44 protein-coding genes are annotated in these 49,105 nt (G+C 31.2%); 21 read left to right on the forward strand and 23 right to left on the reverse strand.

What is annotated here, in order from left to right; all coding sequences use genetic code 11:
• Positions 1 to 273: 273 nt before the first annotated feature.
• The 3 genes from BVC87_RS19115 to mce form a co-directional block, all read right to left on the reverse strand.
• Positions 274 to 1,158 carry a hypothetical protein gene (locus BVC87_RS19115; RefSeq protein ID WP_075344012.1) on the reverse strand — a complete coding sequence of 295 codons (885 nt, stop codon included), beginning with the start codon at positions 1,156 to 1,158 and terminating at the stop codon, positions 274 to 276.
• Between the two features lie 25 nt (positions 1,159 to 1,183).
• Entirely contained in the window at positions 1,184 to 1,891 is a 708-nt protein-coding gene (locus tag BVC87_RS19120) for a hypothetical protein (protein WP_075344013.1), read from the reverse strand.
• A 167-nt stretch (positions 1,892 to 2,058) separates the two neighbouring features.
• Positions 2,059 to 2,463 (reverse strand): methylmalonyl-CoA epimerase, encoded by a 405-nt coding sequence (gene mce / locus BVC87_RS19125; RefSeq protein WP_075344014.1) that lies wholly within the window; start codon positions 2,461 to 2,463, stop codon positions 2,059 to 2,061.
• A gap of 548 nt (positions 2,464 to 3,011) precedes the next feature.
• On the opposite strand from mce, the gene BVC87_RS19130 reads away from it, so the two are divergent.
• From BVC87_RS19130 to BVC87_RS19160, 6 genes are all read left to right on the forward strand, one after another.
• Positions 3,012 to 3,644, forward strand: a complete 633-nt coding sequence (locus tag BVC87_RS19130; protein ID WP_075344015.1) for a hypothetical protein — start codon at positions 3,012 to 3,014, stop codon at positions 3,642 to 3,644.
• 490 nt (positions 3,645 to 4,134) lie between these two features.
• The gene (locus tag BVC87_RS19135) at positions 4,135 to 4,794 is read left to right on the forward strand and encodes a hypothetical protein (RefSeq protein WP_075344016.1); all 660 of its coding nucleotides are present in this window, start codon (positions 4,135 to 4,137) and stop codon (positions 4,792 to 4,794) included.
• A 593-nt stretch (positions 4,795 to 5,387) separates the two neighbouring features.
• On the forward strand, positions 5,388 to 6,161 hold the full coding sequence (locus BVC87_RS19145; RefSeq protein ID WP_075344018.1) for a sensor histidine kinase: 774 nt from the start codon (positions 5,388 to 5,390) through the stop codon (positions 6,159 to 6,161).
• 30 nt (positions 6,162 to 6,191) lie between these two features.
• Entirely contained in the window at positions 6,192 to 6,836 is a 645-nt protein-coding gene (locus BVC87_RS19150) for a response regulator transcription factor (RefSeq protein ID WP_075344019.1), read from the forward strand.
• A gap of 202 nt (positions 6,837 to 7,038) precedes the next feature.
• Positions 7,039 to 7,434: a 30S ribosome-binding factor RbfA gene (gene rbfA, locus BVC87_RS19155; protein WP_075344020.1), complete on the forward strand. Its 396-nt coding sequence runs from the start codon at positions 7,039 to 7,041 to the stop codon at positions 7,432 to 7,434.
• Between the two features lie 39 nt (positions 7,435 to 7,473).
• On the forward strand, positions 7,474 to 8,673 hold the full coding sequence (locus BVC87_RS19160) for an ABC transporter permease (RefSeq protein WP_075344021.1): 1,200 nt from the start codon (positions 7,474 to 7,476) through the stop codon (positions 8,671 to 8,673).
• Positions 8,674 to 9,266: 593 nt separating this feature from the next.
• On the opposite strand, the gene dusB is transcribed toward BVC87_RS19160, so the two are convergent.
• Genes dusB through BVC87_RS19175 form a run of 3 tightly spaced genes read right to left on the reverse strand, consistent with a single transcriptional unit; the run spans position 9,267 to position 11,052 of the window.
• The gene (dusB, locus tag BVC87_RS19165) at positions 9,267 to 10,268 is read right to left on the reverse strand and encodes a tRNA dihydrouridine synthase DusB (protein WP_075344022.1); all 1,002 of its coding nucleotides are present in this window, start codon (positions 10,266 to 10,268) and stop codon (positions 9,267 to 9,269) included.
• A 45-nt stretch (positions 10,269 to 10,313) separates the two neighbouring features.
• A complete protein-coding gene (locus BVC87_RS19170) occupies positions 10,314 to 10,643 on the reverse strand; it encodes an ArsR/SmtB family transcription factor (protein ID WP_075344023.1) in 330 nt (109 codons plus the stop codon).
• A complete protein-coding gene (locus BVC87_RS19175) occupies positions 10,627 to 11,052 on the reverse strand; it encodes an SRPBCC family protein (RefSeq protein ID WP_075344024.1) in 426 nt (141 codons plus the stop codon). Before BVC87_RS19175 ends, BVC87_RS19170 begins: the two co-directional genes overlap by 17 nt.
• 135 nt (positions 11,053 to 11,187) lie before the next feature.
• Between BVC87_RS19175 and BVC87_RS19180 the strand changes: the two genes are divergently transcribed.
• The 4 genes from BVC87_RS19180 (at position 11,188) to BVC87_RS19195 (ending at position 14,752) form a co-directional block, all read left to right on the forward strand.
• On the forward strand, positions 11,188 to 11,925 hold the full coding sequence (locus tag BVC87_RS19180) for a prolipoprotein diacylglyceryl transferase (RefSeq protein WP_075344025.1): 738 nt from the start codon (positions 11,188 to 11,190) through the stop codon (positions 11,923 to 11,925).
• Positions 11,915 to 13,309, forward strand: coding sequence for a radical SAM protein (locus tag BVC87_RS19185; RefSeq protein ID WP_075344026.1), 1,395 nt, complete (start codon positions 11,915 to 11,917; stop codon positions 13,307 to 13,309). The genes BVC87_RS19180 and BVC87_RS19185 overlap by 11 nt, the downstream gene beginning before the upstream one ends.
• Positions 13,306 to 13,497 (forward strand): hypothetical protein, encoded by a 192-nt coding sequence (locus BVC87_RS19190; RefSeq protein ID WP_075344027.1) that lies wholly within the window; start codon positions 13,306 to 13,308, stop codon positions 13,495 to 13,497. The genes BVC87_RS19185 and BVC87_RS19190 overlap by 4 nt, the downstream gene beginning before the upstream one ends.
• A gap of 268 nt (positions 13,498 to 13,765) precedes the next feature.
• Positions 13,766 to 14,752, forward strand: a complete 987-nt coding sequence (locus tag BVC87_RS19195; protein WP_159439391.1) for a Gfo/Idh/MocA family protein — start codon at positions 13,766 to 13,768, stop codon at positions 14,750 to 14,752.
• 28 nt (positions 14,753 to 14,780) lie between these two features.
• On the opposite strand, the gene BVC87_RS19200 is transcribed toward BVC87_RS19195, so the two are convergent.
• Genes BVC87_RS19200 through BVC87_RS23255 form a run of 4 tightly spaced genes read right to left on the reverse strand, consistent with a single transcriptional unit; the run spans position 14,781 to position 16,945 of the window.
• The gene (locus tag BVC87_RS19200; protein ID WP_075344029.1) at positions 14,781 to 15,683 is read right to left on the reverse strand and encodes a DUF5777 family beta-barrel protein; all 903 of its coding nucleotides are present in this window, start codon (positions 15,681 to 15,683) and stop codon (positions 14,781 to 14,783) included.
• Complete coding sequence (locus BVC87_RS19205; protein ID WP_075344030.1) at positions 15,665 to 16,057, reverse strand: hypothetical protein; 393 nt, start codon at positions 16,055 to 16,057, stop codon at positions 15,665 to 15,667. The genes BVC87_RS19200 and BVC87_RS19205 overlap by 19 nt, the downstream gene beginning before the upstream one ends.
• Entirely contained in the window at positions 16,035 to 16,568 is a 534-nt protein-coding gene (locus tag BVC87_RS19210; RefSeq protein ID WP_075344031.1) for a YceI family protein, read from the reverse strand. The genes BVC87_RS19205 and BVC87_RS19210 overlap by 23 nt, the downstream gene beginning before the upstream one ends.
• Positions 16,569 to 16,588: 20 nt before the next feature.
• On the reverse strand, positions 16,589 to 16,945 hold the full coding sequence (locus BVC87_RS23255) for a hypothetical protein (RefSeq protein WP_143569844.1): 357 nt from the start codon (positions 16,943 to 16,945) through the stop codon (positions 16,589 to 16,591).
• 371 nt (positions 16,946 to 17,316) lie between these two features.
• On the opposite strand from BVC87_RS23255, the gene lepA reads away from it, so the two are divergent.
• Both lepA and BVC87_RS19225 read left to right on the forward strand, forming a co-directional pair.
• On the forward strand, positions 17,317 to 19,113 hold the full coding sequence (lepA, locus tag BVC87_RS19220; protein WP_075344033.1) for a translation elongation factor 4: 1,797 nt from the start codon (positions 17,317 to 17,319) through the stop codon (positions 19,111 to 19,113).
• Positions 19,114 to 19,203: 90 nt separating this feature from the next.
• Positions 19,204 to 19,923 carry a Bax inhibitor-1/YccA family protein gene (locus tag BVC87_RS19225; protein WP_083629631.1) on the forward strand — a complete coding sequence of 240 codons (720 nt, stop codon included), beginning with the start codon at positions 19,204 to 19,206 and terminating at the stop codon, positions 19,921 to 19,923.
• Positions 19,924 to 19,983: 60 nt separating this feature from the next.
• Here the strand turns inward: BVC87_RS19225 and BVC87_RS19230 are convergent, their stop codons facing one another.
• From BVC87_RS19230 to BVC87_RS19250, 5 genes are all read right to left on the reverse strand, one after another.
• Positions 19,984 to 20,748, reverse strand: a complete 765-nt coding sequence (locus BVC87_RS19230; protein WP_075344035.1) for a LytR/AlgR family response regulator transcription factor — start codon at positions 20,746 to 20,748, stop codon at positions 19,984 to 19,986.
• Entirely contained in the window at positions 20,745 to 21,083 is a 339-nt protein-coding gene (locus BVC87_RS19235; RefSeq protein ID WP_075344036.1) for a hypothetical protein, read from the reverse strand. The genes BVC87_RS19230 and BVC87_RS19235 overlap by 4 nt, the downstream gene beginning before the upstream one ends.
• A 3-nt stretch (positions 21,084 to 21,086) precedes the next feature.
• Positions 21,087 to 21,929 carry a sensor histidine kinase gene (locus BVC87_RS19240; protein WP_234974696.1) on the reverse strand — a complete coding sequence of 281 codons (843 nt, stop codon included), beginning with the start codon at positions 21,927 to 21,929 and terminating at the stop codon, positions 21,087 to 21,089.
• A gap of 151 nt (positions 21,930 to 22,080) precedes the next feature.
• A complete protein-coding gene (locus tag BVC87_RS19245) occupies positions 22,081 to 22,872 on the reverse strand; it encodes a CPBP family intramembrane glutamic endopeptidase (RefSeq protein WP_075344038.1) in 792 nt (263 codons plus the stop codon).
• Positions 22,873 to 22,878: 6 nt separating this feature from the next.
• Positions 22,879 to 25,284 (reverse strand): outer membrane beta-barrel protein, encoded by a 2,406-nt coding sequence (locus tag BVC87_RS19250; RefSeq protein WP_075344039.1) that lies wholly within the window; start codon positions 25,282 to 25,284, stop codon positions 22,879 to 22,881.
• A gap of 571 nt (positions 25,285 to 25,855) precedes the next feature.
• On the opposite strand from BVC87_RS19250, the gene BVC87_RS19255 reads away from it, so the two are divergent.
• Positions 25,856 to 27,880 (forward strand): M12 family metallo-peptidase, encoded by a 2,025-nt coding sequence (locus tag BVC87_RS19255; RefSeq protein WP_075344040.1) that lies wholly within the window; start codon positions 25,856 to 25,858, stop codon positions 27,878 to 27,880.
• 30 nt (positions 27,881 to 27,910) lie between these two features.
• Positions 27,911 to 31,195, forward strand: a complete 3,285-nt coding sequence (locus BVC87_RS19260) for a discoidin domain-containing protein (protein WP_075344041.1) — start codon at positions 27,911 to 27,913, stop codon at positions 31,193 to 31,195.
• Between the two features lie 36 nt (positions 31,196 to 31,231).
• Here BVC87_RS19260 and BVC87_RS19265 read toward each other — a convergent pair whose 3' ends face one another.
• Complete coding sequence (locus BVC87_RS19265; protein ID WP_143569845.1) at positions 31,232 to 31,738, reverse strand: hypothetical protein; 507 nt, start codon at positions 31,736 to 31,738, stop codon at positions 31,232 to 31,234.
• 104 nt (positions 31,739 to 31,842) lie between these two features.
• Positions 31,843 to 32,553 carry a zinc metallopeptidase gene (locus tag BVC87_RS19270; RefSeq protein WP_075344043.1) on the reverse strand — a complete coding sequence of 237 codons (711 nt, stop codon included), beginning with the start codon at positions 32,551 to 32,553 and terminating at the stop codon, positions 31,843 to 31,845.
• A 96-nt stretch (positions 32,554 to 32,649) separates the two neighbouring features.
• Here BVC87_RS19270 and BVC87_RS19275 point away from each other — a divergent pair, with 96 nt between their 5' ends.
• The 6 genes from BVC87_RS19275 (at position 32,650) to BVC87_RS19300 (ending at position 36,974) form a co-directional block, all read left to right on the forward strand.
• Positions 32,650 to 33,681, forward strand: a complete 1,032-nt coding sequence (locus tag BVC87_RS19275) for an asparaginase (protein ID WP_075344056.1) — start codon at positions 32,650 to 32,652, stop codon at positions 33,679 to 33,681.
• A gap of 248 nt (positions 33,682 to 33,929) precedes the next feature.
• Positions 33,930 to 34,655 carry a MotA/TolQ/ExbB proton channel family protein gene (locus BVC87_RS19280; protein ID WP_075344044.1) on the forward strand — a complete coding sequence of 242 codons (726 nt, stop codon included), beginning with the start codon at positions 33,930 to 33,932 and terminating at the stop codon, positions 34,653 to 34,655.
• Between the two features lie 2 nt (positions 34,656 to 34,657).
• Positions 34,658 to 35,098 carry a hypothetical protein gene (locus BVC87_RS19285; protein ID WP_075344045.1) on the forward strand — a complete coding sequence of 147 codons (441 nt, stop codon included), beginning with the start codon at positions 34,658 to 34,660 and terminating at the stop codon, positions 35,096 to 35,098.
• A gap of 6 nt (positions 35,099 to 35,104) precedes the next feature.
• Entirely contained in the window at positions 35,105 to 35,740 is a 636-nt protein-coding gene (locus BVC87_RS19290; protein ID WP_075344046.1) for an ExbD/TolR family protein, read from the forward strand.
• 17 nt (positions 35,741 to 35,757) lie between these two features.
• Positions 35,758 to 36,228 (forward strand): ExbD/TolR family protein, encoded by a 471-nt coding sequence (locus BVC87_RS19295; RefSeq protein ID WP_075344047.1) that lies wholly within the window; start codon positions 35,758 to 35,760, stop codon positions 36,226 to 36,228.
• Between the two features lie 80 nt (positions 36,229 to 36,308).
• Positions 36,309 to 36,974 (forward strand): porin family protein, encoded by a 666-nt coding sequence (locus BVC87_RS19300; RefSeq protein WP_075344048.1) that lies wholly within the window; start codon positions 36,309 to 36,311, stop codon positions 36,972 to 36,974.
• On the opposite strand, the gene BVC87_RS19305 is transcribed toward BVC87_RS19300, so the two are convergent.
• The 6 genes from BVC87_RS19305 to pyrH all read right to left on the reverse strand — a co-directional run bounded on the left by BVC87_RS19305 (position 36,969) and on the right by pyrH (position 44,528).
• Complete coding sequence (locus BVC87_RS19305; RefSeq protein ID WP_075344049.1) at positions 36,969 to 37,568, reverse strand: hypothetical protein; 600 nt, start codon at positions 37,566 to 37,568, stop codon at positions 36,969 to 36,971. The genes BVC87_RS19300 and BVC87_RS19305 overlap by 6 nt on opposite strands.
• Before the next feature lie 3 nt (positions 37,569 to 37,571).
• Positions 37,572 to 39,035, reverse strand: a complete 1,464-nt coding sequence (gene rpoN / locus BVC87_RS19310) for an RNA polymerase factor sigma-54 (RefSeq protein ID WP_075344050.1) — start codon at positions 39,033 to 39,035, stop codon at positions 37,572 to 37,574.
• Between the two features lie 87 nt (positions 39,036 to 39,122).
• The gene (gene asnS, locus BVC87_RS19315; RefSeq protein WP_075344051.1) at positions 39,123 to 40,565 is read right to left on the reverse strand and encodes an asparagine--tRNA ligase; all 1,443 of its coding nucleotides are present in this window, start codon (positions 40,563 to 40,565) and stop codon (positions 39,123 to 39,125) included.
• A 196-nt stretch (positions 40,566 to 40,761) separates the two neighbouring features.
• Entirely contained in the window at positions 40,762 to 43,128 is a 2,367-nt protein-coding gene (locus BVC87_RS19320) for an efflux RND transporter permease subunit (protein WP_075344052.1), read from the reverse strand.
• A 98-nt stretch (positions 43,129 to 43,226) separates the two neighbouring features.
• Positions 43,227 to 43,781, reverse strand: coding sequence for a ribosome recycling factor (gene frr, locus BVC87_RS19325; protein WP_075344053.1), 555 nt, complete (start codon positions 43,779 to 43,781; stop codon positions 43,227 to 43,229).
• A gap of 36 nt (positions 43,782 to 43,817) precedes the next feature.
• The gene (pyrH, locus tag BVC87_RS19330) at positions 43,818 to 44,528 is read right to left on the reverse strand and encodes a UMP kinase (protein ID WP_075344054.1); all 711 of its coding nucleotides are present in this window, start codon (positions 44,526 to 44,528) and stop codon (positions 43,818 to 43,820) included.
• 636 nt (positions 44,529 to 45,164) lie between these two features.
• On the opposite strand from pyrH, the gene BVC87_RS19335 reads away from it, so the two are divergent.
• Complete coding sequence (locus BVC87_RS19335) at positions 45,165 to 49,046, forward strand: T9SS type A sorting domain-containing protein (protein WP_075344055.1); 3,882 nt, start codon at positions 45,165 to 45,167, stop codon at positions 49,044 to 49,046.
• Positions 49,047 to 49,105: the final 59 nt, after the last annotated feature.

Below are 49,105 nucleotides of genomic sequence, written 5' to 3' on the forward strand. Positions count from 1 at the left end.
AACTTCGAGTGAAATTATTCGCAATTAAATGAAGAATAATTTTATATCGAGAAGTATTCGGATAGTTCTCGATACATTTTTTACTACGTTAACACTTCATAAAAAATACTCGAACTGACATATACGAAAAATTAATCGTAGATGTATAATTTTCAATTTAAGATTGTTTAAGTTTCTTAAAAGCATAAGGAGTGAAATACTGGTTATTCATAAAAAACAAAAAGGAATGAAAACAGCTTTCATTCCTTTTCGAGATCTAAAATTAAATTGATCTTATTTTACAAAATCGATTGTTGTACAAGAAGATAGTGTTCCACATGTAGTAGAGGTAGCTTCAAAACATACTTCAACTTTCCCCGATTGTTGTACGTGATCTTCAATTAAGATAAAGCTAGGTCTTCTTGGAGTAACTACAGTACCATTAACAGTCCACTTTATAGAACTTTGATCAATATCTCTAATGCTTATAATTTTTACTGCTGCAAATTGCTTTTTAGAAAAAGAAAATTCAAAAACACCATTACCAAAAACAGTACAATCTATTGGTTTTGGATCACCAGGCTCTTCCTCTTCTGATCCACTATCTCCGTTTTGATCGTCATTCCCATTGTCGTTGTTTTGATCATCAGAATCATCTTGGTTATCGTCTCCATTATTCCCGTTTTGATCATCAGAATCATTTTGGTTGTCGTCTCCATTATCCCCGTTTTGGTTGTCAGAATCATCTTGGTTATCGTCTCCATTATCCCCGTTTTGGTTGTCAGAATCATCTTGGTTATCGTCTCCATTATCCCCGTTTTGGTTGTCAGAATCATCTTGGTTATCGTCTCCATTATCCCCATTTTGATCATCAGAATCATCCTGATTATCATCTCCATTATCCCCGTTTTGGTTGTCAGAATCATCTTGGTTATTGTCTCCGTTATCCCCGTTTTGATTATCAGAATCATCTTGGTTATCGTCTCCGTTATCCCCGTTGTCACCATCATTACCATCTCCGTTATCACCATTATCGTCATCAGAATCTTGCATTTCACTTAATGCATTTTCTGCTCCTTCAACTATTTCAGCTAAATTTTCCTCTTCAACTGGATTTTCATTTTGTTCACAAGCAGTAAATACTAGAGTGAATACAATTAAGAACTTTAATAATTTCATGTTTAAAAAGTTTTTTAGTTATTATTTATTGCTTTACGTAGTCAAACGTAATCGTTCTTTCAACTTTACCACAAGGTGATGATGCTTCAAAAGAAACAGTAACCTGACCAGATTGAGAAACGTGGTTTTCTAAGATGATAAACTTAGGTCTCACAGAATTTACTTGACCTCCGTTAACTTTCCAAACAATAGTACTAGCATCTATATTTCCTAATCTATTCATAAATACGTAAGTGCTTTTACCTGAAGGCGATGTAGCTTTTCTTAAATTTTCAAAACTACAGTTGTTGTCATCAGTTCCGCTATTTCCGTTATCTCCATTATCGCTATTTTGATCATCAGAACCGTTGTTACCGTCTTGTCCATCATCTCCATTTTGGTCATCAGATCCGTTGTCATCGTTTTGTCCGTCATCTCCATTTTGGTCATTAGATCCGTTGTCACCGTCTTGTCCGTCATCTCCATTTTGGTCATCAGATCCATTGTCGCCGTCTTGTCCATCATCTCCATCTTGTCCATCAGAACCGTTGTCACCGTCCTGTCCGTCATCTCCGTTGTCGTCATTTTCTCCATCGGCATTTTCATTGTCGGGGTTTTGACTGTTAAAATCGTCAATAGCATCCTCAATTTCCTGAATAACGGAAGATTGATCTTCAAGCTCGTTTAATCCTTCATTTTGTTCACACGAAGTGAATACTAAAGCAAACACAATCAATAGCTTTAATAATTTCATAATTAAAAAGTTTTTAGTTATAATATTAGTTACGGGATAAAACTTTTATGGGGGCTTTATCCCAATTCTGTAGTAATACAATTGAGTATTAAAAAACCCTACATTTTTTTCGAAAAAAATGTAGGGTTTTTGGTAAGTGTTTGATTGTTAGTAGTCTTGTCTGGGAGTTATTTTGTTATTTCTTGACACAATTCAATTAATACACCATTGGTAGATTTAGGATGTAAAAAAGCAACCAGTTTATTGTCAGCTCCTTTTTTAGGAGTTTCGTTGAGTACGATAAATCCCTCTTCTTTCAATCTTGCTATTTCACTTACAATATCATCTACAGCAAAAGCAATGTGATGAATACCTTCACCTTTTTTCTCTATAAATTTAGCAATAGGACTATCAGGCTTGGTAGCTTCTAATAATTCTATTTTATTAGGACCAGTTTTAAAAAATGAAGTTTTAACACCTTCACTTTCTACTTCTTCTATTTTATAATGAGGAGCTCCAAATAAAGAAGCAAAAAGCTGATTTGATTTTTCTAAATCTTTTACAGCTATACCAATATGTTCTATTTTATCCATAGTGTAAAAGTAAAATTTTTTTAAAAGACCTCATAGGTTTTTAAAACCTGTGAGGTCTCATCATGATGAAGTTATTAGTATCATTGAAAATAAATCCTAAGCCTAGTTGAAGAGAGAATGCAACAATTTTTGTGTCAATAAGGAGATTTTAGTTTTTAAACTATAGATTACTTCGTCGTTGCCTTCGAGTACCTCAGGCAACGCCTTATGATGGTGTTTTATTGTCTTTGCGAATGAACCCTGAGCTATGTCGAAGGGAGAATGAAGCAATCTGTTTTTAGTAATTTAAATTGTTAAGTAGTTACCTTCAATAAATTCAAGCAACTTGCTGTTTTGGAAAATAGTTAAAAACATAGAGGTGGAATTTCATATCTACGCACATTGAAAATTATTTAATAGAAATAAAAAAACTTAACACTCAACTAACATTAAAAGAAAATAGTTAAGTAACTTTGTAGAAAATTGTTAGCTGTATACTTTCTAAATTATAAATGCTATGAAAAACAGCTTCCTAATATGAATTTATTAACCATTTAAATTTTATATATATGAAAACAATTAAAATTGTTGCTATTGCACTATTAACAAGTGCTGTAACGTTCATCGCGTGTCAAAAAGATGAAGAAACGGTAAATCCTACTGCAGAAGCCGAAGTAGAAAGACCTTGGAATATGTTGTCTTACAAAGAGATGATTGAAAGGTTAGAGGATTATGATAAAACAAGAAAGCCAGTTTTGGAACAAGCACTAGGATATGAAGATACACGGATAAACTTTTATTCTATTGAGACTTTAGAAAATTATATCGCTTATGTAAAGCAGTTATCTAAAGAAAAAGGGATTGAATTAACCGGAATTAATTTTGTTTCTGGAGCATATCCGAAAAATGCTGACTATGGTACACCAGGCTATCAGAGTATTATGCTTATGCCAACTACAACTATTAATGGGAAAAACATATCTTTTGACCCTGTACAATCTACAACGGAAAAAGTAGTAACCATGAAACAAATATTTGCTAATTACGGATACAATTGGGTATATGATAGTAAGGAAGATTATGAGAATAGAAATGTTGCGAATAAAGAAATACAAGATAATTTGGCTAAAAGAGCTCAAAAATCAGATTTGGAGAGTGCTGGAAGTAATTTTGGTAAGGTTACACCTCCTTACGCTAAATAAAACTTAATTGTAAACTTTTTAAAACTAACCATTTCACATCATTGTGAAGTGGTTTTCTTTTTCAATAATTTTTGTCATTGTTAATGAACCGTGAGCTATGTCGAAGGGAGAATGAAGCAATCTGATTATCGATAAAGAGATTACTTCGTCGTTGCTTTCTACATTTCCTCCGAGAGCCTCAGGGAACGCTCAGACAACGCCTCATAATGAATTTTTTATATCCATTATTTTTAATTTACATAAAAAAATACTGTCAACTGAAAACTGATTACTGTTAATTGATCAGTGATTATTGATCACTGATAATTGACAACTATTCACTGAAAACCCCTACAATCCTCACAGGAAAGACACTTAAGGCTAAAAGGGGTTTTTCCTGTTTTTTAGTATATAACTTCTTGATTTCTTTGATAAGAACTTAAATTGTTTGTTTTGCGTATTGAAATAGCTTGTATTTTTGAGACAAAGTCAACAACAAACTTATATTATCATGAAAAAAATACTACAGGCTATTCTAGGAATCTTTGGATTCAAAGTGTTAACAAAAAAAGAGTATAAAGCGTTACTACCTGCCAAACCAATTGACCCAGCAGAACTAGAAACATTACTAACCTATGAAGAGGTAGTAGATATGTTGCAAAATTATGATGAAACCCGATTAAAACCATTAATAGATATACTTGGTTTTGAAGATAGCAGGATCACTACCTTCGATTTTAGAGAATTAAAAAAGTATATGGCATTTATGGAACATCAAGCAGAAGAAAAAGGAATTCGATTAAAAGGAATTAGTTTTATTAAAGGTGTGTATAGTGGTAAAGTATCAAAGAATGAGAACTTTATAGAATATGAAAATTTATTTTATGTACCAACAACTATGGTGAATAATGAAGAAGTGTTAGTAGATGTGATCAATTCTAAGAAAGGAGAGCTAGTAACCTTTAAACGAATGTTAGCAGAATTTGGATACGAATGGCGCTATGATAATATCAAAAACTTTAAATTGAAAGCGAATCTACAGATAGAGCAATTACAGAAGGTAGAGTCTCAAGTATTAAAATCGATGGTAATGATGAGAGAAAGTGAACAACTGAAGTTAAGTAGTGCAGGAAATATGGGGACTATAGCTCCTCCATTACCTTCAAAATAATATTTTATGGAATTTCAAATCTTTACTGTAGTTATTCAAGTTTTTGTAGCATTAATGTCGGTGTATTATTTTTTTAAAAAAGATAAATCACCTTTTGTTTTTGCTTTGACATTATTATTAGCTTTAACCGCTATTGTAGAGATTTCTGGAGCTGTTTTAATTTACGTATTTAGAAAAAATACTCTTTATCTTCATTATTTTAACATTCTCATAATGTATACACTTATTTTTAGAATGTATACACTAATTATAAGTAATAAAAGAAAGAAAAATATTATGCAAATTATGCATATAGTTTTCATTATATTATGGGGTGTGTTTTTGTTTGAAAAACAAATAGGTTATACAATTATAATCGGGTCTTTTAATACAAGTATTTATTTATTTTTCTATTTGAATCAATTGTTAACATCTGAAGAAATAATTAACTACAAAAAAATACTACCATTTTGGGTAACAGTCAGTTTTTTTACATTTTATTTACCATCTGTACCCTTTTTTATTATAGTTAGCTATTTGAAAGATAGACCATTATTTGTTATTTTGAATATTTTGACATTAGTTATGAACTTAATTCTTATGTACGGTTTTATATGCAGCAACAAGGAGGAGAAGTACTAATAATATCAACTATAATAATAGGATTAATTGTTGTTTTCCTAGTGTTACTTTTTACAGTGTTTCAACGCCGTAAAAATCAGTTATTACGAGAGAAATCAGAAGAGAAAAAAAGATATGAGCGAGAGCTTGCAGAAACACAAATAGAAATACGAGAAGAAACCTTACGAAATATCAGTTGGGAGTTGCACGATAATATTGGGCAACTCCTTACTTTAGCTAAAATACAATTGCAACAAGCCTCTCCTGAAAATTTAGATGATATTTCAGAAACCATAACTAAAAGTTTAACAGAAATACGAACACTATCTAAACTTATCAATCCTGAGTTTATAAAAAATGTAACCTTAAAAGAAGCTCTACAACTAGAAGTAGAGCGTTTTAATCGTTTACAGTTTATTGAGGCAAGTTTAGCAATTCAAGGAGAAGAAAAAGAAATTAATCAGAAGCATGGGACTATTTTATTCAGAATTTTACAAGAGTTTTTTTCCAATACGATAAAGCATGCTAAAGGATCTAAATTAGAAGTAATTTTAAATTTTACTGATGAAATACTAACCATTACAGCAAAAGATAATGGTATTGGGTTTACCATGAGTGAGGTAGCAAAAAAGGGAATTGGCTTGCATAATATGAAAACAAGAGCACAATTGATTAACGCTACAATTAATTTGGAATCTAAACCTAGTTATGGTACAGAATTAAATATTTATTATTACTTTTATGATGTATACTCCCCTATACAATAGTTATTTACTAATCTAATAATCAGTCAACAAATGAAGTATTCAGTTGTTGTGGTAGATGATCATACACTTCTATCACAAGCTATTGAGAGCATGGTTAATACGTTTGACAAATTCAAGGTATTATACACATGTAAAAATGGGGGGGAAGTACAAGAGAAGTTTCAAGCCTCTCCAAGGAATATCCCAGATATTGTTTTGGTGGATGTAAATATGCCAGTGATGAATGGTATAGAAACTACAGAGTGGATCGTCGCTAATTATCCGAATGTGCATGTATTGGCACTTTCTGTTGAAGACGCTGACGGAACAATTCTTAAAATGTTAAAAGCTGGTGCTATTGGGTATCTTTTAAAAGATACTCAAAAAGAAGTACTAGAAAAGGCATTATTGGAGATCATGGAAAATGGTTTTTACCATACTAGAAATGTAACTAATCTATTGTTAGATTCTGTTTCAGGTAAGAGTAGCAAAAATCAAGTGAATTTTAAGGAAAACGAAATAAAATTTATGCGATTGGCTTGTTCGGAACTTACCTACAAAGAAATTGCAGAACGGATGTTTTTGAGTCCTAAAACTATTGATGGATATCGAGATAGTTTATTTACAAAGCTCGATGTTCGAAATAGAGTCGGTTTGGTTATGTATGCGATAAAGAATAAAATTTTTACGCCATAGCATAACAATTACTTTTCCAAAAAAATATAATAATACTAGGTGGTTGGTTAAGCCTGTCGAAACCAACCACAAGGTATTATTGTGTTTTAGTCTAAAGCTCGAAGTTTGGAAGCTTGAAGTATGTTGTACATCACAACTCGTAATTCGTAATTAAAAAGTCTTAATTCCTAATTGATTAAATATTTATCAATAAATTTGCAGCATGGAAGAAAGCAATAGACAGCGAAAGATAGCGGCCGTACTGCAGAAAGATTTAGTTGATGTATTACAGCGTGCTGCTCAAAATGGAATGAAGGGAGTTATTATATCTGTATCTAAAGTATCTGTTACGGCAGATTTAGGTGTGGCAAAAGTATATTTAAGTGTTTTCCCATCAGAAAAAAGAGAAGAAATAGTAGAAGGTGTAAAATCGAATACACCATTAATTCGTCATGAATTATCACAAAGAACAAGAAATCAATTAAGAAGAATGCCTGAATTGTTGTTTTTTGGTGATGACAGCTTGGATTACATTGAAGATATTGACAAATCCCTAAAAGGAGAAGACGATAATCCAATAAAAAATCCTGAAATATTACCACGTCGTCAAAAAAGATAACCGATAATAATTAGTACATTGCTGCTAATTTTATAAGCATTGAATTTTCCATTTTACATAGCAAAACGTTACTTACGATCTAAAAATAGCACTAACGCTATTAATATCATTACAAGTATAGCTATGTTTGGTGTTATAGTAGGTACAATTGCTTTATTTGTTATTTTATCTGTTTTTTCAGGATTACGAACTTTTAGTTATTCTTTATTGAATGATTCTGATCCAGATATTAAAATCTCTGCGACTAAAAGCAAAAGTTTTGAGTATAGTAAACAACTAGATGAGATTTTAATTTCAGATATTCATATCGCATCATTTTCTAAAGTAGTTGAAGAACGTGTTTTTTTAAAATATGGAGATAAAAGCCATATCGCTTATGTAAAAGGTGTGGATGTAAATTATAATGAAGTAGTTCAAGTAGATTCTTCGTTATGGTCAGGAACTTGGATAGATCCTGAGTTTCAGAATACAGCTGTTATAGGTTATGGTATTTATGCTAAACTTTCACTTCATAATAATGTAAGACCATTACAGGTTTTTGTACCCAAACCAGGAAAAGGATTGTTGAATCCTAATAATGCGTTTAGATCTACAAACACACAAGTAGTGGGTATTTATAATGGTTCTGAAGATTTCAGGAATAAATATGTATTTACTGAAATAGAAGTAGCACAAGAGTTACTAGGCTTAGCAAACGATAGAGTTACAAGTATAGAATTGAAAGTTAGAGACGAAGAAACTATAGATGAACAAGCAAAACAACTACAAGAAGCCCTAGGAAGTACGTATAAAGTACAAACTCGAGTGCAATTAAATCAATTGATTTATAAAGTAATTAATACAGAAAACTTTGTCTCGTATCTTATTGCTACACTTATTGTAATTATAGCTTTGTTTAATATTATAGGGTCTATTATTATGATGATTTTAGATAAACGTAAGAACTTAAAAACACTATCTAACGTTGGAGCAACAGTAAAAGAAATCAAACAAATTTTTACATTTCAAGGTTTACTGTTATGTCTCGTGGGTATGTTGATTGGTTTACTTATAGCTGTGATTTTAGTGTTATTGCAATATTACATGGGATGGATTAAAATTGCGGTTGGAATTCCATATCCAGTGGAATTTAAATGGTTTAATTTAGGAATAGTAGCATTAACCATTTGTGTTTTAGGTTTTGCAGCTTCTAAAATTGCAAGTAGTAGAATTACTAGAAAGTTTATAGAAGCATCTTAGATCTACACTTAAGATAATGATGAAAAAGCCTAGCTAGGGTATATTTTTTTTGATTGATACAGATGTTTCTTTTTAGGGATCTATTATTTCAAGATTTAAGTTATGTTTCATCTGTGCTATCAAAAACATTTTGAATCAGTGTAAAGATTCAATCAACTTCATTAGTATGACACATTAATTTTTATAAAGTCACAATAGTCTGATTCATTTTGAATTACGGTGTGTTTTATTTCTACCTTCTTTCTTCAAACGAAAATATGACATTCACTACTGTAAATGTCATATTAAATATTTTTTGATTTTTGTAAGATTTTGATTGCTCTAAAAAAGAACAGGGGATTAAAAAACGAACCTAGCTAGGGATTTATTTTTTGGTTGATACAGTGGAAATGTTTCTTTTTAGGGATCTGTTATTTCAAGATTTACTTTATGTTTCATTTAAACGGCATCAAAGTAATTTAAGGGAATAACTTAGGGATTATTTCTTATTAATTACACAGCAAAATTAAGGTTTATGTGTGTTATACATAAAGTTATTAGTTTTTTCTTAGTATTTCATCGATAAAAGGAAGAGAAATATAGACGAATGGTAATTATTTCATTTCTGCTATTCGGGCATTACCAAACTTATTTTCTATCTCTGTGAATGTATCAAAAACATCTTTCGGATCATCAGATGTCACTAATTTCAAACGGTGTTCTTTAAAATGTGGAATCCCTTTAAAGTAATTCGTGTAATGCCTTCTTGTTTCTACTACACCCAAATGTTCGCCTTTCCAATCAATAGACATTTGTAAGTGACGGCGAGCGACTTCCACACGTTCTGCTATTGTAGGCTTAGGTAAGTGTTCACCTGTTTCAAAATAATGTTTAACTTCATTAAAAAACCATGGATATCCTATAGAGGCTCTACCAATCATAGCGCCATCTAAACCATAAGAATCACGCATTTCCATAGCTTTTTCAGGAGAATCAACATCACCATTACCAAAAACAGGAATATGCATTCGAGGATTGTTTTTTACAGCAGCAATAGGTTTCCAGTCTGCAGAACCTTTATACATTTGTGCTCTAGTTCTACCATGGATAGAGATGGCTTTAATTCCAACATCTTGTAAACGTTCAGCAACTTCTACAATACGTATAGAATCATGATCCCAACCTAAGCGCGTTTTTACAGTAACTGGTAAATCGGTATGCTTCACCATAGCTTCTGTAAGTTTTACCATCAGATCAATATCTTTTAGAATACCTGCACCAGCTCCTTTAGAAACTACTTTTTTTACAGGACACCCAAAATTGATGTCAATAATATCAGGTTTCGTTTTTTCAACGATTTCTATAGAACGAAGCATAGAGTCCATATTAGCACCGAATATTTGGATACCAACAGGACGTTCTTTTTCGTAAATATCTAATTTAATTACACTTTTTGCAGCATCACGAATTAAACCTTCAGAAGAAATAAATTCTGTATATACTACGTCAGCACCATTTTCTTTACATAAAGCTCTAAATGGCGGGTCGCTTACATCTTCCATTGGTGCTAAAAGCAACGGAAAATCAGGCAGTTCTATATTGTCAATCTTTACCATAATTCAAAATCGTTGCAAAATTACAGTTTTTTTGAATAATGGTTTTTACTTTTTTTGATCTAAATAACTACCAAGCTGATCTAATGCATTATCCCAGAATTGTTCGTAGAAATTTAACCAGTTTTTTATTTCTTTTAAAGGCTTGGTGTTAGGAAAACAAAAACGTTCTCTTCCTTCTGTTTTTATTTCCACTAAACCAGCAGATTCAAGAGTTTTAATATGTTTAGTTACTCCTTGTCTAGTCATATCAAAATCTTTTGCAATTTGAGTTATAGACATAGCAGAAGCTGCCACTACTAACACATGGAAAATTTTACGTCTAGTAGGGTCAGCTATAGCTTTAAAAAGTAAATCTGTATTAATTTGCTTCGACATATTTTGCTAAATAATCATTCAGTAAATTTAAACAGTTTATCCATCCACCAGTAAAACTGTCAAACATTTTTATTGCAGTTTCGTGTGGATAATTAGCAATCCCCGTGTGTGTTAGAGTTAGCTTAGTGCCATTTTGGATTGGTTCTAATAACCAGGTTACAGTAGTTTCAATACTTGTGCCCGAAACTATCCATGTGTAGACTAATTCGTAAGGAGATGCTTTTTTTACTTCTCCTTTAATCTCACTGCAATCTTCTTCTTTTGAAGAAAAGGTGTACTGGTACCCAACAATGGGTTTAAAATCAGCATTTAAAAACCACTCACTAATTTTTTTTCCTTCAGAAATCGCTTTCCAGATATCCTCTATTGGGTGTTTGAAAAGTTTTTCTTTTGTGATTGTGTCTTTCATAATTTTAAAATTTAAAGATTATAGGCAACTTTATGGTTGCTAAATTATGGTATTTATTTTTTATGCGCAACTTTTTGGTTGCTTATTAATGGAAGACTTTTTTATAAGTTTGATAGCAATCAAAAAAATTAACCGTTGGATATCCCTTTTGAACCCGTTATTTTCAACTATACAATCAATATTCATCTAATTTTAGAGTATTTGGCTTTTTTCTTAGGATATAGATATTATGCCTATCTGAAGAGACATCAAAAAGATATTATTTCTTCAACCAACAGATTGTATATCATTTTAGGAGCGGCTATTGGAGCACTTTTGGGCTCTAGAATAGTAGGACTTTTAGAACATCCGCAATTATGGAGTCAAAAGTCAATAGTGTATTTGTTGAATGTAAAAACCATTATGGGAGGTTTGTTTGGAGGTTTGCTAGGGGTAGAGTTAGCCAAAAAGATTATAGGAGAAAAACATTCTTCTGGAGATTTATTTACGCTACCTATTATCTTGGGAATTTTCATTGGTCGAATTGGTTGTTTTTTATCAGGAGTAAATGAATTTACTTATGGTAAGGAAACAAACTTCTTTATGGGGATGGATTTAGGGGATGGATTACTTCGGCATCCTATAGCTTTATATGAACTACTTTTTTTATTGATTTTGTTCTTCATTTTAAAAATATGCAGTAAAAAGATTAATGAAAGAGGAGATCTTTTTAAACTATTTATGCTCTCATATTTTGGCTTTCGATTTGGTATAGAATTTTTAAAACCGAATCAATTTTTTGTGCTTGGATTGAGTAGTATTCAAATATTATGCATAATTTGTTGGTTATATTACTATAGATTTATATTAAAAGCTATGAAATATGCCCGTTAGAAAATATACCTACTACGATTTTACACTAAGTTTATGTCCTGAATGTTTACGGAGAGTGGATGCCAAAATTGTGTTTGAAAATGATAAAGTATACATGTTAAAAAGATGTCCAGAGCATGGAACTTCTAAAGTATTAATTGCTGATGATGTTGAATATTATAAGAATATCAGAAACTATAACAAACCTTCAGAAACACCATATACTTTCAATACAAAAACGCATTATGGCTGCCCATATGATTGTGGTTTATGTCCAGATCATGAACAGCATTCCTGTTTAACCGTTTTAGAGGTAACAGATCGATGTAATTTAACCTGTCCAACCTGTTATGCAGGTTCTTCCCCACATTATGGAAGACATAGAACCTTAGATGAGGTGAAAAAAATGTTAGATACTATAGTGAAAAATGAAAAGGAACCAGACGTTGTACAAATAAGTGGTGGAGAACCAACTATTCATCCTCAGTTTTTTGAAATTTTGGATTATGCAAAATCACTACCCATTCGCCATTTAATGCTCAATACTAATGGGATTAAAATAGCGAAAGACAAAGATTTTGTAGCACGATTAAAAAGTTACACCCCTGATTTTGAAATTTACTTACAGTTTGATTCATTTAAAGAAGAGGTACTGCAACAAATGCGTGGTGCAAAATTGACTGAAATACGGAAACAAGCTATAGCGAATTTAAATGAAGTCAATTTATCAACAACATTAGTAGTTACGCTTCAAAAGGGGCAAAATGACGATGAAATAGGGCAAATCATAGAGTACGCACTACAACAAAAATGTGTGCGCGGAGTAACATTTCAGCCTACACAAATAGCAGGAAGATTAGAGAACTTTAATCCTGAAACTGATCGATTAACCTTAACGGAAGTTAGAAGAAAAATTTTAGAACAAGCCCCTGTTTTTAATGGAGACGATTTAATTCCTGTGCCCTGTAATCCTGATGCATTAGTTATGGGGTATGCATTAAAGTTAGATGGAGAAGTTTTTCCATTAACACGATATGTGAATCCAGCAGATCTTTTAGATAATAGTAAAAACACTATTGTGTATGAACAAGATGAACAATTACATGGTAAAATGATTGAGTTGTTTAGTACAGGGAATTCAGTAGAGGTTGCTGAAGAAAATCTGAAATCTATAATGTGCTGTTTACCTAACATTGATGCCCCTAATTTGGGCTACGATAATTTATTTCGAATTATTATCATGCAGTTTATAGATGCCTATAATTTTGATGTTAGAGCGATCAAAAAGTCATGTGTTCATATCGTGGATAAAGACTATAAAATCATTCCTTTTGAAACTATGAATCTGTTTTATAGAGATGATAAAAAGAAACGATTAGAAGAACTTAAAAAAGAAAGTGTATGATTTTAGAAGTCGGAGATATGTCTGGTATAGTAGTCATAGTTTTTATAGTATTATTATTACCACCAATTCTGTTAATTACCATTGGACTTTTATTACGAAAGAAGTATAAAGAGTTAGCTGTTGTTTTTTATATTCTAGCCGTACTTTATTTATTAATAGGAATAGGTTTGTGCTTTGGTGGCTTTTAATTAAATTGAAATATGTTTTTTGGATTTACAATACTACTTCTTCCTTTTATTTTAATACTTATAGGAGTTTTACTCAAAAAAGAGCATAAACAAGCATCCAAATTTTTAATTGGATGTGCTATTTTTTTGATTGTAATTGGTATTGTAGGTTTTGGACTTTGTGTCGGGATTTTGTCAAGTTGATTTTTGAGGTGATTTTGAATATTTACTACTAATTTGTACTTGTTTATAATAGTACCTTTTATTTTTAAATTTTAATTACTTTATTTTGAAAAAATACAATTGGGCAATCTTAGGTTGTGGATGGATTGCAGAAATATTTGCAGGGGATTTACAATTGTTGGACAATGCAAACCTATATGCTACTGCTTCACGTGACTTATCTAAAGCTCAGGGTTTTGCAGAAAAATTCGGGTTTGAAAAATCATATGGAAGTTATGTAGAAATGTTAGAAGATGAACAAGTAGATATTGTTTACATTGCTACACCACATACATTTCATTGTGAACATACTCTATTATCATTACAACATAATAAAGCCGTATTATGCGAAAAAGCATTTGCTATTAATGAGAGCGAAGTGCAATCGATGATCGATGCATCAAAACACCATCAAACTTTTTTAATGGAGGCTTTCTGGACTCGTTTAGTACCTACTTTTCAAAAAATATTAAAAATTATCGCTTCTAAAGAATTAGGAGAATTGAAAATGGTACAGTCTGATTTTATGTTTCATTCACCTTTCAATGATCAAAGCAGATTATATAATTTAGATTTGGGAGGAGGGGCTTTATTAGATATTGGTATTTATCCTGTTTTTACGGCATTAGAAACTTTAGGGGTTCCTGAAAATATAATTACAAATGCTATAAAAAGTCCTACAGGTTCTGACCAACATATAGATATTATTTTTGAATATGAAAATGATAAAAGAGCTTATTTACGAGCAGGTTTTATGAATGATTCTTGTAACTATTCTATTTTTCATTTTGAAAAAGGGACGGTACAAATTTCTAGAGAAATGAACTGTCCAATTGTGATTAAAACTGAAAATGGAATTGAAGAATTGAAAGAAGATGATGGGGCAGGATATGGATATTACTTTGAAGCTGCCCATGTTATGGAGTGTCTAGATAAAGGAGTAATTGAAAGCCCGGTACTTTCAAATAATTTCAGTTTGCAATTGATACAAACTTTAGATAAAATTAGAAAACAAATAAACTTAGTGTATCCAAATCATGATATTCATGATTAATTAGATACACTAAGTTGTATGCTTTAGGTTAGAATACTCTTACAATATTAAATCCAAATACAATATCTCCATCAGCATTACTAATAAATCCAGGTTCATTGGTAGATTGTGCATTGGTAAATAATAATTGAAATACATGTCCTCCAGTTTCAATATCTACACCAAAAGCATATGGGTTATAAAAAATTGAGTTTTCATCTCTATTAAAGTTATGGGTGTATTCTGCATTAAAACTAACGCGTTTGCTTAGTTTTATGCGGCCACCCAAACCTAAGGCAAATTGATTATGATTTGCAGTACCTGTTTCTTCTAAGATTTGTAAATTTTCTCTAACATAAGTTGGAGCAATTTGAAAAGAGAAATTTTTAGAAAATCTACGAGAAGCTAATAATTGTAAAGCATAACTAAATCTATCTTCATCAATCATTCTATAATTCGTAAATCTTCTGTTATTCAATTCAGTATTAATATTGATCGTTCCATAACCTGAAAGGTTTAAAGGAAAAGAATCTGATTGTCTAGCTAATCTTACTTTACTAGCAAAAGCAACTGTTTTTTCAAAAGATTCTCTACTTATTGAAAACTGAATACCATCGAAAAAACTATATAATAATTCAATTTTAGTGTTGGCCTGATCTAAACCTAAAAACGTATCTAATCCATCTTTTAAAGGTCCAAATCTATGAGAAACTACTAAGTATAAATCACCTTTTTCAGCTACTTTTGTAGATTGTAAATTGGCAATTTTTAATGTTTTAAAAGCAGGTAGTTCAAATGACTTTTCTTTGTTTTTAGACGTATCATCTTGTTTAGCTTCTTCTGCTTTAATCTCATCATCTAATTCTTTAAGCAAATCATCTTGAGCAGTAACAAAATTTGAACTTAAAATAAATAGAAATGCAAATAATTTGATTAGTTGTTTATAATACATTGGTTTAGTTTTAATTCTTCTAAAAGATCATCATAGCCAATAACAAGACCTTTCACTTTTAGTGTTTGATTTTCTTTAAACGTAGTCAAAATAGCATTATCAGTAAACTGACAAAAGATAGTATTGTCAAGAATAATTCCTTCATCGTTTACAGCAGATACAACACCTTCAATAACAATTACCTTATTATTCCATATAGATGCATCTGTATTTAATAAGGTTAAAAAATCTTTGGACGTACCTTCAAAATCAACTTTGGTAGTTTGTGCAACATCTTCTGTTGTTTTGAAAATTTGTTGATAACCTATAACAGATCCTATAATGATCAGTGCTACAATGAGAAGAGTTACTTTATTTTTTTTTAGAAAACTCATAGTTTAAATCTACAGTAATTTCTCTAGCTATTTTCTTACGTACAACGCTAGGAATTTTAATGTTAAAATCACCAGGAAGCAATATAAAGTTAGAGGTGAGTATAACTTTATCATTAACTTTAGAAATTGTCCCTTTAGTTTCTATTTCTTTATCTATTCCTCTAATGTTTATGGATCCTTTAATATCAACTTCTTTACTTCCAGTTAAAGATTTTACATCTAGATCTTTAATATGTCCTTTAAAAGTAGCTTTAGGGAACTCATTAGATTCCATAAAATTTTCATTAAAGTGCTCTTGCATTAAAGCAACTCTAAATTTAAAAGCACTAATAAAAAGTTGCGAAGCAATCCTTCCATCATTAGTTAGTATAGCGGATGTACTTTTATTTAAAGCTTGTACAGGTTCAAAAGCTGCAACATTAGCTTTAAATCCAGTTGAACCAGTTCTGGTATAATATTTTTGACTGAATATTGATTGAGAAATCAATACTATAATAATAAAAAGTCTCATAGTGATATTGGGTGAATTGTTTATTGTTCTAGATAACCGTCGTCTTTCCATTTATTAATAATGTTTCTGGTAGGACTGGGTAATTGTCCTGTAGGAGGCATAAAATTAGTAGTGCTGTTAATTCTACCAAAAAGATTACCATTTTCAGCAGCATTTCTCACTAAATCATACGTAGTAAGTGATAAACCTGCTGTAGGTGATACATTGTCATGGCAAGCGGCAGTAGCACAGCTTGAATTAATGATGCTTTTAACATCTTTTTCGTACGTGATCTTAGTTGACGGATCTATTGGGTCTTCTGCTGGAACTTCTGATGAAGAACAACTAGCGATTAATAAACCTAGAACCAAAGACGATAGTTTGATTGAATTTTTCATAATTAGAGGATTGTGTTAGTTTATGATTAATATATATTGGACTTAAATTTATTAATAAAAATAACTACTTGTTAATTTAATTCCATTTATATAAACTAATTTTTATCTCGTATTGTTGTTTAACGTTGACAAATTTATGTAGTAAGTAGGTTTTCTCAGTAATTAAAAGGTGTTAAGAGGAATTATAAATAGTTAAAAAGGAAAAAAAAGGGTTGAAAGGATCATGAAAAGGTCAAATAAAAGGAATTTGAATCCTTTAAATTCACATCTTAAGCAAATCAAAAAAATGATAAAGTTTTGGCATAACTTTTTATTTGATATAGCCTTTCAAATAGCGTATCTTTGTCGGTCATTAGAAGTTAATAGAACGAATGAAGAACATTAGAAACTTTTGTATTATCGCGCACATTGATCATGGAAAAAGTACGCTTGCAGACAGATTATTAGATTTTACCCAGACTGTAACCGAACGCGAGAAACAAGATCAGTTGTTAGATAATATGGATTTAGAGCGTGAGCGTGGAATCACGATTAAATCACATGCCATTCAAATGGATTATGTCCATAATGGAGAACCGTTTATCTTAAATTTGATTGATACTCCAGGTCATGTTGATTTCTCTTATGAAGTTTCTCGTTCTATTGCAGCCTGTGAAGGAGCATTGTTAATTGTAGATGCAGCTCAAAGTATACAAGCACAAACAATTTCTAATTTATACTTGGCTTTAGAAAATGATTTGGAAATTATTCCAGTATTGAATAAAGTAGATTTACCATCTGCAAATCCAGAAGAAGTTACTGATGATATCGTGGATTTGTTAGGTTGTGATCCTGAAGAAGTAATTCCTGCTAGTGGTAAAACTGGTTTTGGAGTAGATAAAATTTTAGAAGCAATTATTGATAGAATTCCTGCGCCAAAAGGAAATCCTGATGCTCCTTTAAAAGCCTTAATTTTTGATAGTGTTTACAATTCTTACCGTGGAATTGAAACTTATTTTAGAATTATCGATGGTTCTATAAAGAAGAATCAGAAGATTAAATTCATGGCTACCGGAAATGATTACTTTGCTGATGAGGTTGGTACATTAAAATTGAATCAAGAACCTAAAAAAGAAATAAAAACTGGAGACGTAGGATACCTAATAACAGGTATTAAAACGGCAAAAGAAGTAAAAGTAGGAGACACAATTACTGATTTTGCAACTCCAACTACAGATACTATTGAAGGTTTTGAAGATGTAAAGCCAATGGTATTTGCAGGAATTTACCCTGTAGATACGGAAGATTATGAAGAATTAAGAGCTTCTATGGAGAAGTTACAATTGAATGATGCTTCTTTAGTATTTCAACCTGAAAGTTCTGCAGCATTAGGTTTCGGTTTCCGTTGTGGATTCTTAGGGATGTTACACATGGAAATTATTCAAGAGCGTTTAGAGCGTGAGTTTAATATGACAGTTATTACAACGGTTCCTAACGTATCTTACCATGCCTATACTAAGAAAGAACCAGACGAGATTATTGTTGTAAATAATCCATCTGATTTGCCAGACCCATCTAAGTTAGATAGAGTAGAGGAGCCTTTTATTAAAGCTTCAATCATTACTAAATCTGATTTTGTAGGTCAAGTAATGAGTTTATGTATAGAAAAGCGAGGACAAATCATTAATCAAACTTATTTAACTCCAGAGCGTGTTGAATTGATTTTTGAAATGCCATTAGCTGAAATTGTATTTGATTTTTATGATCGATTAAAAACAGTTTCTAAAGGTTATGCTTCTTTTGATTATCACCCAATTGGATTGAAAAAATCGAAGCTGGTTCGTGTAGATATGTTATTGAACGGGCAATCGGTAGATGCACTTTCTTCGTTATTACATGATAGTAATGCGTATTCTATAGGAAAGCGTATTTGTGAGAAGTTAAAGGAATTAATTCCACGTCAACAGTTCGATATTCCAATTCAGGCTGCTATTGGAGCAAAAATTATTGCTCGTGAAACGGTAAAAGCATTACGTAAAGATGTAACTGCTAAGTGTTATGGAGGAGATATTTCACGTAAACGTAAACTATTAGAAAAGCAGAAAAAAGGTAAAAAACGTATGCGCCAGGTTGGTAATGTAGAAATACCACAACAAGCATTCATGGCCGTATTGAAATTAAACGATTAAAATATAGAAAAGCTCAGTAATTTTTTACTGAGCTTTTTATTTGAAAATAAATTATACCTTTGTGAAAGAAAAATTAAATTAAAAATTATTATGGAAAATTCATTCAATTCATTTGATAACAACAGAGTTTTAGTAGCGCATTCAACAGAACTAGAAAGAGTAGAGTTTTACAAGAAAACTTATGCACATGTAGCAGGAGGTGTATTGCTATTTATGGTTTTTGAGTTCTTTTTATTACAAAGCGATACTATTGTGAATTTTATGTTTTCAATGACACAAGGTTGGAAATGGTTATTATTACTCGGAGGTTTTATGTTAGTTACTAATTATGCCGAAAGTACAATTTTAAGAACTACGGATAAAAATTTACAGTATATGGCCTATGCAGGTTATGTATTTGCTGAAGCTATTATTTTTGTTCCTTTACTAGCTATTGTAACTCGATTAATGGGACCAGAAGGGATAGCAATTCTTCAACAAGCAAGTATTGTAACATTAACTTTGTTTGCAGGATTGTCATCTATAGTATTTATAACAAAAAAAGACTTCTCTTTTTTAAGATCTGCAATCACAATAGGCTTCTTTATTGCTATTGGTTTAATTGTAGCTGGTGCTTTATTTGGGTTTAATTTAGGATTATGGTTTTCAGTTGGTATGTGTGTATTAGCAGGTGGATCTATTTTATATCAAACATCAAACTTAGTACACAAATTCACAACCGAAGATTACATACCAGCAGCATTAGGGTTATTTGCATCTTTAATGTTATTATTTTGGTACGTTATACAAATCTTTTTAGATAGAGATTAAAAAATAAATTACAATCGTTTATATATCAAAAAAGACTCGAAAACTCGAGTCTTTTTATGTTTATTGTTCTAGCCATTTTCTGAATTCTGCTGTTGTTGAGGAGCTGGTCATTGGTTTTTCTTTGTATCCAGTTACAGAGAGTAATAATCTGTTTTTAAAATGATTTTCAATACCTTCTATATAATCAATACTTACAATTTCACTTCTATTAATTTTAAAGAATTTCACAGGATTTAATTGAGAGTAAATAGAACCTAAATTTTGAGAAATGGTATGTCTTTTCCCATTTTTATCTATAGCAAAACAAAAATCTCCTGATGCTTCTATAAAAGTTATGTCTATGACATTTAAAAGCTGAATGCCAGTGCTTTTTTTAATTACAAATCTCTTTTTATAACTCGTGTTTTCTTCCTTTAAAGCAGATTTTAGTTCTGATAGAATCTCAGTATTTAAATTGTTATAACTTCCTTTTTTAAATAACGATTTATATTTTTCTATAGCTTTAGTTAATTCCAGTTTGGTATATGGTTTTAAGATATAAGCAATTCCATTAGTATTAAAAGCTTTAAATAAATACTCGTCATGAGCAGAACAAAAAATAATAGGAATGTCTGTATTAATTTCATCAAATAAATCAAAAGAAATTCCGTCTAAAAGTTGAATGTCAGATAAAATAAAGTCGTAAGTATTTTGCGCTAAAAACTTTTTACCATCTTTTACAGATCTTGCCCAATCATGTGGTGCTTCATTTCCAAAATAGTCATTAAGATAACTTTCTAACTTTTGGTAAGCAGGCATTTCATCTTCTAATATTAGTATTTTCATAAATCATCTTTTTTAAGTCTTGTAAAGATTTCAAAAACAGTTAAACCGATTAGAATAGTTAGCAAAACTGCATGGAATAAAAATAATCTTATTTGAAAGGTAGCAGAATCATTATCTTGATATCTCTTAGTTTTACTAAGTTGAATATAGTCTACAGCTGTATTTCTTAAAAACTCAATGTCATTAGAACTATTAACCTTGTTAATCATAAATTGAGAAGTTGTATCATTCTTTTTTCTCAAGAGATCTATTTTTTTACTACTCTCATCTATTTGAATAAAAGCAATAACAAAAATTGCAATTAATAAAACAAGAGAACTTATTAAACGTTTCATAGATTATTCTGCTAACTTGATTATAGGTATGATAACTTTAAACTCATTAGCTGTATTAATAACACTAATCTCTTTGTCAGATAATAACAAGTATCTTGTTTTTAAATTTTCTAATCCAGTACCTAATGAATCTTTTTTTACCATTAGATCAGATTTTGAGTTTAATACAGTTAAATAATCATTGGTAATTTGAATCTTTGTTTTTATAGCTATGTTTCCACTTGGTTTATTATGTTTTACTACATTTTCTAGTAAGGTTTGTATAGCTCCTGTAGGAATGAATAAATCTTCAACTGTAGCATTATTTTCAATAGAAAAATTATAGTCGTTACCAAAACGGGTTAAGATTAAAAAAATGTAGTTTTCTGCAAATTGTACTTCTTTGGATAACTCCATTACTTCAGAGTCTTTAGTTTGGATTAAATACCTGTAAATCAAAGATAAACGATTAATGTATTCTTTCGCTTTATTAGAATCAGTATCAATTAAGCTATCCAAAGTATTCAGATTATTGAATAAAAAATGAGGATCAATTTGAGAGCGTAATAACTTTAACTCATTTTCTTTTTGTTGTTTTTCTATTTCTGCAAACTGCGTTTGACCTTCATAAAACTTTTTCATTAATAAGATTCCAAGAGGGAACCCTACCATGTCAGTTGCATTGTATAAACCTTTTTGTAAGTATAGAAAAATGTTTTTAATGTCACTTAAAGGTTTTCCTGCAGTAAATCTACCAATAATATTTTCTAAAGTACCAAAGAATGTTAGCAATAGCGTAGCTAAAACAAAGAAAGAAATATATTTTTTTTGTTCAATTAACAGTTTAGGAACTAAGTGTATAAACATTAAAATGATTATAATAGAAATTATAGCTGAGCTAGGAAAATCAATTATATACTCGATTAACCTATTGCCTTGTCTATAATAATCAATACAGTTAAGTAATATAGTAACCGAAAATATAACTGAAAGAATTATCCAGTCCGACTTATTAAGCTTAGTATTCATTGAGTTGAATTTTTTCTGGAATATGTTTTTTTATTACATAAAGACCAAATAAAAGGCAAGGTAAGGAAAGTATAATTGAAAAAACAGCCCCTGTTAGATCTGTTTGGTTTGTAATTCCTTTTTGAAAAGGAATGCCTATGCGATCAATTTTTGCAGCAAAATCTATTAGTGCATGAATTATAATTAACGGATAAATACTTTTTGTAGCTATTAGTAATGCACCAAATAAAAAGCCAATAAAAGTAGCAAAAAAGAGTTGTGATATCTCACCAAATATACCTTTGTCAAATTTGATTAAGTGTGCTAAACCAAAAGCTAAAGCAGAAATTATTATGGCTTTGGTAATCGACTTTTTATCCTTACTGCCAAGTTTAATGAATAAAGGTAAAAGAACACCTCTTAAACTAAATTCTTCGGAAAAACCTATACTAACACAGTATACAGCTAAAATTAAAATTTGGTATAGACTAAAGTTAGGGATGTCATCAGCAAATACAAGGTTTAATGCAACAAAATAGAGTAGAGGAAACCATAATAAATGTTTCTTTTCAGGTTTGTACGAGTTCAATCCTCCTAAATTAGAAAGATCATTCTTCCAAATAAATAGGAATGAGATTAAAGTCAATATGATGTTACTAGCTGTTTTTACTAATAAATGAGTATTATAATCGTAAATCTCGTTAGAAATTAGGTAATCTTTTACAACATTATTAGTTAGTAGAATCACTATAAAAAAAGTAATAAATAACACAATCTGCTTTGTAATACTATTCTTCTCCATGTTGTATTAGTTATTATCTTGAATTCTATTTTGTTCTTCTTGAGAAGCATTTCTCTTACTTTTCTTCTTACCAAACTTAGCACCAAAATTGTATGTTAATCTAAGTTGCACATTTTGTCTAGATCCATTACTTTCTATGTTAGCATCAATGTTGTTATAATTTACAGTTCCTACAAAACCTCTATCTAATACTTTATTGATTCCTAAATTCACTTTCAATCGGTCATCTAAAAACTTTTTCCCGAATGAGAAGTCTAGATTTCCAATCCATCCCACATTTATTTGTCCTTCTAAAGCTCCTGTTCCAAAGTAACTAGACATTTCTGCGTCAATTTCCCATGGTAATTCATAGCTTGCTTGAGTATACCATCCTAAATTCCATTTAGATAATGAAAAAGGAACTGTAACAATATCAGTTACACCAGATTCAAATTTATTATAATCGACTATGAAACCTGTAAAACCTTCTACATCTTGGATAAAATCTAACGGTCCGAAAATTCTAAAATTCCAGTTTTTTCGATCTTGAAGATTTATTGTAGTTCTAGAAATTTGTGCATTCTGATTGGTTGGAGTTACTTCCTCTTGAGAAATAAATAAGAACAAATCGTCTTTAGTTTCACTATAACTTACAGTAAAGAATGGTTGATTGTCAAATGTTAAATTGAATTGTAGGTTGTTTGTAAATGCTGGAATTAATCTAGTATTTCCACGTTCGCTAGTAATCACATCGTATAAAGTAACAAATGAATTCAAACTATTGTAATTTGGTCTTCTAATACGATAACTGTAAGCCACATTTGCACCTAACTTTTCCGTAATCTTTTTGCTAATAGATGCACTTGGGAAGAATTCAGAAATTTTTCGTTGTAATGTAGTATTAGTAGTTCTAGAAGTACCTTTAGTAACACTATTTTCGTAACGTAAACCTGCTGAAAAAGACCAAGTGTTTACAGTTGCATTAACTTTAGTATAGGCAGCAAAAATCTCTTCATCAATTAAGAAACGGTCGCTATCGTTGGGTTGAAAGATGAAATCACTTGTCCCATTTTGTAAAAATAATTGTAAATCACTATCTGTATCAATATCAGAATATTTTGTTCCGAAACTTAATTTGAAATTATCTGATAGTGTTTTGTTGTAATCTCCTTTAATGGTTCTAATAGAGAATTTTCCACTTTGTACAAATTTTTGATTAGGTAAGGTTTCTGTACTTCCATTTAGAACGGAATTGATGTTAACATTATCATCAGCAAAGTTGATATAGTTAAAGTCAATTACAAGCTTGTCTTTTTCTGACTTATATTCATAATAAGGATTGATCGTAAATGTTTTTCTATCTCTATCAAAGTCATTGTCAGAAAGTATAATTCTTTGACTGCTGTTTGTATCAATCACTATTCTAGCATTTGAGATTCTATCAGAATCTGTTGTATTGTATCTAGAGTTTATTCCTACAGAATGTTTGTCATTAATGAAATAATCTAAACCACCTCCAAATCTTAGATATTTAGGATCAAACGGTTCTATAGTGGTTTGGTCATAAGTATCTATAGAGTTAGTAACCGTATTTTCTACTCTTCTGTTAATGAATAAGTCATCTCTCCAAGTAGGAGCGGAAAACCCTGTATTTAGTTGCCAATTAAGCTTATTCTTATAACTAGCAATAGATGCGCTTGTACCATATTCAATACCTTCATCTTCACCTACCCAAAATCCTACAGAACCATGAGTCCCTAATTTTACATTCTTTTTAAGAATAATATTAATTATTGGTCCAGAACCTTCTGCATCGAATTCAGCTCCTGGTTGTTCAATTAATTCAACTTTAGCAATATTATCTGCAGGTAAATCTCTCAAAAGAGTTTGTGTATCCATGTAATCGGTAGTTTTCCCATTAATCAGGATTCTTATATCTGATCTTCCTGCGAAGTTAATACCGTTGTTAGTCACCAAAACTCCAGGAACTCTTTTTACTACATCTTGTAAATTACTGTTTAACATCTCAGATTGTTCTAAATCTAAAATTAATTTTTCGGCTGTTTGTTTAATAACAGGACGTTTACTTTTTACAACTACTTCGTCCAGAGCTTGATTTTCTTCTACAAGAGTAAAGTTTAAAATAACGTCCTTTGAAAGTTGAATTTTATCAGAAGTTTTGGTTTTAAAACCTAACATTGAAATTTCTATTGTATAGTTTCCTTTTTTTAGATTTTCAAAAGTGTAATTTCCATTGTCATCTGAAACTACACCCTTGGGCTGTGCGTTGCTATCTTGATTCAATAAAACAACATTAGCAAATGGTAAAGATTGATTTTGATCGTCAACAATTTTTCCACTGATACTAAATTGGGCATGATTTATTCCAAACGTTAGAATAGATAATGTAATTAGTAGTTTTAAGCTTTTCATTTGATTTTAGTTTTTTTAATGACACTTCAAAACTAGAATTGTTACAGAGCTTATAAAATTCAAAAAAGCTGAAATGGGGTAAAAACACGTTGAAATGGTTTTTTATATAATTATAAAATATATTGTTAAAAAAATAGCAGTAATTTAATCTCTAAAAAGGATACAGGTATTAATGGTAAAACTTACTTCTTTTTATTGGTGAACCACCTGTTAAACATTTGTTTAAGATGTTTTTTTTGTTGAAAATATTCTTGTTTTTCAGTGGTTATTTGATTTCCAGTATTTATATTTGTAGAGTAATTAACCCAACTAAATCCCTAAAAATGAAAACTAACCTATTTTCCCCATCAAGATTTATTGAATCTTTCGAAAAAGCTTTGTCTATCATAGATTGTAATCAATCTTAAATACCATATAATTTATCCGGATACTTATTAGTGTGAAAAACTAAAAAACTAGTTTTTTGCACCACCAGTTCGTAACTATTCAATTCGTACTTCGTAAGGCTTAGCTACTCTTATGATATATTGTTTGGTTGCTTCAATTAACCTTTGTTATTAAAATAAAAACCATGAAAACAAACTTTATGTTGTTGGCATTCTGTATGCTAGCAATATCTTTAACGTCCCAAACTCAAAAAATTAAACCTAAAGACCGAATTATTTCAGCTCAATTGATAGGTAAGAAATTTGAAGAAATCAAGTTGTTTAACTTCGGAAAAAATAGTGGTAGAAAACAGCGAGTTAAGATTCCTAAAGAGTTTAAAAATTACGAGTTATTGTCGTTGAGTCAACAAGCTATGAGACGTTTTTCTAATGCAAATGCATCTCCAGAAGCTATAAACTTACCATTACCAAACAAATCATCAATATTGATTTTACAACTGGTAAAAGTTGCTATCAAATCGGAGAATTTTACATCCATTGAATTACCAGCTAAACAAATTGTAAAACCATCAAACATTACCCATTATCGTGGAATTGTAAAGAATAAAAATAATTCTAGAGCGGCTATTTCTATCCAAGATGGCGAAGTGTATGGGTATATAAGTTTAGATAATGTAGTTGGTAATTTTGTTTTAGGAAAAGTAGAAGGAAGTACCAACCATATTTTATATGAAGATAAAGATATTAGTCATTTAAATAACTTTATTTGTCAAGCAGATGAATCTTATTACATAGGTACATCAAAGAACATAAAAAGTAAATCCGAACTTCCTCAGAGGCGTACAGGAAAATGCCCTGAAATTTTCTTTGATATTGCAAATGATGTAGTCAGAGATAAGGGAAGCACAAGTGCTGCGTCTGTGTTTGTTGAAGCTATGTTCAACCAAGTTGCAATACTTTATAATGATGAAGGAATTAACCTTAAACTTTCAGGAATAAGAGCATGGACTTCAACCGCACCATTTAATGATTTAGATAGCTATAGAAGTTACAGGAACAGAAATGGCTTTAATGGAGATTTGGGGCATTTTGTAACCTATAATTATTCAGGTGGTGTAGCATGGTTAGATGCACTTTGTGGATCTTATCGCTATGGGTTATCTGGGATTTACAGGAATTATTCCAATGTACCACGCTATTCATGGAATATTTCAACAATTGCACATGAATTGGGACATAATTTTGGATCTAGTCATACTCATGCATGTGTATGGAATGGAAATAATACAGCAATAGATGGATGTTATCAAACAGAAGGAAATTGCAGCAGACCAGGAGCGCCATCTGATGGAGGTACTATTATGAGTTATTGCCACTTGAATAGTGTAGGTACTAATCTTAGAAAAGGTTTCGGTTCTCAACCTGCTAATGTAATCAGAAGAGCAATAAATAACGCAAATTGTGTAGACTCATGTTCAGATAATGGAGGTGGAGGTAATGATGGAGAAGTAAGTTGTGCAGGAGTAGAAGAATGGTCTGGGAACACTAACTATTCTTCTGGAGACAGAGTTGTGTATAATGGAAGGCTATTTGAAAGAACTGGCAACAATGATTGGAATGATTTAGGAGCTTGTAGCTCTGATAATTGTTATGGGGTTAAGGAATGGAAAAGTGATACTACTTACATAGAAGGTGACTTAGTCGTATATCAAGGGAATTTATTTAAAAGAGAGAATAATAATTGGACAAGCCTAGGATCTTGTGATAATCAAAATGGAGATCCATGTTCAGGAATAGATCCATGGCAAGAAAATACGAATTATCAAGCAGGAGATAAAGTTATATATCAAGGAAAAGCCTTCGAATGGGACGGTTCTCAATGGATTGAATTAGCGACTTGTACTTCTCAACCTGGCGTAAAATTAAAAACTATTGATGGAAATAATTTTACATCTATGGGGCTTCAAATATACCCTAATCCTGTCAAAGAATATTTAAGTTTTAAAGTAACAGACATGAATACCAATGAAACTAAGGTGGATTTGATGAACATATTAGGTAAGTTAATATTAACTAAAAACATAAGTGGAATTTCTCCAAGTGCTACAATTTCAGAAAAAATAGATGTAAGGGTATTACCTAAAGGAATATACCTATTAAAAGTAACCAACGGAGATAAAAGTATTGCTAAGAAAATTATGATAAAATAGAATTAACCTTCAATCAAAAAACCGATAAAAATGAAACAATTAACCTCATTAAAATTAACGATGGCAGCACTACTGTTGTCATATAACTTTTCGGCAGTAAATGCCCAAGAGTTATACGAATTGTCTCAAGAAGAAAACTTAAAAGTAAAAAAGTTTGAACGTTTGGGAGAAAAGTACTACAAAACCCACAGCAAAGGTAAGGGTAGTGGATTTAAATTATTCATGAGAAACTTGTATTGGGCAAAGCGGAATCAAGATGCCAATGGTCGTGTTATTAGTGATCGACAAGTGGTAGACGAATGTGAAAAATTCAAAAAGCAATTCAATACGAGAGAAATTCAATCCAAACAAGTTAAAAATGTGAGTGGTTGGAAAGAACTCGGTCCTTTTAAATGGACAAGAACTAGAAGTTGGAGTCCAGGTTTAGGAAGAATAGTTTCTATAGCTGTAGAACCAAGACAACAAAGTATAATCTATGCAGGTTCACCAGGTGGTGGAATATGGAAAACTACTAATGGTGGTTCTTCATGGAGTCCATTAGGTGATAATATGACCAATATGTCAATATGGTCAATTGCTATAAATCCAACAAACACAAACACAGTTTACTTGGGGAATTCTGCAGGGCAAATCATGAGATCTACCAATGGAGGGAGTTCATGGTCAGAAATTTATCGTGTAAACGGAACGCCTAGGAGAATTCTAATTCATCCAAATGGAAATACAATTTTTATAGGTACTTCAAAAGCGTTGTATAGATCTACCAATAGAGGAGCTAGTTTTTCCTTAGTGTTAAATGCCAATTCAGAAGATGTGGAATTTAAACCAGGGAACACCAATGTTGTTTACGCCTGTGGAAGTAGTTTTTATAAATCTACAAATGGAGGAGCATCTTTCAGTAGAGTTACGAGTGGTATAAATCGTACAGAACGAATGAAAATGGCAGTAACTCCTGCTAATCCGAGTTTGGTGTATTTAGTGCAAAAGAGAGGAAGTAGTTTTGGATACATTTATAGGTCGACCAATAGTGGTTCTAGTTTCTCAACCAGATCAAGTTATCAAACACTATCAACAAGCGATGTGTATTTTACTCAAGCATCTAGAGATATGGCTATTACAGTATCAAATACAAATGAAAATGAAGTTCATGTAGGAGGAATGGATTATTCAAGGTCTTTAGATGGAGGTAGGTCATTTACAAAATTAGCAACTTGGAGTAGCCCTGGAGATAGATCTTATGTACATGCAGATATTGAAGTAATGCAGTATATCAACGGAACTATTTATGTAGGAAGTGACGGTGGAATTTTTAGAAGTTCAGACCGTGGAAATAATATGAGAGATCTAACTCAAGGTGGATTAGCTGTTCGACAGTATTATAGAATAGGAAATTCTGCTACCGATGCAAATATGATTGTTGGAGGGGCACAAGATAATGGAACAAATATTATGAGAGGTTCTAACCGACAATTTGTTGAATGGTTAGGTGCCGATGGAATGGAATGTTTTATAGATCATAAGAATAGAAACATTATATATGGTACCGTACAATTTGGTAGCTTATACAAGAGTACTGATGGCGGTAACAGTATTGGAAGTATTAGTAAACCAGGAAACTTTAGTGGAGAGTGGGTAACACCATTTACCATGGACCCTATTGATAATAGAAAAATTTATGTTGGTTATAGAAATTTATATAGGAGTAACAATGGAGGTGCTAATGGAAGTTGGACTAATATTACTTCAAGAATAAATATTGGAGATAATTTAGATGAAATGGCAATTGCAAACTCTAATAACAATTATATCTACATTGCAGATGAAGGTAGAGTTTGGAGAACTAAAAATGGACAAAGCAGTAATCCAACTTGGACAGAAGTAAGCAATTTCAGAGGTGACGTAAACTTTATTGCTGTAGATCCAAATAATCCAGAAAGAGTTGCTATTGCAGCTACAGGTTCAAGAGTATATATTTCTACAAATGCAGGTAGTAACTGGACAAATATTAGAGGTAACCTTCCTAATATAGCGGCTCAATGTTTAGTATTTGATGATACAAGTAAAAATGGACTTTATGTAGGTATGCAATCAGGTGTTTACTACACAAATGACGATTTAAACTCTTGGGTGTCATTTTCAAAAAATTTACCAGGAGTACAAACTACAGATCTAGAAATTCATTATGGAACTAGAAAACTTCGTTTAGCTACTTACGGAAGAGGTATTTGGGAGTCTGATTTATATAGCGAAGATAATACTAATGATAAAATCAATGCACCAAGCGATTTAGTAGCTTCTTTAAATGAAAGAAATGTAACTTTAACTTGGAAGGATAATTCAAATAACGAATCTGGTTTTGCAATTCAAAGGAATGACGGACAAGGTTTTAGTAGAATTGATTATGTAAATGACCTCACAACTTACACCGATGAAAACCTTGCAGATGGTACATATACATATAGAGTTAGAGCTTATGATGTTGCCGATTATTCAGATTTTTCAAATGTAGTTGAAGTAAAGGTAAATGATAATACAAATGAACCAGATATAAAAGATGATTGTAATGGTTGTGTGGTTTACGATACAAATAGCGAGGAAACTACTAATGCAGATCATGCTAAAGAAAAGGCTGCTGATGGAAACCCAAATACATATTGGCATTCTAATTGGTACGATGATAATACATCACATCCGCATTTTATTGCTATAGATTTAGGTGAAGAAAAAGAGTTGGTAGGCTTTTCATATCAAGGACGACAATCTGGTACAACAGGTATGGTAAAAGAGTACATTCTTTTTGGATGGAATGGAAGCAATTGGGAACAATTATCAGCAGGAGAACTTCAAAAATCAACATTGAAACAATCTGCAGATTTTAAACAGTTTAAAACTCGTTATCTATATTTTAGAGCACTTTCAGAAGTAGATGGGAAAAGATGGGCTTCAGTAGCGGAATTTTCAGTAAAATATATTAATATTCCTACAGTTGCAAGTGAGATAGAAGGAGGAAATGTAATAGCGCCAAGTGTAGTGGAAAGCCAAACGCAGCCAAATGTTGATCTACAAGATTTTGAAGGTGTTAAAGTTTTCCCAGTTCCTTTTAAAAACAAATTAATTGTAAAAGGACTAAAAACTAGAAAATCAGCTAGGAGTTTAAAATTAATAGGAATTAATGGTCAAGTTGTGCCAATAGGGAAAGGTTATGATGGTGAAAACTTAATTATTAACGTGAACGATGCTTCAACAGGGTTTTATATCATACAGTTTGAAGAGGGGAGCACTATGAAATCCTTTAAAGTATTTAAAAAGGATTAATCTAAAAGCCTCAGTATTTACTGAGGCTTTTTTAATTTAAATTTTATCGATTAACTTCTTAGGTTGCTTTTTAGGTTTTTCTTTCGGGCGTTTACTACCAGGAAAAACTAAAGAAGTACTAGAGAAAGTAGAACCAAAGTTTGCATGTGCGTAAAATACTTGGCTAATGGCATCATAAACCTGCTCTTCGGAAAGTTCTTTTAAAGGATGTATAAATACAGACCATAATACATCATCGGAAATAGCATACTTTACATCTAATGCAGTATGAAAATTAGCCATTAACGAAGCTGTTTTTAACTCTTCTGTTAATTTTTCACTAGGTGCTATAGGAGAGATAATTCGCATTCTATTATGAGTGGAGTCCGCAATAGCTATAAATGGAATTTCTTTAATCATAAATCGCCATTGTGGTTTTTGACTTACAATACTATCACTAGCACTTTCAAAAATATCACCGAGTTTAGTTAATGTCATTTCTTGACTTGACAATGATATTTGGGCTAATAAAAAGAGAACGACTAGAGTTATATGTTTTTTCATAAGAATGATTTTATAACTTAGACGTAAGTATATCATTAACATAACAAAGGCTCCTAAAAAAATAGGAGCCTTTTATTCTTTTACTTATAAATAATAGAGTATAACTAATCTCTACTACTTGCCATTAATTTCATTACCCAGTACAATAGCATAGCTAAAGATCCTAATGCAGCTACTAAATACGTTCTAGCTGCCCATTTTAAAGCGTCTTTAGATCCTGCTAATTCATCACGAGTAACAATATGTTTTTGTTCTAACCAAGCTAAAGCTCTATTACTAGCATCATATTCAACAGGTAATGTTACAAAACTAAATAATGTTGCAATTCCCATTAAAAATACTCCTGCAGCTAAAACCCAATATCCTAAAGAAGAAGCAGCCCCTAATAGTAAACCACCCATTACTAAATACTGTGAAAATGAAGAAGAAATATTAACCATTGGAACTAAATCTGAACGCATTTGTAACCATTTGTACGCTCTAGCGTGCTGAACTGCATGTCCAACCTCATGAGCAGCAACAGCTGCAGCGGCAGCATTTCTCTGATTGTAAACTCCTTCACTCAAGTTCACTGTTTTATTTTTTGGATTATAATGATCAGTTAACATTCCTGGAGTAGAAATAACCTGTACGTCAGAAATACCATGATCTGCTAACATTTTTTCAGCTATTTCCGCACCACTCATTCCGTTTCTTAATTGAACTTTAGAATATTTTTTAAATTTTCTTTTCAATGTATTACTAACTACCCAACTTAAAAGGGATACGGCTCCGATAATAATATAATATTCAAAACCTATTGCAGTATGTACCATACTTTTACTTTTTTAATTGATTTTATTGTTCCTTTGTTTGATAAATTTACAACATAAATTATTCCATTTCAATTAATGGATATAAAAATTGACAAAATGACAAACGAACCAAACATATTATTAGTATATACTGGAGGTACTATAGGTATGGTGAAAGATTACAAAACAAATGCGCTTAGAGCCTTTGATTTTAGTCAGATTTTAGAGAAAATTCCTGAATTAAGACAGTTAAATTGTAGCATTGATACAGTTTCATTTGAAGAGCCAATAGATTCATCAAATATGAATACTAAATATTATGTCAAAATTGCCGAGATTATTGAAGAAAACTATAAAAAGTATGACGGTTTTGTGGTGTTAACAGGATCAGATACTATGTCTTATGTTTCTTCTGCAATAAGTTTTATGTTTGAAAACTTACAAAAGCCAGTAATATTTACGGGGTCACAATTACCTATAGGGGATTTAAGAACAGATGCAAAAGAGAATTTAATCACATCAATTCAAATCGCTTGTGCTCATGAAAATGGTAGGCCAGTTATTCAAGAAGTAGGCTTGTATTTTGAATATAAATTGTATAGAGCTAATAGAACAACTAAAATTAATGCAGAACAATTTGAAGCATTTACTTCTATGAATTTTCCTCCATTGGCGGAAAGTGGAGTCCATTTAACATTTAATAAACACTTACTTATATATAAAAATGATGAAAAAAATGCATTAATTTTTAGAAAGAACTTGGTTGAAGATATCGCAATACTTAAGCTCTTTCCAGGGATTACTCCTCAAGTTATAAAAGCAGTATTAGGAATAGAGAACTTAAAAGGATTAATTCTAGAATCCTATGGAGCAGGTAATGCACCTACTGAAAAATGGTTTATTTCATTATTAGAAAAAGCTATACAAGATGGGCTTAAAGTTGTAAATGTTACCCAGTGCGCAGGAGGAAGTGTTATTTTAGGATTATATGAAACCAGTACTGATCTAAAAAATATGGGAATCATTAATGGTAAAGATATTACTACTGAAACAGCTGTAGCTAAAATGATGTATCTGTTAGGAGAGAATTTATCTCAAGAAGAGTTCAAACACTATTTTGAATCCTCGCTTCGAGGAGAAATAAGTTAAAAGATGGGTATTATTTTCATAATGAAACAGAAAGCATGTTTTTTGTAACAAAAACTCAAAGTTTTTTAACAATAACCTTGATTTTTTTTTACTGAACCAACATTTTTTTGTTAATTGGCAGTCTGAAAACTGGGGGTTTTTATCTATGTACCAAAATTTACGATAACGGTTGAGGTAAAACGCCTACGTTTTTACAATTTTAAATTTGTATTTTTAACACGTTAACTATTTAAATTAATTATAACAAAATGAAAAAAGCAGTAAATGTCCTAACACTTACAGGAGTTATGTTCTTTGGGGCTATTCAGTCAACTTTTGCTCAAGAGGCAGCTAGTACAGTTGAAAAAACTTTTCACCAAGATTTAAAGCAACGTTTTATTGAAGGTGGTCCAGGATTCATGGGTATTGTATTAGTTACTCTAATTTTAGGTTTAGCTATCGCAATAGAAAGAATCATATATTTAAACATGGCAACTACAAATACTAAGAAATTAGTAGCTAGCGTAGATGACGCTTTAAGTTCTGGAGGTTTAGAAGCAGCTAAAGAAGTTTGTAGAAATACTAAAGGACCTGTTGCATCTATTTTTTACCAAGGATTAGAAAGATCTGAAGAAGGTATAGATGCTGCTGAGAAAGCTGTAGTAGGATATGGTGGAGTTCAGATGGGACTATTAGAAAAAAATATTTCTTGGTTATCTTTATTTATCGCATTAGCACCGATGTTAGGGTTCATGGGAACTGTAATTGGTATGATTGGAGCTTTTGATGCAATTGCAGTTGCAAACGACATCTCTCCAGCGGTAGTAGCAGGTGGTATTAAAGTAGCTCTTTTAACAACGGTATTTGGTCTTGTAGTAGCTATTATCTTACAGATTTTCTACAATTACATCGTGTCTAAAGTAGATAGCATTGTAAATACAATGGAAGATGCTTCAATTTCTTTAATTGATTTATTAGCTAAGTACAAAAAATAATTATGAATAGTAGTAGAATATTAACAATATTGGTTGCTGTCATTTCTGTGATTGGGTTTGTCCTTTTCATAAGAGTGTTAGGAGTCGATGAAGAAAATGTACAAGAACTTTCTGGAGTAGTTTCTCCGTTAGTAGGTTTTTCACTTGTACTCTTATATGTTACAGTTGGTATAGCAGTTGTTGCGTCATTCCTTGGGATTTTCAAAAATTCAGGAGCTTTAAAGAAAACTTTATTAGGAGTATTAGGTTTAGGAGTAGTATTATTAGTGTCATATCTAATTTCTGACGATGGTCAAGTAGTTGATGCTAATAAGGAAGTAATTGCTGCTGCTCAAAGTTCAGTTTCTAAATTAACAAGTACAGGTATATGGACAAGCCTTGTGTTGTTAGTTTTAGGAGGAGCTTTTTTTGTGTTTGATTTATTTAAAGGATTAGTTAAATAATTTAATATGGCAAGAAGAGAAAACCCAGAAATTAATGCAGGTTCTATGGCAGATATAGCCTTCTTGCTTCTTATCTTTTTCCTAGTAACTACAACTATGGATGTTGACTCAGGTATTTCTAAGAAATTAGCTGAAAAACCTCCTAAAAATTACGATCCACCAAAGATCAAAGAGAAAAATATATTCCAAATTAGTATTAACAGAAACAATGAATTATTTGTTGATGGTGATGTAATGGAATTAAAAGATTTAAAAGCTGCGGCTATTAAATTTGTTGATAACGGTGGAGGTGTTGGAAATCCAATGCCAGGAGAAACTAAAGGTAAAGAGTGCGATTATTGTGGAGGTGAAAGAGACCCAGGTTCTTCAGATCACCCAAATAAGGCAATTATCTCGATAGAAAGCGATAGAGCAACTGAGTATGGAACTTACGTTACTGTACAGAATGAACTATTAAGTGCTTATTCTGAATTAAGAAATAAGTTATGCCAGAAAAAATATGGTATATCTTTTACTGAATTGGAAGAGTCATACAAAGATAGTGGTAGAAAGGATCAAGATTTAAAGAGAAAAGTTGAGAGTATCAAATTAAGTTACCCTCAAATTATCACTGATTTAGATCCAACTAGTGATGGTAATTAATAAATAAACAATTTATTATGTCTAAATTTAAAAAGAAGAAATCAGGTCAACAAGCCATATCTACAGCTTCTTTACCAGATATTGTATTCATGCTGTTATTTTTCTTCATGGTAACAACAGTAATGAGAGAAACTGATCTAAAAATAGACAGTCCTCGACTACCAAGTGCTACAGAAGTAAAAAAATTAGAGCATAAAAGTTTAGTAAGTACTATCTATGTAGGTAAAGCAAAAGATGCTAAGTATGGTACTAAATTCAATAGTATTCAGTTGAATGATAAAATAGCTACGCCAGAAGATATTCCTGCTTTTATCTTAAATGAGCGTCAGCAAGTTTCAGAAGCTGAAATACCATTTATGACTACTTCTATCAAGGCAGATAAAGAGTCTAGTGTTGGTACACTAACTGATATCCGTCTTAAATTAAGAGATGTAAATGCACTTAAATTAAGTTTATCTACACAAAAAGGAAGTAGTATTTCTAAATAAAAGAAATATTTAAAATATTTATAAGTTAAAAGAGCAATTTTATATTGCTCTTTTTTTATACAAAGATTTTATATTTACATATGAAATATTGTTTTTTTACTTTGTTTTTTGTCTTTTCTACTCATCTTTTGTTAGCTCAAAAAGATTCTTTGAAAATAGGAGATAAGTACTGGGAAGATCAACTGTATTTGAATATAAGTTACAATGTATTACAAAATCAACCTTCAGGTACGGAAGATAGTGGTTTCTCTTATAGCTTTTCTGGAGGTTATATTAAAGATGTTCCGTTAAATAAAAGAGGTGATTTAGCAGTTGGTATTGGACTAGGATATGGTTTTAGTTCTTTTAATCACGGTTTACAGGTCATAGATGATACTACTATTGAACTTCAGAATGCAATAACGAATAATAAAATTACATTACATAATTTAGAATTACCTATTCAATTTAGATGGAGAACATCTGATGCAGTAACCTATGCTTTTTGGAGAGTTTACACAGGGGTAAAAATGACGTATAATTTGTCGAATACGCATAGTTATATCCTAAATAATCAGTCTATTGAGTTTTCTAATGTTTCTTTTTTTAATAAATTTCAAACGGGTTTAGAGATCTCTGCAGGTTACGGAGCTTTTAATTTATATGGCTATTATGGATTTACACCTATCTATAAAGATATAACAATTGCTAATGAAAATTTAAACTCAAAGATTATAAAGTTTGGATTAATTTTTTATTTATTATAAGATATAATAAATCGCAAGTTGACTTACTAAACCTATTATAAAGCCTAAATAAACCTCTTTCGGAGTATGTGCCTTTAAATATAGTCTTGAACTACCTAAAAGCCCTGAAAGGATGATGAAAATGACAATAAGAGGTAAAAGAGAGATATTGTATATAAGTTGAAGTACAATAAAAAAACCTATTGCACTTCCCATAGAAAGTAGATGTAAGCTTGTTTTAGTTTTTGTAAAAAAGATAAAATATACTAGTATTAAACCTAAAAGAGTACCGTAACATAAATACGTTAATTCCCTAACTATAGCAAAACCATAAAAGAATTTCCCTAAAATTAGGAATATGGTCATCATTATGAATAATGGTATTTTTCTTTCTTGGATGGTGTGGACTTCAAAAGACTTTATCTTTCCTGTTAATTTTAAGAAAATAAGAAGCAACATAGGAAAAACATAAGTTGCTAGAAATAATATAGTCAGAAGATAAGTTTGTTGTTTTATATTGATTCGATTTGGTGTAATCATGAAAAAACACAAAATACCTATAGTAGGCATAACTACAGGATGTAGTATAGTAGATATAAACTTCTGCCAACTCATTGATTAAATCTCCTTTCTTAATCGAGCTACAGGTATGTCTAGTTGCTCTCTATACTTTGCTACGGTCCTCCTAGCTATTGGATAGCCTTTTTCTTTTAATAATTTCGATAATTTTTCATCTGTTAACGGTTTACGTTTATCTTCTTCAGCAATAACATTTTCCAATATCTTTTTAATTTCACGGGTAGAAACATCTTCTCCTTGATCATTTTTCATAGATTCTGAGAAAAAGTCTTTAATTAATTTTGTTCCATAAGGAGTGGAAACATATTTACTGTTAGCTACCCTAGATACTGTTGAAACATCCATGTTGATCTGATCCGCAATATCTTTTAAAATCATTGGTTTTAATTTTCGCTCATCACCTGTTAAAAAGTAATCATATTGATAATGCATAATAGAATTCATGGTCACTAATAACGTTTGTTGACGCTGTTTAATAGCGTCTATAAACCATTTAGCAGCATCTAACTTTTGTTTGATGAACAATACCGCATCCTTTTGTGATTTACTTTTATCTTTTGAATCTTGATAGCCTTTAAGCATGTCATTGTATTCTCTAGATACATGGAGTTCTGGAGCATTTCTTGAGTTTAATGTAAGCTCAAGTTTACCGTCTAAAATTCTGATGGTAAAATCAGGAACAATTTGCTCTGCAATTTTGTTGTTTCCAGCGTAAGAGCTTCCAGGTTTAGGGTTGAGTTTAGAAATCTCAGTATTCACCTCTTTTAGCTCTTCTTCAGATATACTAAACTTATCTAGTAATTTTTTATAATGTTTCTTGACAAAATGATCAAAGGCGCTCTCTAAGACATTAATAGCTAAAGCTCTACTTTTGGTTTCTGATTTCGCTTTTAATTGAATAATTAGACACTCTTTTAAGTCTCTAGCTCCAACACCAATAGGGTCTAATTTTTGAACTACTTCAGTTAATACTTTTTCAACTTTGGCTTCTTCTGTAAACACATTTTGAGTAAACGCTAAATCATCTACTAAATCGATAATTTCTCGTCTGATATATCCACTATCATCAATACTACCTACCAAAAATTCAGCGATAGCTTTTTCTTCTTCATTTATTCTAAATGTATTGAGTTGATTTTTTAAAGATTGATGGAATGTTGTACCTGCTGCATAAGGCACTTGTTTTTCTTCATCATCCGAGGAGTAATTATTACTTTGAGTTTTATAACTCGGATACTCATCGTCACTTAAATACTCATCAATGTTAATATCTTCTGCATCTATTTTTTCATTTCCAGTATCATCATATTCAGCATCGTTTTGTAAAGAATCTTCAAAATTATCGGTTTCTTCTTTTCCAGTATCCAAAGCAGGATTTTCTTCAATTTCTTGTTTCAAGCGTTCTTCAAAAGCTTGAGTAGGTAATTGAATTAATTTCATCAACTGTATTTGTTGAGGAGATAATTTTTGAAGTAATTTTTGATGTAAACTTTGCTTTAACATAATTACAAATATATGAATTCAAAGAAAAAGAAAATCGCCATTCTTAGCTAAGAATGACGATGATCTTAATTATATATTACTGTAGAATTAAAATTCTGCATTTTGTGGTGTTCTTGGAAAAGGAATAACGTCTCTAATATTACCCATACCTGTTGTAAATAATACCAAACGTTCAAAACCTAAACCGAAACCTGAGTGAACAGCTGTTCCAAATTTACGAGTATCTAAATACCACCATAATTCTTCTTCCTCTATATCAAGAGCGGCCATTTTTTCTTTTAAAACATCTAAACGCTCTTCTCTTTGAGAACCACCTACCATTTCTCCAATACCTGGGAATAATACATCCATAGCTCTTACAGTTTTTCCATCTTCATTTAATCGCATATAAAATGCTTTAATTTTAGCAGGATAATCAAATAAAATAACTGGACACTTAAAGTGTTTCTCTACTAAATAACGTTCGTGTTCAGATTGTAAATCAGCTCCCCATTCATCAATTGGAAATTGGAATTTTTTCTTTTTGTTAGGTTTACTGTTACGTAAAATATCAATAGCTTCTGTATAAGAAACTCTTTTGAAATTGTTATCCACAACAAACTTGATTTTTTCAATTAAAGACATTTCACTACGCTCAGCTTGTGGTTTTGTCTTTTCTTCTTGAAGTAATCTGTTCTCTAAGAAATTTAAGTCATCCGGACAGTTATCTAATACATATTGTAAAACGTACTTGATGAAATCTTCAGATAAATCCATGTTTGCATCTAAATCGTTAAATGCAACCTCAGGTTCAATCATCCAGAATTCTGCTAAGTGACGTGTAGTATTCGAATTTTCAGCTCTAAAAGTAGGTCCGAAAGTGTATACTTTACCAAGTCCCATTGCATATGTTTCAGCTTCTAATTGACCAGATACTGTTAAATTCGTCTGCTTACCAAAGAAATCCTGAGTATAATCTATCTGACCTTCTTCGTTTAAAGGAGCTTTATTTGCCTCAAAGTTGGTTACTCTAAACATTTCTCCAGCTCCTTCTGCATCTGAACCTGTAATTATAGGTGTATTTACATAGTAAAATCCATTTTGTTGAAAATACTGATGCACAGCAAAAGATAGAGCAGAACGTACTCTCATAACAGCACTAAAAGTGTTAGTTCTAACACGTAAGTGTGCTTGCTGTCTTAGAAATTCTAACGAATGTCTTTTAGGTTGTAAAATTGTTTTTGATACTTCATCTGGATCAGCATCTCCTAATATTTCAACATTGGTAACTTGTATTTCTACAGATTGTCCTTTTCCTTGACTTTCAACTAAAGTACCATTAACAGAAATAGCAGCGCCAGTAGTTATTCTTTTCAATAAAGCCTCATCTGTATTTTCAAAATCTACAACACACTGAATATTATTTATAGTAGAACCATCATTTAATTGGATAAAACGATTACTTCTAAATGCTCTTACCCAACCTTTGACATTTACTTCTTGTAGAAATTTTTCTGAAGCTAATAATTCTTTTACGCTACTTGTTTTCATCTGTTTGAAAATTTTTTGATTTCTGAATATTCAAAAAATTTGAATGGATTCAGTTACTCACATAACATTTTAATCATTTTAGCATGATGAAAATTTATGTTCGTTCATATTCTTTAAAAAATTGAGGGACAAATATAATTTTTTAGATAGAAATTAACAACGTATTTGCTAAACTAGTGCTTAACGAATTAGATAATTATTTGTTTTTTTCTTTAGGTGGAAAAATCTTAAACTTTGTTTCTTTTAATACCTTTTGGTTTGCTATTTTTCTTTCAAAAGAAAGAAGTAGAGAAGGTAGTAATAATAGATTAGAAACCATAGCAAGTAAAAGAGTAACAGATACTAGACCTCCTAATGCAATGGTACCTCCAAAACTTGAAACTGTAAAAACTAAGAAACCAAAGAATAATACAATAGAAGTATAAAACATACTTACCCCAGTCTCTTTTAGTGCAGCATAAACTGCTGGTTTTATTCTCCAATTATTTGCTAGTAGTTCTTGACGATATTTAGCTAAGAAGTGGATAGTGTCATCCACGGAAATACCAAAGGCTATACTGAATACTAAAATAGTTGAAGGTTTTATCGGAATATCAAAGAATCCCATTAATCCTGCTGTCATTAATAATGGAAGCATATTAGGAATCAATGAGATTAATATCATTTCTAATGACCTGAACATCCATGCCATGAAAATTGAAATTAAAATAATGGCAAGTGATAAAGATATCACTAGGTTTCGAATTAAATAATTTGTTCCTTTCAAGAAAACTAATGCTTTACCAGTCATAGAAACATTGAATTTCTCTTCTGGGAATTGTTTTTTAATTACTGCATTTAAGCGTTCTTGTATGATATCCATTTTATCAGTACCAACATCTTTCATAAATGTTGTAATACGAGCATAACGACCTGTGCTGTCTACAAAGTTTTTTAACATGCCAGCATTACTGTCAGAGTTTTTGGTATATGCAAATATGTAACTTTTCTCCTGATTGGTAGGTAACTGATAATATTTAGGATTTCCTTTATAATACGCCTGTTTTGAATATTTTACTAAATTATTTACAGAAATTGGTTTTGATAATTCTGGAAATGTTTCAATAGTTTCATTTAACTTTTCCATTTTTTTCAGTGTAGATAATTTCATTACCCCTTTTTCTTTTTTAGTATCAACTAAAATTTCTAAAGGCATAATACCACCAAATTCATTTTCAAAGAACTTAATGTCTTTATAAAACTGTTTTCCTTTTGGCATATCCTCAATTAAGCTCCCAGAAACTCTAATTAAGGTAAGTCCAGCCATACTTAAAATGATAATTATGACTGTAGTAATATAAATGGTAATTCTTTGATTTCTTACAGCACTTTCCATCCAATTTACCACATTTTCCATCCATCTTTTTTCTAAGTGATTCAAATGCTTTTTCTGAGGTAAAGGCATAAAACTGTATAGAATAGGAATGATAAGTAATGCTAAAATGAAAATACTGATAATGTTAATCGAAGCAAGAATACCAAATTCACGTAATAATTGACTTTTAACAAAAACAAAAGTTGCAAAACCAGATGCTGTAGTAATATTAGTCATTAAGGTAGCATTCCCTATCTTAGAAATTACTCGTTGTAGTGATTTTGCTTGATTACCATGTTTTTTTACTTCTTGTTGATATTTATTGATTAAAAATACAGCATTAGGTACTCCAATAACTATAATTAAAGGAGGGATAAGTGCTGTTAAAACGGTTAATTCGTAACCTAATAAACCAATAAAACCAAAAGCCCAAACCACACCAACACCAACAACAAGTAACGTAATAAATGTTGCTCTAAAGGATCTGAAAAAGAAGAAGAATATGATAGCCGTAATTAACAAAGCGCCACCTACAAAAAGTAGCATTTCATCAGCAATATTCTTTGAATTTAAAGTTCTGATATAAGGCATACCTGATATTCTAACTTGCAGGTTATTATCAGCTTCGAACTTTTCAACTTCAGGAATCAGAATTTGCTCAATAAAATCAGCTCTTTCAGGTGTGTTAACAATATCTTTTTTTAGATAAATAGCAGTTTGTATTGTTCCTTCCTCATTATAAAGTATGTTTTCATAAAAAGGGAGTTTCTCAAATAATTCCTCTTTTATATTTTCAATATCTTTCTGTTCAGTAGGTTCTTTTTCGAGTAAAGGACTAACAACAAACTTTCTTTTTTTTCTGTCTGCTTTTAATTTTTGAATGTCAGTTATAGAAACTGTTAACTCAACTTGTGGATTTGAGTCTAGTTTTTTAGCTAATTTATTCCAAGCATTGAATTTTTTAACTTCAAAAACAGTGCTGTCTTTTAAACCAAGAATGATTAAATTTCCTTCTTCACCAAAAATTTCTAGGAATTTATTGTACTCTACATTGACTTCATGGTTTTCAGGTAATAGATTAGCTTCGGTATAAGAAAAGCGAATATGTTTTGTTTGAGTAACTAATAAAGCAGTAATTAAAATAATAAAAGCTAATACCAAGTAACGATTGCGTAGAATAAATCCTGCGATTTTAGTCCAAAAAGTCATCTAAAAAAAATTTGTGCAAAGGTAGTTTAAAATCATTGAAAAATTAAAAAAGAGCGTTTTATAAACACTCTTTTTAATTAAAAATATTATTAGAAATATTAAACAGTCATAATTTCTTTCTCTTTGACTGTGTATTTCTCGTCAATTTCTTTTACAAAATTATCGGTTAAGGTTTGAATATCTGCTTCTGCATTTTTCTTCATATCATCAGATGCATCTAACTTTTTAATTTCATTGTTAGCATCTTTACGAGCATTTCTAACACCTACTTTAGCATGTTCAGCTTCAGCTTTAGCTTGTTTTGCTAAATCTTTACGACGTTCTTCAGTTAATGGAGGAACGTTAATAATGATATTTTCACCATTGTTCATAGGATTGAATCCTAAATTAGCAATCATGATTGCTTTTTCAATCTCCTGCAACATGTTTTTTTCCCATGGCTGTATAGAAATTGTTCTTGCGTCAGGAGTATTTACATTAGCAACTTGACTTAACGGAGTTTGTGATCCATAATAATCAACTTGAACATTAGCTAACATTGCAGGAGAAGCTTTTCCAGCTCTAATGCTTCGTAACTCTTTCTCTAAGTGAGAAATAGCGCTATTCATTGCTTCTTTTGTACTATCTAAGATAAATTCTATTTCTTCAGTCATTTCTTTAAAATTTAATTCACACTCGTAAAATACGATTTATTTGTGATCAACTATTGTTCCAATTTGTTCACCAGAAACTAATTTAAGTAAGTTTCCGTTTGTATTCATATCAAATACTATAATTGGTAATTTATTTTCTTCACTAAGGGTAAAAGCAGTCATATCCATAACTTTTAAACCACGTTCAATAACATCCTTAAAAGTAATAGTTTCAAATTTAACCGCATCTTTGTTCTTTTCTGGGTCGGCATTGTAAATACCATCTACTCGAGTTCCTTTTAAAATAGCATCAGCATCTATTTCAATTGCTCTTAATACCGCAGCAGTATCTGTTGTAAAGTAAGGATTACCTGTACCAGCACCAAAAATAACTACTCTTCCTTTTTCCAGATGTCTAATCGCTTTTCTCTTAATATAAGGTTCAGCAACTTCTTTAATTTCTAAAGCAGTTTGCATTCTAGTATACACACCTTCATCTTCCAAAGCACTTTGTAGTGCTAATCCATTTATACAAGTAGCTAACATTCCCATATGATCTCCTTGTACTCTATCCATTCCATTTGCAGCTCCAGCAACACCTCTAAAAATGTTACCTCCACCGATCACTATGGCAACTTCAATACCTTTTTCTACGACTTGTTTTATTTCTTGGGCATATTCCTTTAATCTGTTTGGATCGATACCATATTGACGATCTCCCATTAAAGCCTCTCCACTAAGTTTTAGAAGTATTCTTTTATAATGCATAATTCTGTTGAAAGTTGTGCAAATATACAAAGTATTCATAATAAACAAAGTGAAACTCTAAAATGTAAAGTGTTCTTGTGGTTTGGTTGTAAGGGGTTGTTTTTTAGTTGTTTAAAAATTAATTAAGTATGTGTTTTTTTTAAAATACTACTAAAAAAAGAATCGTTTTTTTATGATATTTACAGATATAACCTCTAAACCCTACTTACCCATGAAAAAAATTAATAGACTTCCAATTTAACAAGAATCAAGATAATTTGTTAAATAACAGTTTAATCACTTTCCATCAAAACTTTCCTGTTTAAACCACACCTGATAGTTTGATATTTTTTAGTTAACCAGTGGATTTGTTCATTGAAACAAAAGGGTATATCTATAAAGTTATTATAACTACCGACGTCTGATTTTAAAGGGTGTGTACGCAATTACTTAACCAAAAGTTATTGTGAAAAGTAGTTGATAATCAAAATGTTAAAAAATGTTAAAACAATTGTTTTATGTTAAAGGATGATAATAAAAAAAAAGAAAAATTGTTGTCGTGTGTGAATTAATTCTCTAAAAATAAACCAAATAATGAAAAAACATTCAAAACTTAAAAAATTATGCAAATTGTTAATATTCCTAATATATCTTGGAGTGCAATCAATTTATGCAAAGGATATTTACGTTTCTAAAAATGGAAACGATGCAAATCCTGGAACATCAACAAAACCATATTTAACCATACAAAAAGCATCGTCCGTAGCGCAACCGGGTGATGTAATAATTATTGGAGGTGGTACCTATGAGGAAATTATTAGGCCAGTTAGATCGGGTAGAGCTGGAGCACCAATTACATACGTTTCTAAGTTTGGAGAAAAAGTTATCATTACAGCCATGCAAGCCTTGAGTGGATGGCAAAAGGACAAAGGATCTATATACAAAACAAAAGTTAACTGGGATTTAGGTCAAGAAAATTTCATCTTAAATGGTAATACCGCTATGGATTTAGCGAGATGGCCTGATAATACAGATGGAGATCCATTTACGTTGAATTCTAAAAGAAGTAAAGGGGGAAGTGATGGGAACACCATAAATGCTTTTTTATTGTCTAATGAATTACCTAAAAAAGTTAAAAATTGGAAAGATGGTGTTGTTTTCTTCTATGGAGATAGACCTGGATCAGGTTGGATTGCTTGGAAAGCAAAGATTACTAGCGGTTCTTCTGGAAAGATAAATTTCAAGCTAGATAAAAATCCAGATTGGATTAGAACTTTCCATCCACCAAAAGATGGAGGCGATTTTTATATTGAAGGCTTAAAAGATATACTAGATTATAAAAACGAATGGTGGTTTGATAAAAACACAAAAGAGTTATTTGTTTTTATGGAAGGCGGTCAAGCTCCTGCTAACAATAAGATCAAGATGAGAAGGAGAACATTAACTGTCGACTTATCTAACAGAAGTTACATTGAAGTTAAAAATCTAGCGGTTTTAGGAGGGGAGATTAAAATGGATAATAAATCTAAAAACAATAGAATTTACGGAGTATCTTCATTTTACGGAAATCATACTGTAGGTATACAAAAAGGATTTAGTGCAAATAAACAAAGTGTATTATTAGAAGGTAAAAATAATGTAGTTGAAAAATGTGAAATAGCGTTTGGAGCTGCTAATGGAATCAAAATTGGAGGAGATAATAATAAAATATTAAACTCTAGAATTCATGATTTCAATTATTTAGGATCATATGATGCGCCTATAAATGCTCGCGGAGGAAAAAACTCTGTGTTTAAAGGAAATACGATCTTTAGAGGAGGAAGAGATGGCGTTCAGTTCTTTAATAATAATAGTGTTTTTGAATATAATGATGTTTCTTACAGTAACTTAATTAACGATGATTGTGCTTTAATTTACACTGTTGGTGGGCCTCATAATGGAGAGATACATCATAATTGGTTTCATGATGCAGAAAGTAGAGGGAAACTAAGAAAGGCAGCAGGAATTTATTTGGATAATAATGCTGAAGCATTTTCTGTGCATCATAATGTGGTTTGGAATGTTGAATGGACTAACATTCAAATCAATTGGAACGGAAAAGATATTAATGTTTTCAATAATACTTTCGCAAAAGCAAAAGGAGGAACAATGGGGTTCTGGCGTCGTAAAGCTGATCCGAAAAAAGGAAGGCCAAATCCAGATAAGCTAACCAATGTTAAAGTTTGGAATAACATTACAGATAAAGTAGCTACAGATCAAGGGGGAAACCAAGAAACTGAGAGAACTTGGGATGAACAAGCTAACAGGCAAAATAATTTAATTGACAGAAATTCTTTTGTAGATTATAATAACAACAACTTTAGATTGAAATCTGAAGGTAAAGCAGTAGATTTTGGTAGAGTAATCAATGGGATAACTAATGGTTACAAAGGAAAAGCACCAGATGTTGGAGCTTATGAATTAGGAGATACTTGGAAACCTGGAATTAATTGGAATCCTGCCTCAGGGCCAGCAGGTTTAGGATGTTATGGTTTGCCTGGAGAGCCTTGTAATACACCAGATATTCCTACAGATGATAGAGTAGATGCAAACTTAGCGAATGGAGTGTATTTTATTCAAGATATATCAGAAAAGGTAAGAATTAATAGCCCTAGTGGAAGAATTGTAAATACAGCAGATACTTCTAACGATAGTGCTAAATGGGAAATTACAAAGGTCAATAATTATTATACAATAAAAAACTTGAGGAATAATGAATATTTAGAAGTTCCTTATGCTGCTTGTAACAAGAACGATACTTCTGAAAACCCTAATATTAATTTAGGTACGTATAATAGTACTGCTGGAAATCATCAAAAATGGAGCATCACTAAGTTAGGGGAAGATTACTTCCTTCAACCCTTACATTGTGAAAAAGTAGTAGATAGAAATGTCAATGGACAACCCATGCATTTATGGCCTTATTTTAAAGGAAATAAAAATCAAAATTGGAGAATTATAAGTGCAGAAGAAAAATGTACAGTTGATACAGAAATTTCTGGAGTATCTATAAGTGACGCAAAAGAAACTTCATTAACTGTAGTATTTGATGGAGTGAATGGAGCAAATACTTACGAGCTTAGAGCTTGGCCAAAAGGACAATTTACAGGAGATATAAATACACCAGCAGCAACTGCATACAAATCTGGAAATTCACCTTCATTAACTGTAGAAGGATTACAAGCAAATACAGAATATACCTTAATTTTAAGAGCAGTTTGTACGGCAGGAGGTACATCTAAACTAATACAAGTTGAAGGAAGTACTAAAGGAAATGATGTATTGAATTTTGTAAATGCACCAACTACAATTGAACCAGCAACTTCATATACATTTACTATTAATTATGAAGCATCTACAGATAGAGAAATTGTAGTAGCTTTCTGGACGGCTACAAGTTGGGTAGCTCAAAGTACAGCCAAAGTAACTAAAGGAAAAGGAGAAACTACAGTAACAGTTACTTTACCAGCAGCACCAGTAGAAGGAAAAGGATATATTTATAAAGCACATATAAAACCAGTAGGCGGATCATGGCAACAAGCCTTAGACTGGGATCAAGTAAATAATGTTACGGTAGAAAAAACATATCAAGATAAAGTAGCTTTTGTAAATCCGAAGACAACTATTGTACAGGCAAAATCATATATGTTCGATGTGAGTTATGAAGCATCAACAGACCGTGATATTATTGTGGAATTTTGGTCAGCAACATCTTGGTTAGGTGAAAAAAAAGTGAAAGTAGCCAAAGGAAAAGGAACTAGGCCAATTACAGTAGACTTGCCAAATTTACCTGTTGCAGGAACGGGATATATTTATAAACTTCATATTAGACCATTAAATGCAAACTGGCAAGCAGCTATAGATAGGGATCAGGTTAATGATGTTACAGTAACTTCTCAACGACAAGCATGTGGAGCTAATGCTTCCATTAGTGGAGTTAAATTTTTAGGAGGTACAAGCAGTGCTATTACTGTAGCTTTTGACGAGTTAACAAATAGTAAAACATATGAGTTAAGAGCTTGGCCAAAAGGTCAATTTACAGGAAATATTAATGTACCTAAAGCAGTTTCATTTAAAAGTAGTAGTAGCTCACCTATAACTATATCAGGATTAAAGCCAGGAACTGCGTATACTTTGGTTTTAAGAGGACTTTGTTCTACAGGAGGAGGAACTAAATTATTCCAGATAGAAGGAACTACTGCTGGTAATGCCTCAAAGAACGTGATAGAAGATGCTAAAAATGAATTAGATAAATTTGAAAGTGCCGTTTCAGTTTACCCTAATCCATTAAAATCTGACCATCTAACAATCTCTTTAGATGATAAAGAAGAAACTTCTAAAGTTTTTGTATTCGATATTCAAGGAAAAGTACTATTCCAACAACAAATAAATGGGAAGAGTATAGATATAGAACGCACTAATTTTGGTGAATCAGGATTATATTTTATCAAAGTTGAACAAAATGAAAAGTCAACTATTAAAAAGATTATTGTTCAATAATCAAAATAGAAAATAGTTATAACGCATCAATTATAATTTAATTGATGCGTTTTTTAATT

Source organism: Tenacibaculum agarivorans (assembly GCF_001936575.1).
Classification (GTDB): Bacteria; Bacteroidota; Bacteroidia; order Flavobacteriales; family Flavobacteriaceae; genus Polaribacter; species Polaribacter agarivorans.

What these genes read in the sequence shown, in the direction of transcription:
- frr (WP_075344053.1), bottom strand. Translation starts at nt 43,781, where the DNA reads ATGACTGAAGAAATAGAATTTATCTTAGATAGTACAAAAGAAGCAATG.
- BVC87_RS19280 (WP_075344044.1), top strand. Translation starts at nt 33,930, where the DNA reads ATGAAAAAAGCAGTAAATGTCCTAACACTTACAGGAGTTATGTTCTTT.
- BVC87_RS19115 (WP_075344012.1), bottom strand. Translation starts at nt 1,158, where the DNA reads ATGAAATTATTAAAGTTCTTAATTGTATTCACTCTAGTATTTACTGCT.
- BVC87_RS19175 (WP_075344024.1), bottom strand. Translation starts at nt 11,052, where the DNA reads ATGAAAGACACAATCACAAAAGAAAAACTTTTCAAACACCCAATAGAG.
- BVC87_RS19210 (WP_075344031.1), bottom strand. Translation starts at nt 16,568, where the DNA reads ATGAGACTTTTTATTATTATAGTATTGATTTCTCAATCAATATTCAGT.
- asnS (WP_075344051.1), bottom strand. Translation starts at nt 40,565, where the DNA reads ATGAAAACAAGTAGCGTAAAAGAATTATTAGCTTCAGAAAAATTTCTA.
- BVC87_RS19265 (WP_143569845.1), bottom strand. Translation starts at nt 31,738, where the DNA reads ATGAAAAAACATATAACTCTAGTCGTTCTCTTTTTATTAGCCCAAATA.
- BVC87_RS19255 (WP_075344040.1), top strand. Translation starts at nt 25,856, where the DNA reads ATGAAAACAAACTTTATGTTGTTGGCATTCTGTATGCTAGCAATATCT.
- BVC87_RS19170 (WP_075344023.1), bottom strand. Translation starts at nt 10,643, where the DNA reads ATGTCGAAGCAAATTAATACAGATTTACTTTTTAAAGCTATAGCTGAC.
- BVC87_RS19285 (WP_075344045.1), top strand. Translation starts at nt 34,658, where the DNA reads ATGAATAGTAGTAGAATATTAACAATATTGGTTGCTGTCATTTCTGTG.
- BVC87_RS19200 (WP_075344029.1), bottom strand. Translation starts at nt 15,683, where the DNA reads ATGTATTATAAACAACTAATCAAATTATTTGCATTTCTATTTATTTTA.
- mce (WP_075344014.1), bottom strand. Translation starts at nt 2,463, where the DNA reads ATGGATAAAATAGAACATATTGGTATAGCTGTAAAAGATTTAGAAAAA.
- BVC87_RS19185 (WP_075344026.1), top strand. Translation starts at nt 11,915, where the DNA reads ATGCCCGTTAGAAAATATACCTACTACGATTTTACACTAAGTTTATGT.
- rbfA (WP_075344020.1), top strand. Translation starts at nt 7,039, where the DNA reads ATGGAAGAAAGCAATAGACAGCGAAAGATAGCGGCCGTACTGCAGAAA.
- BVC87_RS19145 (WP_075344018.1), top strand. Translation starts at nt 5,388, where the DNA reads ATGCAGCAACAAGGAGGAGAAGTACTAATAATATCAACTATAATAATA.
- BVC87_RS19235 (WP_075344036.1), bottom strand. Translation starts at nt 21,083, where the DNA reads ATGAAACGTTTAATAAGTTCTCTTGTTTTATTAATTGCAATTTTTGTT.
- BVC87_RS19300 (WP_075344048.1), top strand. Translation starts at nt 36,309, where the DNA reads ATGAAATATTGTTTTTTTACTTTGTTTTTTGTCTTTTCTACTCATCTT.
- BVC87_RS19250 (WP_075344039.1), bottom strand. Translation starts at nt 25,284, where the DNA reads ATGAAAAGCTTAAAACTACTAATTACATTATCTATTCTAACGTTTGGA.
- BVC87_RS19305 (WP_075344049.1), bottom strand. Translation starts at nt 37,568, where the DNA reads ATGAGTTGGCAGAAGTTTATATCTACTATACTACATCCTGTAGTTATG.
- BVC87_RS19130 (WP_075344015.1), top strand. Translation starts at nt 3,012, where the DNA reads ATGAAAACAATTAAAATTGTTGCTATTGCACTATTAACAAGTGCTGTA.
- BVC87_RS19295 (WP_075344047.1), top strand. Translation starts at nt 35,758, where the DNA reads ATGTCTAAATTTAAAAAGAAGAAATCAGGTCAACAAGCCATATCTACA.
- BVC87_RS19260 (WP_075344041.1), top strand. Translation starts at nt 27,911, where the DNA reads ATGAAACAATTAACCTCATTAAAATTAACGATGGCAGCACTACTGTTG.
- BVC87_RS19225 (WP_083629631.1), top strand. Translation starts at nt 19,204, where the DNA reads ATGGAAAATTCATTCAATTCATTTGATAACAACAGAGTTTTAGTAGCG.
- lepA (WP_075344033.1), top strand. Translation starts at nt 17,317, where the DNA reads ATGAAGAACATTAGAAACTTTTGTATTATCGCGCACATTGATCATGGA.
- BVC87_RS19240 (WP_234974696.1), bottom strand. Translation starts at nt 21,929, where the DNA reads ATGTTTATACACTTAGTTCCTAAACTGTTAATTGAACAAAAAAAATAT.
- pyrH (WP_075344054.1), bottom strand. Translation starts at nt 44,528, where the DNA reads ATGCATTATAAAAGAATACTTCTAAAACTTAGTGGAGAGGCTTTAATG.
- BVC87_RS19150 (WP_075344019.1), top strand. Translation starts at nt 6,192, where the DNA reads ATGAAGTATTCAGTTGTTGTGGTAGATGATCATACACTTCTATCACAA.
- dusB (WP_075344022.1), bottom strand. Translation starts at nt 10,268, where the DNA reads ATGGTAAAGATTGACAATATAGAACTGCCTGATTTTCCGTTGCTTTTA.
- BVC87_RS19320 (WP_075344052.1), bottom strand. Translation starts at nt 43,128, where the DNA reads ATGACTTTTTGGACTAAAATCGCAGGATTTATTCTACGCAATCGTTAC.
- BVC87_RS19245 (WP_075344038.1), bottom strand. Translation starts at nt 22,872, where the DNA reads ATGGAGAAGAATAGTATTACAAAGCAGATTGTGTTATTTATTACTTTT.
- BVC87_RS19275 (WP_075344056.1), top strand. Translation starts at nt 32,650, where the DNA reads ATGACAAACGAACCAAACATATTATTAGTATATACTGGAGGTACTATA.
- BVC87_RS23255 (WP_143569844.1), bottom strand. Translation starts at nt 16,945, where the DNA reads ATGAAAAATTCAATCAAACTATCGTCTTTGGTTCTAGGTTTATTAATC.
- BVC87_RS19270 (WP_075344043.1), bottom strand. Translation starts at nt 32,553, where the DNA reads ATGGTACATACTGCAATAGGTTTTGAATATTATATTATTATCGGAGCC.
- BVC87_RS19230 (WP_075344035.1), bottom strand. Translation starts at nt 20,748, where the DNA reads ATGAAAATACTAATATTAGAAGATGAAATGCCTGCTTACCAAAAGTTA.
- BVC87_RS19290 (WP_075344046.1), top strand. Translation starts at nt 35,105, where the DNA reads ATGGCAAGAAGAGAAAACCCAGAAATTAATGCAGGTTCTATGGCAGAT.
- BVC87_RS19135 (WP_075344016.1), top strand. Translation starts at nt 4,135, where the DNA reads ATGAAAAAAATACTACAGGCTATTCTAGGAATCTTTGGATTCAAAGTG.
- rpoN (WP_075344050.1), bottom strand. Translation starts at nt 39,035, where the DNA reads ATGTTAAAGCAAAGTTTACATCAAAAATTACTTCAAAAATTATCTCCT.
- BVC87_RS19205 (WP_075344030.1), bottom strand. Translation starts at nt 16,057, where the DNA reads ATGAGTTTTCTAAAAAAAAATAAAGTAACTCTTCTCATTGTAGCACTG.
- BVC87_RS19190 (WP_075344027.1), top strand. Translation starts at nt 13,306, where the DNA reads ATGATTTTAGAAGTCGGAGATATGTCTGGTATAGTAGTCATAGTTTTT.
- BVC87_RS19120 (WP_075344013.1), bottom strand. Translation starts at nt 1,891, where the DNA reads ATGAAATTATTAAAGCTATTGATTGTGTTTGCTTTAGTATTCACTTCG.